51 protein-coding genes (2 of these 51 running past the window's edge) are annotated in these 57,095 nt (G+C 72.0%); 32 read left to right on the top strand and 19 right to left on the bottom strand.

Features of this window, described 5'->3' with window-relative positions; all coding sequences use genetic code 11:
- The 3 genes in view from ACLJPY_RS04005 to ACLJPY_RS03995 are tightly spaced (each overlapping or abutting the next) and all read left to right on the top strand, a layout consistent with a single transcriptional unit that may run on beyond the window.
- Nucleotides 1–366, top strand: partial view of a branched-chain amino acid ABC transporter permease gene (locus ACLJPY_RS04005; protein WP_410586632.1) — the final stretch only. 495 nt of this gene lie to the left of the window's left edge; 366 of the gene's 861 nt are visible here — the last part of the coding sequence; its start codon lies off the left edge, out of view; it ends in the stop codon at nt 364–366.
- Nucleotides 353–2,113 (top strand): ABC transporter permease subunit, encoded by a 1,761-nt coding sequence (locus ACLJPY_RS04000; protein WP_410586631.1) that lies wholly within the window; start codon nt 353–355, stop codon nt 2,111–2,113. Before ACLJPY_RS04005 ends, ACLJPY_RS04000 begins: the two co-directional genes overlap by 14 nt.
- A complete protein-coding gene (locus ACLJPY_RS03995; RefSeq protein WP_410586630.1) occupies nt 2,110–2,802 on the top strand; it encodes an ABC transporter ATP-binding protein in 693 nt (230 codons plus the stop codon). Before ACLJPY_RS04000 ends, ACLJPY_RS03995 begins: the two co-directional genes overlap by 4 nt.
- Nucleotide 2,803: 1 nt before the next feature.
- Here ACLJPY_RS03995 and ACLJPY_RS03990 read toward each other — a convergent pair whose 3' ends face one another.
- On the bottom strand, nt 2,804–3,604 hold the full coding sequence (locus tag ACLJPY_RS03990; RefSeq protein ID WP_410586629.1) for an SDR family NAD(P)-dependent oxidoreductase: 801 nt from the start codon (nt 3,602–3,604) through the stop codon (nt 2,804–2,806).
- Between the two features lie 13 nt (nt 3,605–3,617).
- Nucleotides 3,618–4,316 carry an SDR family NAD(P)-dependent oxidoreductase gene (locus ACLJPY_RS03985; protein ID WP_410586628.1) on the bottom strand — a complete coding sequence of 233 codons (699 nt, stop codon included), beginning with the start codon at nt 4,314–4,316 and terminating at the stop codon, nt 3,618–3,620.
- A 113-nt stretch (nt 4,317–4,429) separates the two neighbouring features.
- On the opposite strand from ACLJPY_RS03985, the gene ACLJPY_RS03980 reads away from it, so the two are divergent.
- Both ACLJPY_RS03980 and ACLJPY_RS03975 read left to right on the top strand, forming a co-directional pair.
- Nucleotides 4,430–5,209: a MoaF C-terminal domain-containing protein gene (locus ACLJPY_RS03980; protein ID WP_410586627.1), complete on the top strand. Its 780-nt coding sequence runs from the start codon at nt 4,430–4,432 to the stop codon at nt 5,207–5,209.
- Nucleotides 5,210–5,212: 3 nt separating this feature from the next.
- Entirely contained in the window at nt 5,213–6,817 is a 1,605-nt protein-coding gene (locus ACLJPY_RS03975; protein ID WP_410586626.1) for an amidohydrolase, read from the top strand.
- Nucleotides 6,818–6,894: 77 nt separating this feature from the next.
- On the opposite strand, the gene ACLJPY_RS03970 is transcribed toward ACLJPY_RS03975, so the two are convergent.
- Complete coding sequence (locus ACLJPY_RS03970; protein ID WP_410586625.1) at nt 6,895–8,334, bottom strand: GMC family oxidoreductase; 1,440 nt, start codon at nt 8,332–8,334, stop codon at nt 6,895–6,897.
- 138 nt (nt 8,335–8,472) lie between these two features.
- Between ACLJPY_RS03970 and ACLJPY_RS03965 the strand changes: the two genes are divergently transcribed.
- The 6 genes from ACLJPY_RS03965 to hpaD all read left to right on the top strand — a co-directional run bounded on the left by ACLJPY_RS03965 (nt 8,473) and on the right by hpaD (nt 15,561).
- Complete coding sequence (locus ACLJPY_RS03965; RefSeq protein WP_410586624.1) at nt 8,473–9,909, top strand: aldehyde dehydrogenase family protein; 1,437 nt, start codon at nt 8,473–8,475, stop codon at nt 9,907–9,909.
- Nucleotides 9,910–9,983: 74 nt separating this feature from the next.
- Complete coding sequence (locus ACLJPY_RS03960) at nt 9,984–11,405, top strand: fumarylacetoacetate hydrolase family protein (RefSeq protein ID WP_410586623.1); 1,422 nt, start codon at nt 9,984–9,986, stop codon at nt 11,403–11,405.
- Nucleotides 11,387–12,055 (top strand): GntR family transcriptional regulator, encoded by a 669-nt coding sequence (locus ACLJPY_RS03955; RefSeq protein ID WP_410586622.1) that lies wholly within the window; start codon nt 11,387–11,389, stop codon nt 12,053–12,055. The genes ACLJPY_RS03960 and ACLJPY_RS03955 overlap by 19 nt, the downstream gene beginning before the upstream one ends.
- 16 nt (nt 12,056–12,071) lie before the next feature.
- On the top strand, nt 12,072–13,019 hold the full coding sequence (dapA, locus tag ACLJPY_RS03950; protein ID WP_410586621.1) for a 4-hydroxy-tetrahydrodipicolinate synthase: 948 nt from the start codon (nt 12,072–12,074) through the stop codon (nt 13,017–13,019).
- On the top strand, nt 13,016–14,524 hold the full coding sequence (gene hpaE, locus ACLJPY_RS03945) for a 5-carboxymethyl-2-hydroxymuconate semialdehyde dehydrogenase (protein ID WP_410586620.1): 1,509 nt from the start codon (nt 13,016–13,018) through the stop codon (nt 14,522–14,524). The genes dapA and hpaE overlap by 4 nt, the downstream gene beginning before the upstream one ends.
- Entirely contained in the window at nt 14,521–15,561 is a 1,041-nt protein-coding gene (gene hpaD, locus ACLJPY_RS03940; protein ID WP_410586619.1) for a 3,4-dihydroxyphenylacetate 2,3-dioxygenase, read from the top strand. Before hpaE ends, hpaD begins: the two co-directional genes overlap by 4 nt.
- Here hpaD and ACLJPY_RS03935 read toward each other — a convergent pair.
- Together ACLJPY_RS03935 and ACLJPY_RS03930 are read right to left on the bottom strand one after the other, a co-directional pair.
- Nucleotides 15,544–17,394 carry a S9 family peptidase gene (locus ACLJPY_RS03935; protein ID WP_410586618.1) on the bottom strand — a complete coding sequence of 617 codons (1,851 nt, stop codon included), beginning with the start codon at nt 17,392–17,394 and terminating at the stop codon, nt 15,544–15,546. The two genes, hpaD and ACLJPY_RS03935, sit on opposite strands and share 18 nt — an antisense overlap.
- A 16-nt stretch (nt 17,395–17,410) precedes the next feature.
- On the bottom strand, nt 17,411–17,845 hold the full coding sequence (locus tag ACLJPY_RS03930; protein ID WP_410586617.1) for a DUF6292 family protein: 435 nt from the start codon (nt 17,843–17,845) through the stop codon (nt 17,411–17,413).
- A gap of 177 nt (nt 17,846–18,022) precedes the next feature.
- Between ACLJPY_RS03930 and ACLJPY_RS03925 the strand changes: the two genes are divergently transcribed.
- The 7 genes from ACLJPY_RS03925 to ACLJPY_RS03895 all read left to right on the top strand — a co-directional run bounded on the left by ACLJPY_RS03925 (nt 18,023) and on the right by ACLJPY_RS03895 (nt 24,379).
- Complete coding sequence (locus ACLJPY_RS03925) at nt 18,023–18,460, top strand: DUF6292 family protein (protein WP_410586616.1); 438 nt, start codon at nt 18,023–18,025, stop codon at nt 18,458–18,460.
- Nucleotides 18,457–18,996 (top strand): DivIVA domain-containing protein, encoded by a 540-nt coding sequence (locus ACLJPY_RS03920; RefSeq protein WP_410586615.1) that lies wholly within the window; start codon nt 18,457–18,459, stop codon nt 18,994–18,996. The genes ACLJPY_RS03925 and ACLJPY_RS03920 overlap by 4 nt, the downstream gene beginning before the upstream one ends.
- 446 nt (nt 18,997–19,442) lie before the next feature.
- On the top strand, nt 19,443–20,840 hold the full coding sequence (locus ACLJPY_RS03915; protein WP_410586614.1) for an FAD-binding oxidoreductase: 1,398 nt from the start codon (nt 19,443–19,445) through the stop codon (nt 20,838–20,840).
- An 11-nt stretch (nt 20,841–20,851) separates the two neighbouring features.
- Nucleotides 20,852–22,117 carry a class I SAM-dependent methyltransferase gene (locus ACLJPY_RS03910; protein WP_410586613.1) on the top strand — a complete coding sequence of 422 codons (1,266 nt, stop codon included), beginning with the start codon at nt 20,852–20,854 and terminating at the stop codon, nt 22,115–22,117.
- A 100-nt stretch (nt 22,118–22,217) separates the two neighbouring features.
- Complete coding sequence (locus ACLJPY_RS03905; RefSeq protein ID WP_004558414.1) at nt 22,218–22,421, top strand: cold-shock protein; 204 nt, start codon at nt 22,218–22,220, stop codon at nt 22,419–22,421.
- Nucleotides 22,422–22,708: 287 nt separating this feature from the next.
- Nucleotides 22,709–23,641: an acyl-CoA desaturase gene (locus tag ACLJPY_RS03900; RefSeq protein WP_410586612.1), complete on the top strand. Its 933-nt coding sequence runs from the start codon at nt 22,709–22,711 to the stop codon at nt 23,639–23,641.
- 195 nt (nt 23,642–23,836) lie between these two features.
- Entirely contained in the window at nt 23,837–24,379 is a 543-nt protein-coding gene (locus ACLJPY_RS03895; protein WP_410586611.1) for a polysaccharide deacetylase family protein, read from the top strand.
- 31 nt (nt 24,380–24,410) lie between these two features.
- Here ACLJPY_RS03895 and ACLJPY_RS03890 read toward each other — a convergent pair whose 3' ends face one another.
- Nucleotides 24,411–25,427, bottom strand: a complete 1,017-nt coding sequence (locus ACLJPY_RS03890) for an endo-1,4-beta-xylanase (RefSeq protein ID WP_410586610.1) — start codon at nt 25,425–25,427, stop codon at nt 24,411–24,413.
- Between the two features lie 89 nt (nt 25,428–25,516).
- Between ACLJPY_RS03890 and ACLJPY_RS03885 the strand changes: the two genes are divergently transcribed.
- Nucleotides 25,517–26,587, top strand: a complete 1,071-nt coding sequence (locus ACLJPY_RS03885; RefSeq protein WP_410586609.1) for a LacI family DNA-binding transcriptional regulator — start codon at nt 25,517–25,519, stop codon at nt 26,585–26,587.
- A gap of 212 nt (nt 26,588–26,799) precedes the next feature.
- Here ACLJPY_RS03885 and ACLJPY_RS03880 read toward each other — a convergent pair whose 3' ends face one another.
- The 4 genes from ACLJPY_RS03880 to ACLJPY_RS03865 form a co-directional block, all read right to left on the bottom strand.
- The gene (locus ACLJPY_RS03880) at nt 26,800–29,448 is read right to left on the bottom strand and encodes a glycosyl hydrolase 115 family protein (RefSeq protein WP_410586608.1); all 2,649 of its coding nucleotides are present in this window, start codon (nt 29,446–29,448) and stop codon (nt 26,800–26,802) included.
- Between the two features lie 400 nt (nt 29,449–29,848).
- Nucleotides 29,849–30,673, bottom strand: coding sequence for a carbohydrate ABC transporter permease (locus ACLJPY_RS03875; protein ID WP_410586607.1), 825 nt, complete (start codon nt 30,671–30,673; stop codon nt 29,849–29,851).
- Nucleotides 30,673–31,644, bottom strand: coding sequence for a carbohydrate ABC transporter permease (locus ACLJPY_RS03870; RefSeq protein ID WP_410586606.1), 972 nt, complete (start codon nt 31,642–31,644; stop codon nt 30,673–30,675). Before ACLJPY_RS03870 ends, ACLJPY_RS03875 begins: the two co-directional genes overlap by 1 nt.
- Entirely contained in the window at nt 31,641–32,945 is a 1,305-nt protein-coding gene (locus ACLJPY_RS03865) for an extracellular solute-binding protein (protein WP_410586605.1), read from the bottom strand. The genes ACLJPY_RS03870 and ACLJPY_RS03865 overlap by 4 nt, the downstream gene beginning before the upstream one ends.
- A gap of 134 nt (nt 32,946–33,079) precedes the next feature.
- Here ACLJPY_RS03865 and ACLJPY_RS03860 point away from each other — a divergent pair, with 134 nt between their 5' ends.
- The 4 genes from ACLJPY_RS03860 to ACLJPY_RS03845 all read left to right on the top strand — a co-directional run bounded on the left by ACLJPY_RS03860 (nt 33,080) and on the right by ACLJPY_RS03845 (nt 38,704).
- Nucleotides 33,080–34,090: a LacI family DNA-binding transcriptional regulator gene (locus tag ACLJPY_RS03860; RefSeq protein WP_410586604.1), complete on the top strand. Its 1,011-nt coding sequence runs from the start codon at nt 33,080–33,082 to the stop codon at nt 34,088–34,090.
- 47 nt (nt 34,091–34,137) lie between these two features.
- Entirely contained in the window at nt 34,138–36,438 is a 2,301-nt protein-coding gene (locus tag ACLJPY_RS03855) for a beta-glucosidase family protein (protein ID WP_410586603.1), read from the top strand.
- Nucleotides 36,435–37,664, top strand: a complete 1,230-nt coding sequence (locus tag ACLJPY_RS03850) for an SGNH/GDSL hydrolase family protein (protein ID WP_410586602.1) — start codon at nt 36,435–36,437, stop codon at nt 37,662–37,664. Before ACLJPY_RS03855 ends, ACLJPY_RS03850 begins: the two co-directional genes overlap by 4 nt.
- A 221-nt stretch (nt 37,665–37,885) precedes the next feature.
- Nucleotides 37,886–38,704: an Asp23/Gls24 family envelope stress response protein gene (locus tag ACLJPY_RS03845; RefSeq protein WP_410586601.1), complete on the top strand. Its 819-nt coding sequence runs from the start codon at nt 37,886–37,888 to the stop codon at nt 38,702–38,704.
- A 20-nt stretch (nt 38,705–38,724) separates the two neighbouring features.
- Here the strand turns inward: ACLJPY_RS03845 and ACLJPY_RS03840 are convergent, their stop codons facing one another.
- From ACLJPY_RS03840 to ACLJPY_RS03820, 5 genes are all read right to left on the bottom strand, one after another.
- On the bottom strand, nt 38,725–39,294 hold the full coding sequence (locus ACLJPY_RS03840) for a dihydrofolate reductase family protein (protein ID WP_410586600.1): 570 nt from the start codon (nt 39,292–39,294) through the stop codon (nt 38,725–38,727).
- Between the two features lie 68 nt (nt 39,295–39,362).
- Complete coding sequence (locus ACLJPY_RS03835; RefSeq protein ID WP_410586599.1) at nt 39,363–42,473, bottom strand: ATP-binding protein; 3,111 nt, start codon at nt 42,471–42,473, stop codon at nt 39,363–39,365.
- Nucleotides 42,473–43,111, bottom strand: a complete 639-nt coding sequence (locus ACLJPY_RS03830; protein ID WP_410586598.1) for a hypothetical protein — start codon at nt 43,109–43,111, stop codon at nt 42,473–42,475. Before ACLJPY_RS03830 ends, ACLJPY_RS03835 begins: the two co-directional genes overlap by 1 nt.
- Nucleotides 43,108–44,736 carry a CATRA system-associated protein gene (locus ACLJPY_RS03825; RefSeq protein WP_410586597.1) on the bottom strand — a complete coding sequence of 543 codons (1,629 nt, stop codon included), beginning with the start codon at nt 44,734–44,736 and terminating at the stop codon, nt 43,108–43,110. Before ACLJPY_RS03825 ends, ACLJPY_RS03830 begins: the two co-directional genes overlap by 4 nt.
- A 3-nt stretch (nt 44,737–44,739) precedes the next feature.
- Nucleotides 44,740–45,333: a TIR domain-containing protein gene (locus ACLJPY_RS03820; protein ID WP_410586596.1), complete on the bottom strand. Its 594-nt coding sequence runs from the start codon at nt 45,331–45,333 to the stop codon at nt 44,740–44,742.
- Nucleotides 45,334–45,580: 247 nt separating this feature from the next.
- Between ACLJPY_RS03820 and ACLJPY_RS03815 the strand changes: the two genes are divergently transcribed.
- Nucleotides 45,581–46,552, top strand: a complete 972-nt coding sequence (locus tag ACLJPY_RS03815; RefSeq protein WP_410586595.1) for an SEFIR domain-containing protein — start codon at nt 45,581–45,583, stop codon at nt 46,550–46,552.
- A gap of 74 nt (nt 46,553–46,626) precedes the next feature.
- Here ACLJPY_RS03815 and ACLJPY_RS03810 read toward each other — a convergent pair whose 3' ends face one another.
- Complete coding sequence (locus tag ACLJPY_RS03810) at nt 46,627–47,181, bottom strand: TetR/AcrR family transcriptional regulator (RefSeq protein ID WP_410586594.1); 555 nt, start codon at nt 47,179–47,181, stop codon at nt 46,627–46,629.
- Between the two features lie 80 nt (nt 47,182–47,261).
- Between ACLJPY_RS03810 and ACLJPY_RS03805 the strand changes: the two genes are divergently transcribed.
- Complete coding sequence (locus tag ACLJPY_RS03805; RefSeq protein ID WP_410586593.1) at nt 47,262–48,131, top strand: NAD(P)H-binding protein; 870 nt, start codon at nt 47,262–47,264, stop codon at nt 48,129–48,131.
- Between the two features lie 9 nt (nt 48,132–48,140).
- Here ACLJPY_RS03805 and ACLJPY_RS03800 read toward each other — a convergent pair whose 3' ends face one another.
- A complete protein-coding gene (locus ACLJPY_RS03800; RefSeq protein WP_410586592.1) occupies nt 48,141–48,728 on the bottom strand; it encodes a TetR/AcrR family transcriptional regulator in 588 nt (195 codons plus the stop codon).
- Between the two features lie 84 nt (nt 48,729–48,812).
- Between ACLJPY_RS03800 and ACLJPY_RS03795 the strand changes: the two genes are divergently transcribed.
- From ACLJPY_RS03795 to ACLJPY_RS03770, 6 genes are all read left to right on the top strand, one after another.
- Nucleotides 48,813–50,105 carry a cytochrome P450 gene (locus ACLJPY_RS03795; protein WP_410586591.1) on the top strand — a complete coding sequence of 431 codons (1,293 nt, stop codon included), beginning with the start codon at nt 48,813–48,815 and terminating at the stop codon, nt 50,103–50,105.
- Nucleotides 50,102–50,992, top strand: a complete 891-nt coding sequence (locus ACLJPY_RS03790; RefSeq protein ID WP_410586590.1) for an alpha/beta fold hydrolase — start codon at nt 50,102–50,104, stop codon at nt 50,990–50,992. Before ACLJPY_RS03795 ends, ACLJPY_RS03790 begins: the two co-directional genes overlap by 4 nt.
- Nucleotides 50,976–51,827 carry an SDR family NAD(P)-dependent oxidoreductase gene (locus ACLJPY_RS03785; protein ID WP_410586589.1) on the top strand — a complete coding sequence of 284 codons (852 nt, stop codon included), beginning with the start codon at nt 50,976–50,978 and terminating at the stop codon, nt 51,825–51,827. Before ACLJPY_RS03790 ends, ACLJPY_RS03785 begins: the two co-directional genes overlap by 17 nt.
- Nucleotide 51,828: 1 nt before the next feature.
- Complete coding sequence (locus tag ACLJPY_RS03780; protein ID WP_410586588.1) at nt 51,829–53,307, top strand: flavin-containing monooxygenase; 1,479 nt, start codon at nt 51,829–51,831, stop codon at nt 53,305–53,307.
- Nucleotides 53,308–53,340: 33 nt separating this feature from the next.
- Nucleotides 53,341–54,207 (top strand): NAD(+)/NADH kinase, encoded by an 867-nt coding sequence (locus tag ACLJPY_RS03775; RefSeq protein WP_410586587.1) that lies wholly within the window; start codon nt 53,341–53,343, stop codon nt 54,205–54,207.
- Between the two features lie 98 nt (nt 54,208–54,305).
- Nucleotides 54,306–55,019, top strand: a complete 714-nt coding sequence (locus tag ACLJPY_RS03770; protein WP_410586586.1) for a DUF998 domain-containing protein — start codon at nt 54,306–54,308, stop codon at nt 55,017–55,019.
- Nucleotides 55,020–55,181: 162 nt separating this feature from the next.
- Here ACLJPY_RS03770 and ACLJPY_RS03765 read toward each other — a convergent pair whose 3' ends face one another.
- A complete protein-coding gene (locus tag ACLJPY_RS03765; protein WP_410586585.1) occupies nt 55,182–55,541 on the bottom strand; it encodes a DNA polymerase ligase N-terminal domain-containing protein in 360 nt (119 codons plus the stop codon).
- Between the two features lie 67 nt (nt 55,542–55,608).
- Here ACLJPY_RS03765 and ACLJPY_RS03760 point away from each other — a divergent pair, with 67 nt between their 5' ends.
- Complete coding sequence (locus ACLJPY_RS03760) at nt 55,609–56,598, top strand: YdcF family protein (protein WP_410586584.1); 990 nt, start codon at nt 55,609–55,611, stop codon at nt 56,596–56,598.
- Here ACLJPY_RS03760 and ACLJPY_RS03755 read toward each other — a convergent pair.
- Nucleotides 56,595–57,095, bottom strand: the 3' end of a protein-coding gene (locus tag ACLJPY_RS03755) for a glycosyltransferase (RefSeq protein ID WP_410586583.1). 708 nt of this gene lie beyond the right edge of the window; 501 of the gene's 1,209 nt are visible here — the last part of the coding sequence; its start codon lies beyond the right edge, outside the window; its stop codon occupies nt 56,595–56,597. The two genes, ACLJPY_RS03760 and ACLJPY_RS03755, sit on opposite strands and share 4 nt — an antisense overlap.

Below are 57,095 nucleotides of genomic sequence, written 5' to 3'. Positions count from 1 at the left end.
CGGGCCCTCTCGGAACGCCCGACGACGGCGGAGCTGCTGGGCATCCCGGCCCGGCCCCTGTCGGTCGGGGTGTGGACGGCGACGGGCGTGATCGCCACGCTCGCGGTGTCGATCGTGGCACCGTCGCAGTCCAACGACCCCACGTCACTGGCGATGCTGGTGGTCCCGGCCGCCGCGGCGGCGCTGCTGGGCAGCTTCCGGCGGCTGGACCTGGCGGTCGCGGGCGGGCTCGTGCTCGGCATGGCGCAGGGCGCGGTCGCCCAGAGCGACCGGCTCTCGGTCCTGCGGTACTTCCTGCCGTTCCTGGTCATCGTGGCACTGCTGCTGTGGACGCAGCGCAAGGAGGTCTGGGATGCGGCTCGCTGAACCGGTGCCCGGCGCACCGCAAGAACGGCGGCGCGGCGCGGGGTGGACCGAAGGCCCGCTCGCCCGGGCGGGCCTTCCCCTGCTGGTCGCCGCGGCCGCGATCGCGGTCGGCTACGCGCTCAGCGTCGGGCTGGCCGGGTACTTCGTCTACCTCGGCGTCAGCGCCGTCGTCGCCGCCATCGCGCTGCTCGGGCTCGGCGTGGTCACCGGGACCGCCGGGATGATCTCGCTCTGCCAGCTCACCTTCGCCGCCGTCGGGGCGTTCGTCGTCTCCGCCTGCAACGTCGCCGGCGTACCCGGCGGGTTCGTCACCTGGCTGCTGCTGGGCGGACTGGCCGCCGCCGCGGCCGGGGTGCTCGTCGGGCTGCCCGCGCTGCGGCTGCGCGGCATCACCCTCGCCGTGGTCACCCTCGGGCTCGCCGCGGCCGCCGACCTCACCCTCGTGCAGATCCAGTTCCCCGGCGCCACCGACGGCCTCTCCGTCGAACGGCCCGGCGCCTTCTCCGACGACCGGTCCTACTTCCTCTTCGCCGTGCTCGTGCTCGTCGCCTGCGGGCTGGCCGTGCACTTCCTGCGCCGCGGCCGCTGGGGCAGCAGCTGGCACCTGGTCGCCTTCTCCGAACGCGGGACCGCCGCGGTCGGCGCGGGCGTGCGGACCTCCAAGCTCACCGCCTTCGCCGTCAGCGCCGCCCTCGGCGGCATCAGCGGCGGCCTGCTCACCGGCCAGGTCGGGCTCGCCTTCCCGGCCAGCTTCACCGCCATCCAGTCCCTCGCCCTCTACGTCCTGGCCGTCATGTCCGGCGCGCACCTGATCGACATGGCCGTCTTCGGCGCACTGCTCTGGGTCGCGGTGCCCGAGCTGCTCAAACGCTGGGGCGTGCCGCAGGACTGGGGGTTCGTCGTCTTCGGCGTGCTCGGCGTCCAGGCCCTCACCAGCCGCGGCAACCTCGGCACCGCCGTGCGGGCACTGTGGTACCGGCGCCGGACCCGCATCACCGCCGGGCTGACCGGCGTCGCCGACGTCGAGCCGGTGCCGATCGGCGACCCCGTGCTCGAAGTGCGCGGGCTGAGCGTCTCCTTCGGACACGTCACCGCACTGTCCGATGTGGACATCACCGTGCCGGAACACGGCATCCTCGGCGTCATCGGCCCCAACGGCGCCGGCAAGTCCACCCTGGTCGACGCGCTCAGCGGCTTCCTCCCCCGCGCCACCGGCACCGCCACCCTCGACGGCCGTCCGCTCACCGGCTCGCCGACCCGGCGCGCCCGCAGCGGACTGCGCCGGACCTTCCAGCAGGACCGCGTGCCACCCGGCCTCACCGTCGGCGCCTACGTGCGGTTCGTCGCCCGGCGGCGGCTCACCGGCCGCGAAGTCGCCGACGCACTGGAGTTCTTCGGCTGCCCCGGCCCGCGGACACCGCTGTCCCGGGTCGACGCGGGCGCACGGCGGCTCGTCGAAGTCGTCGGGCACCTGCTCGCCAAGCCCCGCGTCCTGCTGCTCGACGAACCGGCCGCCGGACTGCCGCACGAAGAGCACGTGGCGTTCGGAGGGCGGCTGCGGCAGGTCCCGGCCCGGTTCGGGGTGTCGGTCCTGCTCATCGAACACGACCTCGACCTCGTGCGGTCGGTCTGCGACACGCTCACCGTGCTCGACTTCGGGCAGGTCCTGGCGAGCGGACCGCAGGCGGACGTCCTGGCCGACCCGGCCGTGCTGAAGGCGTACATGGGCGAAACGGAGCTGCTGTGAACACGTTGCGAGCCGACGGGCTGACGGTCGAGCGCGGGGCGGGCCCGGTGATCCGGGACGTCGGGTTCACCCTCGAACCCGGCCGGATCACCGCGCTGGTCGGACCGAACGGCGCCGGGAAGACCAGCCTGCTGGAGGCCCTCTCGGGCGTGGTGGCGCCCTCGGCCGGCCGGGTCCACATCGGCGAGGTCGACGTCACCCGGCACTCCCGGGTCGCGCGGGCGCGGCTCGGGCTCGCCCACATCGAACAGGGCCGCGCGGTCTTCCCCGGGCTGACGGTCCTGGAAAACCTCCGCCTCACCGCACGCACCCCCGCGGCCCTCGACGAGGTCCTCGCACTGTTCCCCGAACTGGACAAGCGCCGCGACTCCCCGGCCGCGCTGCTGTCGGGCGGCGAGCAGCAGATGGTCGTGCTGGCCCGCGCGTTCGCCGCCCGCCCCGCGTTCCTGCTCATCGACGAAATGTCACTCGGCCTGGCACCGGTGGTCTTCACCCGCCTGCTGCCGGTGGTCACCCGGTTCGCCGCCGAGGGAGCCGCGATCCTGCTGGTGGAGCAGTTCACCCACCTGGCCCTCGGTGTCGCGCAGGATGCGGTGGTGGTCTCCTCGGGCCACGTCACCTACACCGGCGACGCCCGCACCCTCCTCGACTCCCCCGCCACCCTGCACGCCGCCTACCTGGGGTCCTGAGTCACATCCCGGCGCGCTCGAAAGCCAGGGTCGGCAGGTCCACCGCGTGGGCACCGCCGTCGGCGACGAGCACCGCGCCGGTGATGTACGACGACTCCGCCGAACCCAGGAACCGCACGATCGCCGCGATCTCCGCCGGCTCGGCCGCGCGGCGCAGCGGCACCTCGGCCGTCACGCGCCGGTAGCCCTCGTCGTGGCCGCCGGTGAACCCGGCCGCCGCGGCGAACTGCGCCATCTCGCCGTCCGCCATCGGCGTACGCACCCAGCCCGGGCACACCGCGTTCGCCCGCACCCCACGCGGCCCGAAATCACGGGCGATCGAACGGGTCAGGCCGATCAACGCGTGCTTGGCAACGGTGTAGCCGGCGACGTTCGGCCCGGCGAACAACCCGGCCAGCGACGACACCACCACCACCTGCCCACCCGTCTCCACCAGCGACGGCAGCGCCGCCCGGCAGAACACGAACGCACTCGACAGGTTCGAACGCAGCGCCAGCTCCCACTCGTCGTCCCCGGTGTCGACCACCGACGACAGACCGTGCCCGCCCGCGTTCGCCACCACGACGTCCAGCCGCCCGAACTTTCCGACGATCTCGGCGATGGCGGTTTCGGCGTCCCCGCGCACACTCGCATCCCCGACGATGACGTGCGCACCCGTCTCCGCAGCCACCTCCTCCAACGGCTCCCGCCGCCGGCCGAGCACGACCACGCGCGCACCCTCGCCCGCGTAACGACGGGCGACCGCCGCGCCGATACCCGTACCGCCGCCGGTGATCGCGACGACCTTGCCTGATGAGTCCACTGTGGATCCTTTCCTAAGCGGGGAACGCCGAACGCGCCGACATCCCGAAATCGGCCAGCAGAGCCTGGCCGTTGACCGGCCGCGAAGCCGGGGACGCGAGGAACAGCACCTGCCGGGCGACGTCCCCGGCCGCCTGCACCGGGAACGCGGGGTCGTCCAGAACGGCACCGAGATCGGCGCGCGCCATCGGCGTGTCCACCACCGACGGGCAGACGCAGTTGACCCGGATGCCCGGCACCTCCACGGCCAGCGCCCGGGTCATCGCCACCACCGCACCCTTGGACGCGCAGTAGGGCACCATCCCCGGCGCCGCCGCGAACGCCGAATCGCTGCCCAGCAGCACCACCGCACCGCCGTCGCCCAGCCACGGCAACGCGTGCTTGACCAGCAGGAACTGCCCGGTGACGTTGACCGCCAGCACCCGCGCCACCTCCTCGGCCGTCGTCGCCGTCAGCGGCGTCCCGACCGGGCCGGAAATCCCGGCGCACCCGACGACGACGTCCAGACCGCCGAACCGCCCGGCCACCGCGTCCACCGCAGCCGCCAACGCCCCCTCGTCGGTGACATCCGCCTGGACCACATCGGGCCCGGCCTCCCGGTCCACGACACCCACCCGCGCCCCCTCGGCCCGGAACGCCCGCACACAAGCCAGCCCGATGCCGGACGCACCGCCGGTCACCAGGACCGCCTTCCCGGCGAGATCGCTTCGCATCCGCCCATCCTCACCGCCCGCGCCGCCGACGCGGTTGGCCCCGAGCGCAGCGTTGTTGTCCACCCCCGCACGAGCGGTACCGCACGCGACGACCACCGCCGAAACTCGACCGGGTGAGCACGCTCTCCGACACCACCACCTGGCTCCCCCTCGACGGCCTCGCCCCCGGCTTCGACGCCAACAAAGCCCCCGTCACCGGCGACCTCGACGGCCGCGCCTTCGACCTGCACGACGACGCCCACGACGCCGACGGCCACACCATCACCTTCACCGGCACCACCGTCACCTGGAACGGCACCGCCACACCCGCCGAAACCTTCCTCGTCGACGACGACCTCTACTACGTCCAGCTCCACCCCGCCGCCCGCGAAGCCGTCTCACTCCTGCTCGACCTGCGCAACGGCCGCGCCCTCGTCATCACCACCACCATCGGCGACCACGGCACCCCCCGCGTCACCCAGCAGTTCCGGCCCGCCACCCTCGCCGGCACCGAAACCCACGGCGAACCGATGGCCCCCACCACCGCCCTCATCGGACGGCGCGTCCTCTGGACCTACAGCCGCGAACACGCCTACGAACACGTCTACCTCAGCCCCCACTGGTACACCTGGCAATGCCTCGCCGGCCCCGAACGCGGCCTCGCCGACACCGACGAAAACACCGTCTCCCAAATCCGCCCCGGCATCCACGTCTTCGCCTGGCGCGAAAAAGTCATCCCCTGCGCCTCGGTCACCGTCGCCGACCACCGCAACGCCCGCCACCTGCGCTCCCACGGCGTCCTCTTCGGACTCGACGGCACCGGCCAACACCCGACCCACTTCACCTTCGGCGCACACGGACGACTGCTCAGCACCACCGTCCACCCCGCCGGGCTCGACCCCGCGGAGGACTGAACCGTGCCCGCCGACCTCCTCCTGACCAACGCCGTCGTGTACACCCTCGACCCCACCCGGCCCTGGGCCACCGCCCTCGCCGTCTCCGGCGGCAACATCACCTCACTCGAAGACACCGGCCCCGCCACCGAAATCCTCGACCTCGACGGCGCGTTCGTCATGCCCGGCCTCGTCGACGTCCACAACCACCACGCACTCGCCGGCCGCGCCGAACTCTTCGAACTCACCTTCGGCGCCGACGCCGACCTCCCCGACATCCTCGCCGCCGTCCGCACCCGAGCCGCCTCCCTCGGCCCCGACGACTGGCTCACCGGCGGCGCCTGGGCCTCCACCCTCGTCTCCCGCCTGTCATCGGCCGACGCCCGCCACGCACTCGACGACGCCGCAGGCGGCCGCCCCGTCTCCCTCTCCGACGACAGCAGGCACAACCGCTGGGTCAGCACCCGCGCCCTCCACCTGGCCGGCATCACCGCCACCACCCCCGACCCACCCGGCGGCGTCATCGTCCGCGACGGCGACCAACCCAGCGGGCTCCTGCTCGAAGCCGCCGGCGTCCCGGTCGAACGCCTGGCCGGCACCCTCACCCCCGCCCAGCACCGGCGCGCGTCGCAGCGCGCCATCGAAATCCTCCACGGCTACGGCGTCACGGCGTTCCAGGACGCCGGGGTCTCCACCGACATCCTCGCCGCACTCCACTCCCTCGACCTCGACGGCCAACTCGACGCCTGGGTCGTCTCCTCACTGCTCGTCAACGACCCCATCTTCGGCGTCGACCCCATCGGCGCACCGCTGCTGGACGTCGCCCAGCACTACCGCACCGAGCACCACCGCCCCGACTTCGTCAAGATCTTCCTCGACGGCGTCCCACCGACCCGCACGGCCGCCTTCCTCGAGCCGTACCTGCCCGACGACACCCACGGCCCCTGCTTCCACGGCACGACCACGATGGCCCCCGACGAACTCACCGAATGGCTGCTCAAAGCCGCCGACGCGGGCCTCTCGGCGAAAGTCCACTGCACCGGCGACGCCTCCGTCCGCCAGTTCCTCGACGCCGTCGAACAGGTCCGGGCCGCCGGCTTCGCGGCCACCCGCTTCCAGGTGGCACACGGCCAGTTCGTGCACCCCGACGACCTCCCCCGGTTCGCCGAACTCGGCGTCGCCGCCGACATCTCGCCGTTCCTCTGGGTCCCCGGCGTGATCCCCTCGGCGATCGCGGACGTCCTCCCACCCACCCGCGCCGCCCGGATGCAGCCGAACCGGACCCTGCTCGACACCGGCGCGCTCGTCGCGGGCGGATCGGACTGGCCGGTGAGCGAGTCCCCGAACGCGTGGGAGGGCATCGCCGGGCTCGTCACGCGCCAAGACCCGCACGGCCGCCGTCCCGGCGCGCTCTGGCCCGAGCAGGCGATCACCCTCGCCGAGGCGATCGAGGTGTTCACCCTCGGCGCGGCACGCGCGTGCGGGCTGGACGACGTCACCGGCGCGCTGACCCCGGGCCGGTCGGCGGACTTCGTGGTGCTGGACCGCAACCCGTTCCGGACCGCGCAGGTGGCGCAGACCCGGGTCGTCGAGACGTGGTTCGCCGGGCGGCGCGTGTTCCAGCTCTGATCCTCAGCGGTTTTTGATTCGGTCGAGTCGATTTTTTCGACTTGATCGAATCGGTATAGGACGTTATACAGCAATGGTCAGCTTCCGATGAGGAACCGGGCGGCCTGCTCGCCGACCAGCACCGCCGGTGCGTTGGTGTTGCCCGTCGTCACCCGGGGCAGCACCGAGGCGTCGGCGACCAGCACGCGGTCCAGGCCGTGCACCGCCAGCTCCGGGTCCACCACCGCGTCCGCGCCGGTGCCCATCCGGCAGGTGCCGACCTGGTGGTGGTAGGTGATCGCCGTCCGGCGGACGTAGTCGCGGACGTCGTCCTCCGGTGCGGGGTACACCGGACGCGCGCCCCACTCCCCCGCCAGTGCCGGAGCCCGGCCGACTTCGAGGCACTGCCCGACCGAGGCCACCAGGCTCTCGAAGTCGGCGGGTTCGGCGAGCGCACCGAGGTCGATCCGCAGCTCGTCGTCCGGCGCCGGCCCCGACAACCGCAGGCTTCCGCGGCTCTCCGGCGTCACCATGCCCGCCATCAGCGAGAACCCCGTCGGCGGCCCGGACATCCACGGCTCGTACATCGGCACGCTGAAGCAGATCGGCTGTGTGTCGGGCACCGCGAGCCCCGCGCGGCTGCGCCAGAACCAGTGCACCTGCGTGACCGGCCGGCCGGGTGACGGCACGACCTCGCGGGACGTCGAGAAGATGACCGGGGAGAGCAGGTGGTCGTGCAGGTTGCGGCCCACGCCCGGCAGGTCGGCGACGACGTCGATGCCGAGCGCCGCCAGCTCGGCCGCCGGGCCGACGCCGCTGCGCAGCAGGATCGCCGGGGACGCCAGCGCGCCCGCGGCGAGCACCACCAGGTCCGCCGACAGCTCCTGCAGCACGCCGTTCAGCGACACGACCACACCGGTCACGCGGGAGCCGGAGAACCGCAGCCGGTGCACCAGCGCTCCCGTGTGGACGGTCATCCGCGAAGCCACCGGCGAACCGTAGGCGTGCCAGGTGTTGAACCGCCGTCCGGCGCGCAGGGTGATCTGCTCGACGGACACACCGTCGAGGGTTCCGCTGTTGTAGTCGGAGTTGACCGGCAGGCCGATCTCGCGGCAGGCGTCCACAATGGACTGCTGAACCGGGTGCAGCGGCTCGTTCGGGACGACGTCGAGCAGGTCCTGCTCGATCCGGGCGAACACCGGCTCGACGTCTGCCCAGCGCCAGCCGGGCAGGTCCCAGCCGTCGTAGTCGGCCGGGGCGCCGCGGACCCAGATCATCGCGTTGAGCGCGTGCGAACCGCCGAGCACGCGGCCCCGCGGCAGGTGCAGCCGCCGGTTCGCCGCGTGCTCCTGCGGGACCGTGTACAGGTCCCAGTCCTCGGGGCCGTGCCACAGTTCCCCGGCGCGCGACGGGTCGTGGATCGCCGGGTTGGCGTCCGCTCCCCCGGCCTCCAGCAGCGTCACCGCCGCGCCCGCGTCCACCAGCCGCCGCGCCACCACCGAACCGGCGGAACCGGCGCCCACCACGATCACGTCCATGCGGCTCAGCCTGACGCGTGCCCCGGCGGCCCCGCGAGATCCCTTCGCCGTCGGTCAACGGGCGTGCGGGAGCGGACAAGACCCGGAGCGCTCCGCCGCCCGATACTCGGCTCACCCCAGGCCGAGGAGGACGACGGGATGGCGACACGCCTCTGCATCGACGGACAGTGGACCGAAGCCGGCGGCGGCGCGCTCCCCACGTACGACCCGGCCACCGGGCAGGTCATCGACGAGGTCGGCACGGCGTCGCGGGCCGACGTCGACGCCGCCGTCGCGGCCGCCCGGCGAGCGCTTTCCGCGCCGGCGTGGGCCGGGCTGCTGCCGGTCCGGCGGGCGGCGCTGCTGTTCCGGCTGGCCGACCTCGTCGAGCAGCACCACGAAGAGCTGGCCCGGCTGGAGACCCGCGACCAGGGGCAGCCGATCGGGGTCTCCCGGCAGGTCAGCGTCACCGGCGCGGCGGAGCACTTCCGCTACTTCGCCGGCTGGGTGACGAAGCTGCAGGGCACCACGAACCCGGTGTCCTTCCCGGACACCCTGCACTACACCCGCCGCGAACCGGTCGGGGTGAACGCGCTGATCACGCCGTGGAACTTCCCGCTGATGATCCTCGCCTGGAAGCTGGCGCCGGCCCTGGCCACCGGCAACACGGTGGTCATCAAGCCCAGCGAGGTCACGCCGCTGACCAGCATCCGCCTGGTCGAGCTGGTCCACGAAGCCGGGATCCCGGACGGTGTGGTCAACCTGGTCACCGGCGACGGCGCGGTCGGCGCCTTCCTGACCGGGCACCCGGACGTGGACCACGTCTCCTACACCGGCTCGACGGCGGTCGGGAAGCTCATCACCGCGGCGAGCGCGGCGTCCAACCTCAAGCGGCTCACGCTCGAACTCGGCGGGAAGGCCCCGAGCATCGTCGCGGCCGACGCCGACATCGACGCCGCCGTCGCGGGCAACCTCGCCGGGGCGACCCTCAACACCGGCCAGGTCTGCGCGGCCTACACGCGCTTCTACGTCGACCGCAGGCGCGAGCAGGAGTTCGTCGACAAGCTCGCCCGCGGCCTCGACGGGCTCCGGCTCGGTCCGGGCGTCGAGGAAACCACGCAGCTCGGCCCGCTCGTGTCGGCCAAGCACCGCGAACACGTCGACTTCCTCGTGAGCACCGGCCGCGAGCAGGGCGCCGAGCTGGTCACCGGCGGCACCCCGGTCGACGGCGACGGCTACTTCTACGCCCCGACGCTGTTCGCCGGCGTCCGCGACGACATGGCGATCATGCGCGAGGAGATCTTCGGCCCGGTACTGGCCGTGACCGCCTACGACGACGCCGACGAGCTCCTGGCGCGCGCCAACGACACCGAATACGGCCTGGCCGCCACGGTGTGGACCCGCGACATCCGCACGGCCCAGCGGTACGCCGACGGCATCCGGGCCGGCGCGGTCTTCGTCAACATGCCCCCGATCCCGGACATGGCGGCGCCCTGGGGCGGCTACAAGGCGTCCGGCTGGGGCCGCGAAATGGGGCCGTGGGCGCTGGACGCCTACACCGAGGTCAAATCCGTCTGGCTCCACTACGGCAGCTGAACCGGGGGTTTCCCCGGGCCGTAAATCGTATATGATTTGAGATACCTTTCCGATACCGGCAGGCAGGACCACGGATGACGTCCCTCCCCGAGCGGCCCGGCAAGATCATCGCGCTCCACCTCAACTACCGGTCCCGCGCCGCCCAGCGCGGCCGGGTGCCGGAGCAGCCCTCGTACTTCCTCAAGCCGCCGACGTCGGTCGCGGCGAGCGGCGCGGTGCTCGAACGGCCGGCGGGCACCGAACTGCTCGGCTTCGAAGGCGAGATCGCGCTGGTCATCGGGCGCACCGCCCGCCGCGTCACGCCCGAAGCGGGCTGGTCGCACGTCGAGGGCGTCACCGCGGCCAACGACTTCGGCGTCTACGACCTCCGCTACGCCGACAAGGGCAGCAACCTGCGGTCCAAGGGTGGCGACGGCTTCACCCCGCTCGGCCCCAGCGTCATCCCGGCGGCGGCCGTCGACCCGGCCGCGCTGCGGCTGCGGACCTGGGTCAACGGCGAACTGGTCCAGGAGGACACCACCGATGACCTGCTGTTCGGCTTCGGGCGCCTGGTCGCCGACCTGTCGCAGCTGATCACCCTCGAACCCGGCGACGTCGTCCTGACCGGCACACCCGCGGGCGCGTCGGTCGCCGTCCCCGGCGACCTCGTCGAGGTCGAGGTCGACACCGCCGGGCACACCACCGGACGGCTCGTCACGCCGATCGCCGAAGGAACCGTCCCCTTCGGACCGTTCGGCGCGCTCCCCCGCGTCGACGAGCAGCAGCGCGCCGACGCGTACGGGACGGCCGAGCCCGGGTTCGAGCTGACCGCGTCGCTGAAGGCCCGGATCGAGTCCGTCGGCACCGCGACGCTGTCCGCGCAGCTGCGCAAGCGCGGCTACAACGCGGTCTCGATCGACGGGCTCACCTCGACGAAGCCGGGCGCCCGGCTCACCGGACGGGCACGGACCCTGCGCTACCTGCCGTACCGGGAGGATCTGTTCAAGGCGCGCGGCGGTGGCTACAACGCGCAGAAGCGCGCGATCGAGGGCCTCGGCCCCGGCGACGTCCTCGTCATGGAGGCCCGCGGCGAACGCGGCACCGGCACGGTCGGCGACATCCTCGCGCTGCGGGCGCAGGTGCGCGGCGCGGCCGGGATCGTCACCGACGGCGGCGTCCGCGACCTCGCCGCGGTGTCCGCTCTGGCCATCCCCACCTACCACGCCGGGCCGCACCCGGCGGTGCTCGGACGGCGGCACGTGCCGTGGGACGTCGACGTCGCGATCGCCTGCGGTGGCGCCGCGGTGTGCCCCGGCGACGTCATCGCCGGTGACGGCGACGGGGTCCTCGTCATCCCGCCGGAGCTGGTCGAAGAGGTGGTCGACGCGGCGATCGAGCAGGAGCGGCAGGAGGCGTTCATCGCCGAGCAGGTCGCCGCGGGCGAGCGCGTCGAGGGCCTCTACCCGATGGACGAGCACTGGCGCGGGAGGTACGCCGCATGGCTCGCGAAACGGTGAACGGCGCCGCGATGAGCAAGTCGCGGATCGCCTACCAGTGGATCAAGACCCGGATCGCCGACGGCACCTTCTCCCCCGGCTACCGGCTCGTCCTCGGCCAGCTCGCCCAGGAGCTCGGCGTCAGCGTCGTCCCGATCCGCGAGGCGATCCGGCTGCTGGAGGCCGAAGGGCTGGTGACGTTCGAGCGCAACGTCGGCGCGCAGGTCGCGATGGTCGACGAGAGCGAGTACCAGCACACGATGCAGACCCTCGCACTCGTCGAGGGTTACGCCGCCGCGCTCGCCGCACCCGTCCTCCCGCCGGGTGCGCTGGCCGAGGCCCGGGCGCTGAACGCCGAGCTGGCGGACTGCCTCGGGCACTTCGAACCGGCCCGGTTCACCGGCCTCAACCGCGCCTTCCACGCCGTGCTCTTCGACGCCTGCCCCAACCCGCAGGTCCTGGACCTGGTCCGGCGTGGCTGGGACCGGCTCAGCGGCCTGCGCAGCTCGACGTTCAGCTTCGTGCCCGGGCGCGCCCGGCAGTCGGTCGCCGAGCACGAAACCATCCTCGGCCTGCTCGAGAGCGGTGCCCCCGCGGCCGAGGTCGAACAGGCCGTCCGCGCCCACCGGCTGGCCACCCTGGACGCCTACCTCGCCTACCGCCGCCACTGACCCAGGAAGGAACCCCATGCGCTTCCGCTCCGACCCCCAGGCCGTCCGCGGGTCGATCGCGCCGCTGATGACGCCGTTCACCGCCGAGGGCGCCGTGGACCACGCCGGCCTCGAAAACCTCGTGCGCTGGCAGCTCGCTTCGGGCACGCACGGCATCTCGATCGGCGGCTCCACCGGCGAACCCGGCTCGCAGACGGTCGCCGAACGCGCCGAGGCGATCCGCACGGTCGCCGCCGCGGTCGGCGACCGCGTCCCCTTCGTGCCGGGCACCGGCTCGGCGAAGCTCGACGAAACCCTGGAGCTGACGTCACTGGCGCGCGACGCCGGGATCGACGCCGCGCTCGTCATCACGCCGTACTACGCCCGGCCGACGCAGGACGCGCTGTTCGTCTGGTACCGCACGGTCTGCCGCGAGTTCCCCGACCTGCCGATCGTCGCCTACAACGTGCCGAGCCGGACCGCGGTCGACCTCGCCCCGGAGACCGTCGCGAAGCTGTTCCGCTCCTGCGACAACTTCGTCGGCATCAAGGAGACGACCAAGGACTTCGAGCACTTCTCCCGCGTGCTGCACCTGTGCGGCCGGGAGCTGCTCGTGTGGTCCGGGATCGAGCTGCTCTGCCTGCCCCTGCTGGCCCTCGGCGGGGCCGGGTTCGTCAGCGCGACGGCGAACATCGCGCCGGCCGCGTGCGCCGAGATGTACACCGCGTGGCAGGCCGGCGACCACGAACGGGCGCGGGAGCTCCACTACGGCCTGCACCCGCTCGTCGACCTGCTGTTCGTCGAGACCAACCCGGCACCCGGCAAGTGGGTGCTCGAGCAGCGTGGGCTGATCGCGTCCGGGCACGTCCGGCCGCCGCTGATCCCGCCGACCGAATCCGGCGTCGCCCGCATCACCGAGCTGATGGCCGAAGGCACGAAGCACCTCACGCCGGCCGACGGCTTCACCGTGGAAGGAAAGCAATGAGCCACTACGTCCCGGACGGACTGCCGGGCGCGCTGAAGCACTACATCGGCGGCGAGTTCGCCGACAGCGTCTCGGGCAAGACGTTCGACGTCCTCGACCCGGTGTCCAACACCCCGTACGTCACGGCGGCCGCGGGCCAGGCCGAGGACGTCGACCGCGCGGTCGCCGCCGCGCGCACGGCGTTCACCGAAGGCCCGTGGCCGCGGCTGCTGCCCCGGGCCCGCGCCCGGGTCCTCAACAAGATCGCCGACGCCGTCGAGGCCCAGGACCGGCGGCTGGCCGAGCTGGAGACGTTCGACACCGGCCTGCCCATCACCCAGGCGCTCGGGCAGGCCCAGCGCGCGGCCGAGAACTTCCGCTTCTTCGCCGACCTCGTCGTGGCGCAGGCGGACGACACGTACCAGGTGCCGGGCCGGCAGGTGAACTACGTGCACCGCAAGCCGGTCGGGGTCGCCGGGCTGATCACACCGTGGAACACCCCGTTCATGCTGGAGAGCTGGAAGCTCGCGCCCGCGCTCGCCTCGGGCTGCACGGTGGTGCTCAAGCCGGCCGAGTTCACGCCGCTGTCGGCGAGTCTCTGGGCGGGCATCTTCGCCGACGCCGGGCTGCCCGACGGGGTGTTCAACCTGGTCAACGGCTACGGCGAAGAGGCGGGCGACGCGCTGGTCAAGCACCCGGACGTGCCGCTGATTTCGTTCACCGGCGAGACCACGACCGGGCAGACGATCTACCGCAACTGCGCGGCGCACCTCAAGGGCATGTCGATGGAGCTGGGCGGCAAGTCCCCGGCGATCGTGTTCGCCGACGCCGACCTCGACGCCGCCCTCGACTCGACGCTGTTCGGGGTGTTCTCGCTCAACGGCGAGCGCTGCACCGCGGGCAGCCGCATCCTGGTCGAGCGCCCGGTCTACGACGAGTTCTGCTCCCGGTACGCCGAACGGGCGGCGAACATCGTCGTCGGCGACCCGCACGCCCCGGCCACCGAGGTCGGCGCGCTCGTGCACCCCGAGCACTACGACAAGGTCATGCGGTACGTCGAGCTGGGCAAGACCGAGGGCCGGCTGCTCGCCGGCGGCGGCCGTCCGGCCGGCTTGGACAGCGGCAACTACGTGGCCCCGACGGTGTTCGCGGACGTGCCGTCGACCGCGCGGATCTTCCAGGAGGAGATCTTCGGGCCGGTCGTCGCGCTGACGCCGTTCGACACCGAAGCGGAAGCGCTGGCACTGGCCAACGACGTCAAGTACGGTCTGGCCGCCTACCTCTGGACGTCGAACCTGCAGCGGGCGCACACCTTCGCGCAGTCGGTCGAGGCCGGGATGGTCTGGCTGAACTCGCACAACGTCCGGGACCTGCGGACCCCGTTCGGCGGGGTCAAGGCCTCCGGCCTCGGCCACGAAGGCGGCTACCGCTCCCTCGACTTCTACACCGACCAGCAGGCCATCCACGTTTCGCTCGGGCCGGTCCACACGGCCCGCTTCGGCGCCGTCCGGAAGGGACAGTCATGACCACCACCCCGCCGGACGTCCTGCGCTGCGCTTATGCCGAGCTCGTCGTCACCGATCTGGCCGCGTCGCGGGCGTTCTACGTCGACGTGCTCGGCCTCGTGGTCACCCACGAAGACTCCGAGGCCTTGTACCTCCGGGCCTTCGAGGAGTACCTGCACCACTCCCTGGTGCTGCGGAAGGGCGCCACGCCGGCGCTCGGCGTGCTGGCCTACCGGGTGCGCAGTGCCGCCGACCTGGACCTGGCGGAGGCGTACTACCGCACGCTCGGCTGCCGGGTCGAGCGCCGCGCGGCCGGGGCCACGCGGGGCATCGGCGAGGCGGTGCGCGTGCTGGACCCGCTCGGCTTCCCGGTGGAGTTCTTCCACGAAGCCGAGCACGTCGAGCGGTTCACCCAGCGCTACGACGTCCACGGCGCCGGCGCACTGTCGCGGTTGGACCACTTCAACCTGGACACCCCGGACGTCCCGGCGGCCCGGAAGTACTACGAGGGACTGGGTTTCCGCGTCTCGGAGGACATCCAGGACGACGAGGGCACGGTGTACGCGGCCTGGATGTTCCGCAAGCCGACGGTCCACGACGTCGCCCTGACCGGCGGAGACGGCCCGCGGCTGCACCACATCGCGTTCGCCTCCCACGAGCGGCACCAGATCCTGCACATCTGTGACCACCTGGGCGCGCTGCGCAAGCCCGGGATGATCGAGCGGGGGCCGGGCCGGCACGGTGTGTCGAACGCGTTCTACCTCTACGTCCGGGATCCCGACGGGCACCGCATCGAGATCTACACGCACGACTACTACACGGGCGACCCGGACAACCCGGTGATCACCTGGGACGTCCACGACAACCAGCGCCGCGACTGGTGGGGCAACCCGGTGGTGCCGAGCTGGTACACCGACGCGTCGGTCGTGCTGGACCTCGACGGCGCGGTGCAGCCGGTCGCCGAACGGGCCGAGCCGCGAGAAGCCGACGTCACCATCGGCGCCGACGGCTTCTCGTTCAGCGGCGGGGCGGAGTTCAAGCTAGGCGAGCAGGTGTGAGAACCACTCGCGGGTGCGGTGGAGGAAGTCGAGCTGGTGGGCGCGTTCGCGCAGCGAGTGACCCTCCCGCGGGTAGACGACGAACTCGTGCTCGCGATCGCCGAGGGCGTGGTGCAGGAGCTCGGCCTGCGACAGCGGAACGTTCGTGTCGTCCTCGCCGTGCAGGATGAGGACCGGCGTCGCGATCCGGTGCGCGTAGGTGATCGGGCTGGTTTCCCGGCTGCCGAGGGCCAGCTCGAAGCGGCCGTGTTCACCGGTCGCGGCGAGCAGGGGCCAGTCGATGACTCCCGCGTTGACCACGGCCGCCTTGAAGCGGTCCGTCTGCGTCACGGCCCAAGCGGCCACGAACCCGCCGTGGCTGCCGCCGCCGATCCCGAGCCGGTTCTCGTCGGCGACACCCGCCTCGACGAGGTGGTCGATGCCGGCGAGGAGGTCGGTGAACTCCGCGCCTCCGACGTCACCGGCGACGCACGCTGCGAAGGCGTGCCCGTGGCCGAGGCCGCCGCGCGTGTTCGGGAGGAACACCGCGAACCCGGCCGCGGCCAGCCACTGGCCGCAGCGGAACCAGCCGAGCTGAAACCGGTCGGCGTAGCGGTCGTACGGGCCGCCGTGGACCAGGGTGACGAGCGGGAAGGGCCCGTCGGCGCGGGTCCGGCCCGGCGGGAGGACCAGGAGGCCGTCGAGCGCCAGGCCGTCTTCGGCCCGGTAGGCGAGGCGTTCCTGAGCGCCCCACCGGATCCCGGGCAGCGGCGGTTCGACGAGCGGAGTGAGCGGGCCGCCGGGTGGTCCGATCTGGACGGCGTCGGGTTCGGTGGCGGTGCTGGTGACGACGGCGATCCGGCCGGCGCTCGCGCTCAGGTCCTGCAGGCTGCCGGGTGCGAGGCCGAGTTCGGTGAAGGCGCCGGTGGCGGGGTCGAGGCGCCGGATCGTGGTGTCGAGGCCTTCGGCGAAGACCGCCAGCAAGCCGCCGTCACCGGACTCGGCGAGTTCGGTCGGGCAGCAGCTCATCCCGGCGGTGAGGTTCCGGTGCTGATCGGCGTCGAAGACCGCGTTGCCGCCGATGAGGCCGGGCGGGGTCAGGCCGAGGTAGGCCAGACGCCACCCGGTTTCGTCCCGCCACCAGGTCGGCGAGCTGGCCTCCAGCGCCGGGACGCCGAGCTCCTGCCGGGCACCGGTGGCGGGGTCGACGAGGTGGAGACCGGGTTCGAAGAGCCCGGGCTCGCGATCGGCGACGGACCAGGTGACCACGGCGAGCGTGGCGCCGTCCGGCCGCGCGGCGGCCTCGACGACGTGCCGGGAGCCGAAGTCACCGAGGGGGCGGACCGCGCGCGTCCGGGGATCCAGGGTCCACAGCCGGTCGGGTCGCGCGGCAGTGTCCCAAGTGGGCGCCTCGGCACTGCCCGGGCGCACGACGCGGACCCGGGGATCGGCCGCCTGCGCGTTCTCCTCGGGCGCGATGAGCACCACCGAACCATCAGGCAGCAGCACGAAGCCGCGGATTCCCGGCGGCCACGTCGTCAGCTGCTCCGGTGCGCCGCCCTCCCGGCCGGCCCGGTACAGCTGCGCCGTCCCGGGTTCGGCGCGGTCGGAAAGGAAGCAGACCCACGCGGAATCCGGCGACCACCGCGGCTCCCGGTCCTCCGCCGCACTCGGCGCGAACGCCCGAGGCAGCTCACCGCCGTCCGCGGAGGCGAGCCACAGATCGCTGACCGGGTGTGCCCCGGCCTGGCCGACCGGCGCACTCGCGAACACCACCCACCGGCCGTCCGGCGACAGCCGCGGTGTGCGCGGCACCAGCCGGTCGACCACGGCCTCCGCCGTCAGCTCCCCCACGGCCCCCAGTCTGCCATCACCCGCGGCCGGCGGGCGTCGCCTCCGGGACCTGCGCGAGGAGCCGTTCGTGGTCGCCCGCTTCGCGCAGAACGGGAGCCTCCAGCGTGCCTGCGTCCGGGTCGTGCGCGCGGACCGCCGCCAGGAAGCGGACCACCGCGCGGGGCTCCGGGAAGACCTCGCCGCCCAGGTGGGTCAGGACGGTCGCGCCGGTCGCGTCTTCGATCGCCGCCGCCCAGCCGTGGACTTCGTCCCAGACCAGGGCCAGGTCGTGGCCGGGGAAGCGGGACAGGCGCCAGTCGAGCGCGATGTAGGCGGCCGCCGGGGTGCCGGTGTCGAGCGTGCACGATTCGAAGCCCACGCCCACGGCCCGGGCCACCGCCCCCACGTAGCTCCGCAACCGCCGCTCGAACGAGAACTCCGTGTCGCGCTCGAAGTCGATCAGAATGCTCAACGCCGCCTCGCTTTCGCCGTCCCGCCGCGGGATCGTCCGCGATCACTCGGTCGGGTACCCCGGAGGTGTGGCGATCAACCTCGGCGGTGACGTCGTCTGTCCGGCGACATGTTGCTTGTCATCGTTTCGATGACATGTTAGAACCGGAGTAGCCGAAGAGAAAGGTGAGCCGATCCCGTGACCGCATCGATCGAACTTCCGACCGGTTACCAGCACCCCGCCGTCCCCGCCCTGATGGACTACCTCCGCGACGTCACGGCCGAACTCGGGATCGGCCTCGAGTCGTGCACCCTCGACCACGACCGCCCGATCTCGGCCTACGTCGCCCTGGACACCCGGCTGCCGCACTACCCCGACCGCGACGTGGCGCTGCTGTGGGACGAAGAGCGCGGCTGGGCGGCGGCGATCGAGACGCACTCCGGCGAAGACCTGATCGTCCTGCGCTACCTCGGCGGCCCGGAGGTCGCCCCCGCACCACGCCGGGTCGCCCGGTTCGTCACCGCCCTGCACGAAGACGATCACACGCTCGGGCAACCCGATCCGGTGAAGCTCCGCACGGCGGGTGACGCCGCCGACCTCGCCGCGCTGCTGCGCCGGCCGGTCGCGGCCCGATGACGGCGCCGCTGACCCTGCCGGAGAGCTTCGCGCTGACGTTCCGCGGCTATGACCGCGAGCAGGTCGACGAGCGGCTGGAGGAGCTCGTGGCGGAAATCCGCCTGCTGACGGCCGACCGCGACGCGGCGGTCGCGGAGGCCGGCCACCTGGCTCGGCAGCTCGAGCAGGCCCGGGCCGACCACGCGGAGCTGACCGCCCGCACCGACCGGCTGTGCCGCACACCGGCCGACCCGGCCGCCGTCGGCGACCGCGTCCGGCACCTGCTCGAACTGGCGCACGGCGAAGCGGAAGAAGTCGTCGCGGCCGCCCGTGACCAAGCCGCGGCGATCGTCCGGGAGGCGGAGGAAGCGGCCCGGCAGCGCACGGCGGATGCCCGCGCCCAGGCGTACCGCATCGTCGACGACGCCCGCCGCCGCGCCGACCGGCTGGCCGAGATCGGGCGGCGAACGGCCGACCGGCTGCGGCGGATCGACGCCTTCCTCGCCGATGCGGAAGGGGTGTTGGAGGAGCAAGCGCCGCTTCGCGCTGTGGCGTGAGTCATCGCTGCGGCGCGGAGCCGGCGCCCTGGCCGACTGGCGGACTGGGCGCCCACCACCGACCGGCTGCGGCGGGCGGCAAACCCCGCTCGGTGCTGTGGCGTGGCCCACCCGCTGCGGGGGCGCAGGTCCGGCGCCGAGCCGACCGGCCGCGGTCGTCGGCAACCGCCGCACTACCTCTCGCCTGCCCACCGCTGCGGTGCCAGGGCCTCGCCTCACCAGCCAAGACCAGGCAGCCCCCGGCACACGGCAAACCCGCCGCTCCGCACCACCGCCGACCCGCCGCCGCAGCACACGAACCCAGCCGCCCCACCGACCGCCGAAACCTCGTCGACGCCTCCGAACCCGCCACCCCGGCTGAACCGATCCCACCACCCGGGACGGATCGGAAAACGGTGCCCTGCCGGCGCAGTGCGCCCGCCGTCGGCGTGAGGCAGGATCGGTTCGTGACCATCGATCAGGCCGGGGCGCCGGAAGCCCCGCCGTTCCCCGCGCACGAAGCCCGCGTCGACGCACTGAGACGGCAGCTCGCCGCCATCAGCGGCGCCACCACCATCCGGCTGGCGAAACGGACGTCCAACCTCTTCCGGTCCCGGGCCGCGACGAAACACCCCGGGCTGGACGTCTCCGGGTTCAGCCACGTCCTGCGCGTCGACCCGGCCACCCGCACCGCCGACGTCGAGGGCATGGTCACCTACGAGCAGCTCGTCGACGCCACCCTGCCGCACGGCCTGATGCCGCTGGTCGTGCCGCAGCTGAAGACCATCACCCTCGGCGGCGCGGTGACCGGGCTCGGCATCGAGTCCTCGTCGTTCCGCAACGGCATGCCGCACGAGTCGGTGCTGGAACTCGAGGTGCTCACCGGGGACGGCCGGATCGTCGTGGCCACGCCGGACAACGAGCACCGCGACCTGTTCCACGGCTTCCCCAACTCCTACGGCACCCTCGGCTACGCGCTGCGGCTGCGGATCCTCCTGGAGCCGGTGAAGCCCTTCGTGAAGCTGCGCCACGTCCGCCACCACGACCGCGGGAAGTACTTCGAGGCGCTGAGCGAAGTCTGCGCCGAAAGCGCGTACGACGGCGAGCACGTCGACTTCGTCGACGGGACGGTCTTCGGCCCGGACGAGCTCTACCTGACGCTCGGGACGTTCACCGACACCGCGCCCGCGACCAGCGACTACACCTGGCTGGACATCTACTACCGCTCCATCCAGCGCCGCGAGACCGACCACCTCACCGTGCGGGACTACCTCTGGCGCTGGGACACCGACTGGTTCTGGTGCTCGCGCGCGTTCGGCGTCCAGCACCGGCTGCCCCGGCTGCTGCTCGGCCGCCGGTTCCTGCGGTCCTCCGTGTACTGGAAGGCCGTCGCGCTCGACCGGCGGTTCCGGATCGCCGAACGGCTGCTCAAGCTCCGGCGGCTGCCGCCGGAGGAGACGATCGTGCAGGACATCGAGGTCCCGGTCGGCCGCGCCGCGGAGTTCCTCGAGTTCTTCGAACGCGAGATCCCGATCAGCCCGGTCTGGGTCTGCCCCCTGCGCCAGCGGCCCGGCGGCGTCCGCTGGCCGCTCTACGAGCTGGACCCCGAAGAGCTGTACGTCAACTTCGGGTTCTGGTCGGCCGTGCCGCTCGACCCCGGTGAGCGCGACGGCGTGCACAACCGGATGATCGAAGCCGAAGTCACCCGCCTCGGCGGGCACAAATCGCTCTACTCGGACAGCTTCTACACCGAGGACGAGTTCTGGCGGCTCTACAACGGCGACGCCTACCGGGAGCTCAAGCGCGCCTACGACCCGCGCGAACGGCTGCTTGGCCTCTACGAGAAGTGCGTCCGCCGCCGGTGAAAGGAACGAACGTGACCCAGGAAAACATCACCGTCGGCGCGGTCTTCGAACGGCTGCTCGGCCCGCGCGCCGAGGTGTCGATCACCGCCTACGACGGCAGCCGCAGCGGCCCGGCCGACGCGCCGGTGGCCATCGAGGTGCGCTCGCCGCTGGCGCTGGACTACCTGATGTCCTCCCCCGGCGACCTCGGCCTCGCCCGCGCGTACGTCGCCGGCGCGCTCGACGTCGAAGGCGACCTCTACACGGCCCTGCACGCCCTGTCCACGCAGGTCGACCAGCTCACCCCGGCCGACCGGCTGTGGCTGCTGCGCAAGCTCGGCCCGCGCCACCTGCGGCTGGTCAAGCCGCCCGCGGAGGAGCACCCGAGCCGGTTCCGGCGCGGGCTGACCGCGCTGCGGCACTCGAAGGAGCGCGACAGCGAGGCCATCGCCAGCCACTACGACGTGTCGAACCGGTTCTACGAGCTGGTCCTCGGCCCGTCGATGGCCTACACGTGCGCGGTGTTCCCGAGCGAGGACGCCACGCTGGAGGAGGCGCAGGCGCACAAGTTCGACCTCGTCTGCAAGAAGCTCGGCCTCAAGCCCGGGATGAAGCTGCTCGACGTCGGCTGCGGCTGGGGCGGCATGGTCGCGCACGCCGTCCGGCACTACGGCGTCGAGGCCATCGGCGTCACCCTCTCGCGTGAACAGGCCCAATGGGCGCAGAAGAACGTCGTCGCGCTGGGTATCGCCGACCGCGCCGAGATCCGCCACCAGGACTACCGGGACGTCACCGAGACCGGGTTCGACGCGATCTCGTCGATCGGCCTGACCGAGCACATCGGCGCGCGCAACGTCCCCGGGTACTTCCGCTTCCTGGCCGGCAAGCTCAAGGCGCACGGACGGCTGCTCAACCACTGCATCACCAACCCGGACACCAGCGTCGCGCACCGCTCGCGCGGGTTCATCGACCGCTACGTCTTCCCGGACGGCGAGCTCGAAGCGCCCGGCGAGCTGATGACGGCCATGCACGACGCCGGGCTGGAGGTGCGGCACGCGGAGAACTTCCGCGAGCACTACGCGAAGACCCTGGCCGGGTGGTGCGCCAACCTCGACGAGCACTGGGACGAGGCCGTCGCCGAAGCCGGTGCCGGGCGCAGCCGGGTGTGGGCGCTCTACCTCGCGGCCTGCCGGTTGGCCTTCGAGCGGCGCGAGATCGAACTGCACCACATCCTGGGCGTCCGCACCGACAACGAGGGCGGGATGGGTATGCCGCTGCGCCCCGATTGGGGAGTTTGACCACCGGGGGTGGCCTCGGCGGCCCAGTAATGGGATAATGGTCTCGAGACCGGGTGTCCGAATGGGACATCCAGGCTCACAACAAAGAGTAGGTATGGGTATGGCTCAGGGCAGTGTCAAGTGGTTCAACGGCGAAAAGGGCTTCGGCTTCATCGCGCAGGACGGCGGGGGTCCGGACGTGTTCGTCCACTACTCCGAGATCCAGGGCAGCGGCTTCAAGTCGCTCGACGAGGGTCAGCGCGTGGAGTTCGAAATCGGCCAGGGCCAGAAGGGCCCGCAGGCCCAGCGCGTCAGCGTCATCTGAGCCACGAGGCAGCCTGAGGCCCTCGCCCCCACCCGGGGCGAGGGCCTTCTTCGTGCGCGCCCACACTGCGCATTCACAACGATCCGGTAACCTGGGAAGCGGCAAGAGCACTCAGTACGCCGGCGTCCGGCCGGCCACACTCTCGCCCGTGGCCTCGAGGCCGATCGCCGGCAGGAGCGGCGACCCGCCCGGCCACCTCCAGACCGCTGACCCGCCGGGTGTTCCCGCCCCCGGCCTTCCGCGCCCGACCAGGTCCGGCGCGCCGTAGACCTCGAATCGAGAAGTGCATGACCGCGTCCGTGAAGGCAGCCCGCCCTGCCCCGAAACCCGTGCTCTCCGGCAAGCAGACCGTCCCCGAGCTCATCACCATCCGCACGTTCCTGCTGGTCCCGTTCGTGGCGCTGGCCGTCGCGGTGCCGGTGTTCTGGGGCTGGGGCATCAGCTGGGTCGACCTCGCCATCGGCGGCGCCTTCTTCGTGGTGTCGACACTGGGCATCACCGTCGGCTACCACCGCTACTTCACCCACGGCGCGTTCCGGGCGAAGCGGGCCCTGCGGATCGCGCTGGCCATCGCCGGCGGCCTCGCGGCCCAGGGCCCGGTGCTCGTCTGGGTCGCCGACCACCGGCGGCACCACGCGTTTTCCGACCGCGACGGCGACCCGCACTCGCCGTGGCTGTTCGGGACGTCCCCGCTGGCGCTGGCCCGCGGGTTCTGGCACGCCCACATGGGCTGGCTCTTCGGCCGCGACAAGACCAACGTCGAGCGGTTCGCCCCCGACCTGGCCGCCGACCGCGACCTGCGCGTCGTCGACAAGCTCTTCCCGCTGTGGGTGGTGCTGAGCCTGCTGCTCCCGCCGCTGCTGGGCGGCCTGATCACCCTTTCGTGGTGGGGTGCGCTGACGGCGTTCCTCTGGGCGGGCCTGGCGCGGATCTCCTTCCAGCACCACGTGACGTGGTCGGTGAACTCGGTCTGCCACATGATCGGCGAGCGCCCGTTCACCAGCCGCGACCGCTCGGCGAACTTCTGGCCGCTGGCCATCCTGTCCATGGGCGAGTCCTGGCACAACACCCACCACGCCGACCCGACCTCGGCCCGCCACGGCGTCCTGCGCGGCCAGCTCGACGTCTCCGCCCGGGTGATCTGGGTGTTCGAGAAGCTGGGCTGGGCGTGGAACGTCCGCTGGCCGACCGCGAAGCGCCTGGCGGCGATGGCCCGGTAAGGCCGGGCCGCAGGTTCCTCGACGCTCGCCGAGCCGGTCGCGGATGCGGTCCCGAGCCGGGCGCGAGTCCGGCTGTCAAAACCTCGGACGCGCGACGCAAGCGGTAAGCGGCCGGCGGCGCTGGTCCGCTGGAACCGCTCGAAACCCGCCCGAAAGTCCTTGCCCGCCGCGGCGGGGGCGGGTGATCTTGGACGGGTGGACACGGTCGCGCTCACCTTCGACGACGGCCCGTACCCCGAGACGACTCCCGCGCTGCTGGCCGCGCTCGGTGGTACGCGTGCGACCTTCTTCCTGTGGGGCGAGCACGCCGCGGCGCACCCGGAGCTGGTCCGGGCGATCGCCGCGGCCGGGCACGCGATCGGGAACCACACCTGGACGCACCGGCACCTGACCACGCTCGCCGCGGCCGAACAGGACCAGGAGGTCCGGCGCACGCAGGACCTGCTGACCCGGCTGACCGGGATCCGCCCGGCCCTGTTCCGGCCGCCCTACGGCGACACGGACGCCACGGTCGCGAAGACGCTGGTGGCGCACGAACTCACCGAGGTCCTCTGGACGGTCGACACCCGCGACTGGGCGGGCTGCACCACCGAGGAGATCGCCGCCGCGGCCGGTGCGGTGCGGCCGGGCGGGGTCGTGCTGATGCACGAAGGCCGCCCGGCCACCCTCGACGCCGTTCCGCGCATCCTCGCGGCGCTCATCGCTCGCGGCTTGCGTCCCGGCCCGGTCCAGCCGTGAGGGGCACCCGGGTGCCCCTCACGGCGCCGCGTCAGGGGTTGAGGGCGAAGTAGGCCGGCTTCGGACGCAGGTTCTCGTCGAAGAGGCAGGCCGCCCCTTCGCCCGGGAAGACGTCCGGGACCCACGAGTGCCGGTCCGTGAAGCCCCACGTCGTGAACTCGACGCACTTGCGGACCGACTGGCAGCCGTCCCACAGCTGCCCGAAGTAGCTCGCCTGGGTGGCGAGCTTGGCCGCGTCCGCCGGCAGCGGGATCCGGACATCGGCCTCGGTGACCGCCGTCTCCACGCCGATCTTCGCGAAGCGGGCCAGGTTTTCCCGGTACTGCCCCGGGAAGCCGTACTGGATCGACAGGTGCCCCTGGATGCCGACGCCGTCGATCGGCACGCCCTGCCGCCGCAGCGTCTTCACCAGGTCGTACACCGCGTCGCTCTTCGGGTTGATCCCTTCGATGTTGTAGTCGTTGATGTAGAGCTTCGCGTGCGGGTCGGCCGCGTGCGCCCAGCGGAAGACGTCGGCGACGAAGCCGTCGCCGAGCTTCTGCCGGAAGACCGTGTCACGCCGGGTGCCGTCCTCGTTGAAGATCTCGTTGACGACGTCCCAGGCGCGGATCTTTCCCTTGTACCGCTTGACTTCCGTGGTGATGTGGTCGCGCAGGACGCGGCGGAGCTCGTCGGCCGGCAACGCGGCGACCCAGTCCGGGAGCTGCGAGTGCCAGACCAGCGTGTGGCCGCGCACGGTCTTGTGGTGCGTCTGCGCGTACTTGACGATCGCGTCGGCACCGGACCAGTCGTACTGGCCGCGCACGGCTTCGACCGTGCCCCACTTCATCTCGTTCTCCGGCGTCACGTTGTCGAATTCCCGGGTGAGCACCGCCCGGTAATCGGTTTCCGACGCCAGGTACGTCGCGGCCACCGCGCTGCCGACGTAACGGTTCGTGGTGTATTGCAGCGGGACCGACGCGGATGCCGCAGGCGCCTGCCACACCGCAATACCCAGCGTGGCCGCAACCGCCAACAGCACGCGTTTCTTCGGAATTCTTCCGAGCATCTTCAACCTCCACAGGGCAATGCTGCGATGGGTGTTCCGAAACTTTCCAACCGTTTCAATTCGGGTTTCGATGACCTAGAATCTCCTTCATGACAACGAAGTCTGACGAGCTCGAGCCGTCCGAGGCCCGGGTGACCATCGCCCGGATCGCCGCCGAGACCGGGGTCTCCGTCCCGACAGTTTCGAAAGTGCTGAACGGCCGTCCCGACGTCGCCGAAAGCACCCGTGCGCGTGTCGAGGCGGTCATCGGGAAATACGGGTACCGGCGCCGGGCCGACGAACGGTCCCGGCGTTCCCGGCTGCTGGAACTGATGTTCCACGAACTCGAAAGCACGTGGGCGCTGGAAATCATCCGCGGGGTGGAGTGCGTCGCCCGCGAAAACGGAATGGCGGTGGTGCTGGCGGATTCGTCGGGACGGCACACCCCCGGCCAGAGCTGGCTGGAAAGCGTGCTGGCCCGGCGGCCGGTCGGCATCGTCTCGGTGTGCTCCGACTTCACCGGCAGTCAGCTGGCGAAGCTGCGGGCCCGGGACATCCCGCTGGTCGTGGTCGACCCGGCCGGCGCACCCGGGCCGGAGACGCCCTCGATCGGGGCCACGAACTGGCAGGGCGGGCTGACGGCCACCCGGCACCTGATCGACCTGGGCCACCGCCGGATCGCGATGATCGGCGGGCCGGAGGGCGTGCTGTGCAGCCGGGCCCGGATCGACGGGTACCGCACGGCGCTGGAGACGGCCGGGCTGGCGTTCGACCCGGCGCTGGTGCGCCGCGGCGACTTCCACGTCCGGGCCGGCTACCGCGAACTGGCTTCACTGCTCACCCTCCCCGACCGGCCGACGGCGGTCTTCGCCGGCAGCGACCTGCAGGCGCTCGGGGTGTACGAAGCGGCCCGCGACGCGGGGCTGCGCATCCCGGACGACCTGTCCGTGGTGGGCTTCGACGACCTGCCGATCGCCCGCTGGCTGACCCCCGAGCTGACGACGGTCCGCCAGCCGCTCCAGGAGATGGCGGCGGCCGGCGCCCGGCTGGCGATTTCGCTGGCCCGCGGGGTCGACCCGGAGAGCCACCGCCTCGAGCTGGCCACGAGCCTGGTGGTCCGCCAGAGCACGGCGGCGCCGGCGCACCGGGGCTACCGGGTCCTGACCGGCGGCGCGCGGTAGGCCGGGGCCGGCCCACGCCCGGCTTTCCGGCTCTGTCGCAAGCGGCGGCCTGCACCGCCGCTCGCGACCGATCGGCCACCCCGGCACCTCGCGAATCCCCGGAGCACGGCGGGAACAGGCCGAAGCGGGCCACCGCCGGTGCGATCCATCCGACCGGCTCGCCGGCGGCCTCGGTCCGTCCACTCGCGAGCCGCCCGGTCGCCGGAGCCCGCTCACCACGGCCACCGCACGCTTTCCGGCGGGCCCAGGTAGCTCGCCCGCAGCCCGCCGGTGTCGACCACCAGCTTCTGCACGACCACCGCCGGGTCGACCATCCAGAACTTGAGCACGTGCGGGCCCGCCGCCGCGATCTCGTGCCGCGTCAAGGTCAGGTTCACGTTGTCCGAAGTGTTCCGTTCCCACGGGCGGTTCATGGTCGTGTCGTCCGCGCCCGTGGCCTTCGTGATGTTGACGACCTGCGGATCGGCGTCGTCGAACGAGATCGCGTACCGCAGCCCGTCGCCGGGCAACACGTTGCTGCGCGGGGACAAGTACGCCCACACCGTCACCGGGCCGGTCGCGAACAGCGTCATCCGGTATTCGAGACGCGGTCCCGCGCCCGGCGGCCGGCTCGCCGCCGTCACCGGGAACGGCGTCATCCCCGCCCCCGTCCGGCCGAGGTCCGGGATGCGCCGCCACGACACCGCCGCCGCGCCGACGTCGGCCGTGCAGTGCTCGGCCTCCATCGACACGTACCCACCGGCTTCGACGAACCCGCGCACCGGCCCGGCCGGATTGCGCACGACGGCGTCCACCACGACCGAACTCCCCGCGCCCGACACCGTGATCGGCACGGTCGTGGTGCCCTTCGGCGCCCGGGCCCAGTCGATCCGCACGGTCATGCGCAGCTCCTCCTCCACGCGGCCGCCCCGCGGCTCGACCAGCACCCACGGCGCGCCGGGGACGGAGACCCGGCAGCGGAACGGCGTCCGGCCGCGGTTGAAGACGTCGATGTACTGCGGTGGCGCGCTCTGGTACGGGCTGAACTCCGGCAGCACCGGCCGGTCCGCGGCGCCGGGCCACGCCTGTTCCGAGCCGTCGACGGCGACCCCCAGTGACGCCGCCGACGGCAGGTCGATGCGCTTCACCGCCGGGAAGATGACGTCCGGCAGGGCCACGTTGTTCAGCTCCGGCTGCTGCCAGGGCGCGTTCGGGCCGTAGCGGGCGACGTCGCCGTAGTCGATGTGCGGCTGGGTCTGGAAGCCCTGCCACTTGCCGCCGGCGATGCCGGTGTTGTACTTCGCCGCGAGCGCGAGGTCGTCGGCGAAGCGGGCCTCGGTGACGGCGGCCAGCGCGTTCGCCGACGCGCGGCCCTGCGCCGCGTACAGCAGGTTCGTGAACTCGGCCCGCCGCAGCGCGTACAGGTTGGCCGTGGCCTGGACCTCGTAGCCCACCAGTTCGTAGTAGGCGTCCTGAACGGACTTCGGCAACCGTGCGCCGATCTTCGCCGCCCGCGCCGCGAGCGCCTGCCACTCGCCGGTGACCCGGTCCAGCTCGCCGTAGTTCACCAGGCTGAACGGCGTCATCCGGTCGTCGTAGGTGATGGTCCCGGCGGCGTCGACGGTGATCCGCCGGTTGAGCAGCTCCGGCTTGCGGCGCGACTGCAGGCGGCCGTAGTCGTGCAGCACCCCGGCGATCTCCGTCGCAGGTGCCGCGCCGAAGTTCTCCGCCGCGAACTGACGCTCCCAAGTGGACAGCCGCTCGACCGGCAGGGCGGCCGGGTCCCAGGCGTAGTCGAGGAAGAACTGCAGTGGCAGCTCGTTGCCCTTCATGTCCCCGACGTTGGCCACCCACAGGCGGTCGTTGCCGTAGGCGGACGCCTGGTGCAGCTGCTCCCACGTGTTCGCGAGCAGCGCGGTGTCGACCCACTTGTAGTTGCGGCCGCCGCCGACGTAGTCGAAGTGGTAGTAAAGCCCGTACCCGCCCGGGTGCGGCGGCAGGGACAGGTCCGGCAGCTTCCGGATGTTGCCCCAGTTGTCGTCGGTGAACACCACGATGACGTCGTCCGGCGGGCGCAGGCCCTGGGCCCAGTACCGCTGGACCTCCTTGTACAGCGTCCAGACCTGCGGCACCGTGGTGAGGTCGCGGCCGGTCTCGCGGGCGAGGATCTCCCGTTCGGTGGCGATGATCTCGCGCATCAGCTCGATGCCGTCGCCGTCGGGCAGGCCGACGTCCCCGTTGCCGCGCATGCCGAGCGTGACGACGCCTTCGAAGTCCTCCCGGACCATCCGGCGGATCCCGTCGGTCCAGTAGGCCTTGATCGCTTCGCCGTTGCGGCGGAAGCTCCACTCCCCCGTGCCGCCGTACGGGTCGTGGCCCGGGGTCGTGATGTTCCCGGCCGCGTCGCGGACCGCGGCCACCGCGTGCCGGTTCCACTCCTCGATCCCGCGCATCATCGGCGCCTCGTGCGAGGTGCCCATGACGATCCCGTACTCCTTGGCCGTGGCGTGGTTGAGCGGGTCGTCCTCGGCGAACGCCCGCCCCCACACCGCCGGCCAGAGGTAGTTGGCGCGCAGCCGGAGCATGGTCTCGAAGACCTTGGCGAAGAACAGGTGGTTGAAGCCGGCCGGGTACCCGGGGGCTTGGCCCGGCCCGAAGTAGGCCGGCGCCCAGGTGCCGAGCGCCGGGTTCTCGTCGTTGATGAAGAAGCCGCGGTACTTCACGTGCGGCGTGCCGAGGCTGAACCGCTCGCCCGGCAGGTGCAGCTCCGGCTGCCGCCGCGGTGGGACGTCGGCCCACCAGTACCAGGGCGAGACGCCGATGCGCCGGGACACCTCGTAGACGCCGTAGATCACCCCGCGCTGGTCGCTGCCGGTGAGCACGAGCCGGCCGGACGACTTGGCTCAGCGACGTCTCCCACTTCCCGGCGATGCCGGTGACGTCGAGCTTCCCGGCCGCGACCAGCCCGTCGACCAGCGGGCTGTGGCCCAGGGTGCCGACCACGACGACCGGGCCGTGCGCCGGGACGACGTCGGACACCACGGCCGGCCGCACGCCCGTGACGCGCTCGACGTCCGCGGCGAGGTCGCCCACGACCCGTCGCACCCCGGGGAGGTCACCCGAACCGACCACGATCGTCGCGGCCTGCCCCCGCGACACCAGCGGGAACCCGGTCCCGGCCGCGGCCAGGCCCGGGGAGGCCGCGGACCCCGCTCCGGCCAGCGCGAGCAACTGCAGGAACGCACGACGGTGGACCTCGGACGGCACGGCAGACCTCCTGAGTCAGCCCTTCACGGATCCGGTCAGCCCGCCGACGATCCGCCGTTCGGCGAGCACGAAGAAACCGAGCGCCGGGATCATCGACAACGCGGTGAACGCGAGCACCCGGGCGGTGTCCTGCGAGAACTGGGACTGGAACATGGCGACGCCGAGCGGGAGCGTGAAGTGCCCGGAGTCGTTGAACACCAGCAGCGGCAGCAGGTAGGCGTTCCAGCTGGTGACGAAGGCGAGCACGGCGACCGTGGTGAGGGCCGGGGTCGACAGCGGCAGCAGGATCCGCCAGAAGAAGCCGAGCCGGGTGGCGCCGTCGAGCACCGCGGCGTCCTCGATCTCCCCCGGGATCGCGTGCATGAACGGGCGCAGGATCACGATCGTCACCGGCAGCGAGAACGCCGCTTCCGGGATCGCGACACCCCAGAAGCTTTCCAGCATGCCCAGCTGCCGCAGCCACAGGTACAGCGGCAGCGTCGCCACGGTGAGGGGGAACAGCAGGCCGAGCGTGAACAGCGTGTACAGCCCTTCCCGGCCCTTGAACTGGTACCGCGAAAGGGCGTAGCCCGCCATCGAGCCCAGGCCGACGGCGACCGCGGTCGCGATCACGGCGATCAGCGCGCTGTTGCCGAGGAACGTCCAGAACGCGCTCGAGCCGAGGACCGACGCGTAGTTGTCCGTCACCCACGGGCCGGGCAGCCCGGCCGGGTCGGTGTTGATCTGCGCGTTGGTGCGGAACCCGCCGAGCACGACGAACAGCAGCGGCACGAGCGTCACGCCGATGACGGCGATCGCCGCCAGGTACCCCATCGACAGACCGAACCTGCGGGAGCGCATCAGCCCACCATCCTGGTCAGGGCGCCCTGCGTGTCGCGGCGGAGTGCGAACCGCTGGTACAGCAGCGCGAACACGAAGCAGAAGACGAAGAGGATCACCGCCACCGCGGAGCCGAACCCGAACTCGTAGCGCTTGAAGCCGTGGTCGATCAGGTAGGTCGCCATCGTCGTCGACGCGTTCGCCGGGCCGCCGAGGGTCATGATCCAGACGACGTCGAACAGCTGCAGCGAGCCGATCACCGACAGGAAGATCCAGATCCGGATGGTCGGGCCCAGCAGCGGAAGCACGACGTGGCGGGTGGTCTGCCACGCGGACGCGCCGTCCAGCGCCGCGGCTTCCCGCAGCTCGGCCGGCACGCCCTGCAGGCCCGCGAGCAGCAGGATGATGCCGAAGCCGATGAACTTCCAGGTGACGACCACGAAGAGCGTGTAGAGCACGATGCCGGGGTCGGCCAGCCACTGGTGGATCAGGCCGCCGAGCCCGACGCCCTTGAGCGCCTGGTCGGCGAACCCGTTCGGCTGCAGCATGAGCGCCCAGATCACCGCGGTGATCGCCTCGGACAGCACGTACGGCGCGAAGACGAAGGCGCGCAGCACCGCGCGGCCCCGCAGCTTGCGGTTGAGCAGCATCGCCAGCCCGATCGACAGCGGCAGCTGCACCACGATCGACAGCCCGGCGATGATCAGGTTGTGCACGATCGCGCCCTGGAACACGGTGCCGCCGAAGGCGTCGGCGTAGTTGTCGAAGCCGACGAAGTCGTCGAGCGGGCCGAAGCCGTTCCACTTGAAGACGCTGTAGAACGCGGCGATCCCGATCGGCACCAGCACGAAGCCGCCGAACAGCAGCAACGCGGGCCCGAGCAGCAGCGCCAGCTCCAGCTTCTTGCCCAGCCCGGGGCGTTTCGCCCGGGCACCGGCCGCCGGTGCGGACGGCCGTGCCGCCGTCCGCACCGGAGTCGTCGCCGTGGTCACTTGTTGCCCGTCGCAGCCTGGTTGACGGCGGTCACGATGCCTTCGGGGGTGCCCTGGCCGGCGAACATGTTGGCCACCGCGTCGTTCAACGCCGCGCCGACCGCCGTCGGGAACGCCCGGTCGAAGTACATCTGCACGTACGGCGCCTTCGTGCCGTAGTCGTTGACCTGCCGGAGCGTGTCGGTCTTCAGCGACTTCGCGGCCGCGACGTTCACGGGCAGGCCGGTTCCCTTCTCGGCGAGCTGCGTCTGCACCGGCTCGCTGACCAGGTACTGCAGGAACGTCGTGCAGGCCTTCGCCGCGCGGGTCGTGCAGGCGAAGCCGTCACCGCCGCCGAGCGCGGCCGCCGGGTCGCCCTGGCCACCCGCCACGGACGGGAAGGGGAACCAGCCGATCTTCGAGTCCAGGTCCTTGTCATCGGTCAGCGACGACATCGTGCCGGGCTCCCAGTCGCCCTGCAGCTCCATCGCGGCCTTCCCGTTGGCGACGAGGCCGGCCGAGCTGCCCGCGCCCTGCTGGGCGGGCGTGCCCGCGAACCCGGTCTGGAAGGGCTGCGTGGCCAGGAAGTTCTTCAGGTCCTGCCCCGCCTTCGTCCAGCACGGGTCCTCGAGCTTGACCGCCTTCACCGACTGCTTGAGCACGTCGGCCGAGCATTCCCGGACGGCGAAGTAGTTGAAGTAGAAGGCATCCGGCCAGCGGTCCTTGCCGCCGACCGAGATCGGCGCGATGCCCTTGGCCTTCAGCTGCGTGACGGCGGCGTTCAGCTCGTCCATGGTCTTCGGCGGCGTGGTGATCCCCGCTTGCTGGAACAGGTCCTTGCGGTACCAGAAGCCGACGAAGTGCTGCGCGAACGGCACGCCGTACTGCTTGCCGTCGACCTGCCACTTCTCGCCGAAGTTGCCGGTGGCCTGTTCGATCCACGACTTCGTGTCGCCGGTGATGTCGGCGACCTTGCCGGAGGTGATCTGCGAGGCCAGGTCACCCGCGCCCCAGGACTGGTAGACGTCCGGCGGCGTCGCCGACTGCAAGGCGAGGGGCACCTTGGTGTTGAAGTCCTCGTTCTGCAGCGGCTGCGCCTTGATGGTGACGTCGGGGTGCGCCTGGTGGTAGTCGCTGACGACCTTCTCCCAGATCGACTTGATCGGATCGGTGGTGCCGTTGTGCCACCAGGTCAAGGTGACCGGACCGCTCGGCTGCGCGGGGGTTTCGCTCCCCCCGCTCCCCCCGCTGCACGCGGCGAGCGCGAGCGGGACGACGGCCGCCAGGGCGGCGAGAACGGGAATGCGGCGTTTCACAAACATCGTGGGTCCACTCCTGACGACTTCGGCCGAGTTGGACGGGGCGGCTTCCGCGCCCGGGTTGGCGAAGAGTCTGCTCCCGGACAAATGCCGTGTCAATCGTTGTCGATAACGTTTTCTATGGCTAGTCTGAGCCGATGCAGCCCAGTTCCAGGGTGACCATCCGTGACGTCGCCGCCCGGGCCGGCGTCTCGGTGGCCACGGTTTCGAAGGTGATCAACGAGCGCTACGGCGTCTCCGCCGCGACGCTCGCGCGGGTCCGCGCCGTGATCGAAGAGCTCGGCTACGAAGCGAGCCTGGTGGCGCAGAGCCTGAGAAACCACCGGACGAACGTCATCGGCATCCTGGTCGCCGACCTCGAACCGTTCTCGACCGAGCTGCTCAAGGGAGCCGCGGACGCCATCCGCGGCAGCGGTTTCGAGCTCGTCGTCTACTCCGCGGGCGGGCGCACCGGCGACCCGATCGGCTGGGAAAAGCGTTACCTGTCCCGGCTGAGCGGCACCCTGGTCGACGGGGCCGTGCTCGTCACGCCCACGGTGTCCCTGGAAGTCGTGCCGGGTACGCCGGTCGTCGCCGTCGACCCGCACACCGGGCCGTCGCACCTGCCGACGATCGACTCGGACAACCTGCGCGGCGCGCAGCTGGCCACCGAGCACCTGCTGGAGCTGGGGCACCGGCGGATCGCGTTCCTCGCCGGCCGGCCCGACCTGCAGTCGGCCGAGCTGCGCAAGACCGGGTACCTGCGGGCGTTGACGGCCGCGGGCATCACGCCCGACGACGACCTGATCCGGATCGGTGCCTACGACCCGGCGGTCTCCGCGGCTTCGGCGCACGCGCTGCTGACCGGCCCGGACCGGCCGACCGCGGTGTTCGCCGCCAACGACATCTCGGCCATCGCGACCGTGGGCGCGGCCCGCGAACTCGGGCTGGCCGTGCCCGGCGACCTTTCCGTGGTGGGCTTCGACAACGTGCCCGAGTCGGCGCTCTGCAGCCCGCCGCTGACCACTGTGGACCAGCCGATCCGCGAGATGGGCCACCGGGCCATCCGGATGCTCATCGCGCTGATCAACGGCGACGAGGTCGAGCGGACCCACGTCACGCTCGACACGGGCCTGGTGGTGCGGCACTCCACCCGCGCACTCCCCTGAACCCTTCCCTCTTCCCCACTCCTCCCCAGACGAAGGGCGGAAAAGCCTTGACCACGCAGCCCACCACGGCCGGAGAGCCGTGGCGCGACCCCGCGGCCGACCCGGGCGAACGCGTCCGGGCCCTGATGGCCCGGATGACCCTGCGCGAGAAGCTCGCCCAGCTCTACGGGGTCTGGGTCGGCATCGACTCGGGCGGCGAAATGGCGCCGCACCAGCACGAGTTCGTCGACGCGGCGGTCGACTTCGACGACCTGGTCCGCCACGGGATCGGACAGCTGACCCGCGCGTTCGGCACCCGGCCGGTCGACCCGGTGATCGGGGCGCACAGCCTCGCGCGCACCCAGCGGCAGATCGTCACCAGCAGCCGGTTCGGGATTCCCGCGGTGGTGCACGAAGAGTGCCTCACCGGGCTGGCCGCGTGGCAGGCGACGATCTACCCCGCGCCGCTGTCGTGGGGCGCCACCTTCGACCCGGACCTGGTGCGCCGGATGGCGGCGAAGATCGGGCGCACCATGCGCGGCCTCGGCGTGCACCAGGGCCTCGCGCCGGTCCTCGACGTGGCCCGCGACCTGCGCTGGGGGCGGGTCGAGGAAACCATCGGCGAGGACCCCTACCTGGTCGGGACGATCGGGAGCGCCTACGTCGCCGGCCTCGAGTCATCGGGCGTGGTCGCCACGCTGAAGCACTTCGTCGGGTACTCCGCCTCCCGCGCCGGGCGCAACCTGGCACCGGTTTCGGCCGGCCCGCGCGAAATCGCCGACGTCCTGCTCCCGCCCTTCGAGCAGGCGCTGCGCGCCGGCGCCCGGTCGGTGATGAACGCCTACACCGACACCGACGGTCTCCCGTCCGCCGCCGACCCGGCCCTGCTGACGGACCTCCTGCGGGACACCTACGGGTTCGACGGCACCGTGGTCGCCGACTACTTCTCCGTCGCGTTCCTGCACCGGCTGCACGGGGTCGCGGCCGACCGCGCCGACGCGGCCGCCCAGGCGCTCACCGCCGGCGTCGACGTGGAGCTGCCGACCATGGACTGCTACGGCGAGCCGCTGCTCGCCGCGGTGGAAGGGGGCGCGGTCGATGTCGCCGCCGTCGACCGCGCCCTCGAACGGGTGCTGCGCCAGAAGTGCGAGCTGGGCCTGCTCGACGCCGATTGGGCGCCCGAGGTCCCCGACGAGATCGACCTCGACGACGCCGAGTCGCGGGCGCTGGCCCGCGAGGTGGCCGAGCGCTCGATCGTGCTGCTGCACAACGACGGCACGCTGCCCCTCTCCCCCGCCACCCGCGTCGCCGTGGTGGGACCGCGGGCGGACACACCCGGCGCGATGCTCGGCTGCTACTCCTTCCCGCTGCACGTCGGCGTGCACCACCCCGACGTCCCCTTCGGCGTTTCGGTGCCGACCCTGCTCGAAGCGCTGCGTTCCAGCTACGACGACGTCTCCTACGCGCTGGGCTGCCCGGTGACGGGCGGCGACGACGAAGGGATCGCCGAAGCCGTCGCGGCGTGCGCGGACGCGTCGGTGTGCGTGGCCGTCCTGGGCGACCGGGCCGGGCTCTTCGGCGGGGGAACGTCCGGCGAAGGCTGCGACGCGCCCGACCTGCGGCTGCCGGGCCGCCAGGAAGAACTGCTGGACGCGCTGCTGGACACCGGCAAGCCGGTGGTGCTCGTCCTGCTCTCGGGACGGCCGTACGAGCTGTCCCGGCAGCTCCCGCGGCTGGCCGCGGTCGTCTGCGGGTTCTACCCCGGCGAGGAGGGCGCCGGGGCGCTGGCCGACGTCCTCAGTGGACGCGCCAACCCGGCCGGCCGCCTGCCGGTGAGCTTCCCGGCCGCCGGGGCGAGCCAGCCCTCGACGTACCTGGCCGCGCCGCTCGGGCGGCGCAGCGAAGTGTCCACTGTGGATCCCACGCCGCTCTTCCCGTTCGGCCACGGGCTGTCCTACGCGCCGGCCACCTGGCTGGACGTCAGCGCGACGGGTTCGCTCTGGCCGACCGACGGCGTCTGCCGGGTCCGGGTCACGCTGCGCAACGAACACCGACGCGAGGCCTCCGAAGTCGTCCAGGTCTACCTGCACGACCCGGTGGCCGAGGTCGCGCGGCCGGAGCGCCAGCTCATCGCGGCCCGCCGGGTTTCCGTGCCGCCGGGGCAGACCTGCGTCCTGGAGATCGGCCTGCACGCGGACCTGACGTCCTACACCGGGCGGGCGGGACGGCGGCAGGTCGACCCCGGCGACGTCGAGCTGCGCGTGGGGACTTCGAGCGAACAGATCGTCACGACCCTGCACTGCACGCTGACCGGGCCGCGCCGCGTCGTCGGCGCCGACCGGGTCCTGACCCCGGAGTTCTCGTTGTGAGACGTCCTCTGGTCCTCTCCGTCCTGGCCGTGCTGGCCGTGCTCTTCGTGGGCGCCTCGGCCCGCCCCGCGCCTTCGCACTGGGTGGCGACGTGGACGTCGATGCCCCAGCTGACCGAGCCGGGCAACCTGCCGCCGGCCCCCTTCACCGGCACCGACCGGGTGCTCGACGACGCGTCCCTGCGCGAGACGGCGCAGGTGACCGTCGGCGGCCCGCGGATCCGGCTGCGGTTCTCCAACGCCTTCGGCGGGGCCCCGCTCCCGCTGACCGCGGTGTCGGTGGCCAGGCCGGTTTCCGGCGCGGCCGGGGTTTCCGGGGTCGTCCCGGGCAGCGTCGTCCCGGTGACCTTCCACGGCAAGCCGTCGACGACGGTCCCGCAGGGCGCGCAGGTCGTGTCGGACCCGCTGCCCTTCCCGGTGCGGCCGCTGGAGAACATCGCGGTGTCGGCCTACCTGGCGCACGGCCAGGCCACGACGTCGATCACCTCGCACCCGGGTTCCCGCACGACGTCGTACCTGCTGGCGGGCAACCACGTCGCCGACCTCGAACTGCCGGGCGCCACACCGGTCGACCACTGGTACTTCCTCAGCGGCGTCGAGGTGCTCTCGCCGGCGTCCGCGGTCGCGGTGATCGGCGACTCCATCTCCGACGGCCGCGGGTCGACGACGAACGGGAACGACCGCTGGCCGAACGTGCTGGCCGCGCGGCTGCACGGCGTGTCGGTGGTGAACGAGGCCGCGGGCGGCAACCGCGTCCTGCAGGACGGCCTCGGCCCGAACGTGCTGGCCCGCCTCGACCGCGATCTGCTGGCCACCAGCGGGGTCTCGTGGGCGATCGTGTTCGAAGGCGTCAACGACATCGGCACCGCCACCCCGGCGGCCGCCGCGGACGTGGCGGAGCAGCTGATCGACGCCTACGACCAGATCCTGGTCCGCGCCCACGCGCAGGACATCCGCGTGTACGGCGCGACGATCACGCCCTTCGGCGGCAACACCGGCTACGACGACCCGGCCCGCGAGGAGGCCCGGCAGCGGGTGAACGCGTGGATCCGCCAGCCGGGTCACTTCGACGCGCTGCTGGACTTCGACAAGGTGGCCCGCGACCCGGCGGCGCCGTCCCGGTTGCTGCCGGCCTACGACGTCGGGGACCACCTGCACCTCAACCCGGCGGGGTACCGGGCGCTCGGTTCCAGCGTTCCCCTCGGGCTTTTCCGGAACGACGGCTGAAATCGCCGAGCGACAGAAAGACGACAATTCCGGGACGTGATTCCGGGCGCGTGATCACCGACCGCCGAACGCGGTCTGACGGACCGTGATCGGCCGGATATCCGTTGGGACACAAGCGAGTCTCGAAGGCGGGGGCCCGTGACGCGCGTCACGGGCCGTCCCCTAACATGTCGCCGTCTGCTGTCCCCACAGGTAGTCGTCGCGCCCCGGAAAGGGAACCCATGTCCGACGTCATCAACAGCATCTTCGGCCGTCCCAAGAACGAAAACCCCGGTTCGGGGGGCTACGCCTACGGCACCGCCGAGGCCGCCGAAACCCCTGAGCCGCCCGTCGCCGAGGAGGCGGATTCCACGCCGGAGGCGGAGGTCACCGCGGAAACCGTCGAAGCCGAAGCGGTCGGCAGCGACGAGGCCGAGTCCGAAGCCGACACGGGCGAAGCCGCCGAGACGAGCGACGAGGACGTCACCGGGACCGACGAGGAGGCGGTCGCCGAGGACACCTCCGAGTCGGAGGACGCCGCCGAAACCGAGACCGCCGAACCGGTCGCGGAAGCCGACGCCGACGCGGACGTCGTCGCGGAAAGCGAGCCTGCGGAAGAAAACGAGCCGGCCGCCGAAGCCGTGGAGACGGAGCCGGCCGCCGCGGCCGTCGTCGCCGAAGCCGAGGCGGTCGTCGCCGAAGCGGCACCGGTCGTGGCGGCCGAACCGGCCCCCGAAGCCGACGCGGCCGCGGCCCGTCCCGCGGCGGGCAGCCGGGGCAGCACCACGATCGCCGACGGCGTGGTCGGGAAGATCGTCGTGCGGATCGCCGCGCAGACCGAAGGCGTGCACAGCGTCGCCGAGGACGGCATCACCGTCGAGCTCGCCGACGAGGTGGCCTGGGTGACCGTGCCCGTCGTGGTCGAGTTCGGCCACGCGGTCAAGGCGCTGGGCGAGCAGATCCGCGTCGCGGTGATCGACGCCGTCGAGCAGTACCTCGGCCTGGACGTGGAGGTCGTGGACGTGCACGTCACCGACATCCACTTCCCCGAGGCGGACTGACCGGCGCCGGTGCCCGGTCCTCAGTGGCCGGACCGGGCACCGGCCCGTACGCGATAGCGCAGGTGGAGCACGTCGCGGTCTTCGAGGCGCCGGACTAGTTCGAGTTCCGCTGCGGTGGCGCCGAACAGCCGCCGTCCTTCGCCGAGCAGGACCGGGACGAGGTGGAGCTCGATTTCGTCCAGCAAGCCCGCCGCGAGCAACGCCTGCGCCGCACCGGCGCCGTGCACCATCACCGCGCGATCGCCGGCCGCGGCGCGGGCTTCTTCGGCCGCCGCGGTGACGTAGGTGAAGAACCGCGCGCTGCCGGGCGGGGTGTCGGCGGGATCGATCTTCCGGGTGAGCACGTGGATCGGCACGCCGTCGTGGTGGTCACCGCCCCAGCGACCCGCGAGCTCGAACGTGCGGCGGCCGGAGATGAGCGCGCCGGTTGCCAGCGCTTCGCGGTAGATCTGCGCGCTGGCGCCGTCACCGTGGCGGTGGTCCAGCCAGTCGAACAGCCGGCCGCCACCGCGGCCGAGCTCCTGCCCGGGCCGGTCGTCCGGGCCGGCCACGAAGCCGTCGAGGGACATCGACATGTAAAGGCGGATCATCGGGGAACTCCTCGGGTCGGGGGTGCTTCACCGATGCGTCGAACGGACCCCGCCCGGATCGACGGCGCTCAGTCCTCGCGGGCCCGGGCGATCACCTCTTCCAGGCGCAGCGGGCTGGCCGGGTGGTGCGACAGGCACAGCGGCGTCGCGACCTGCCGGAACCCGAAGGCCTCCCCCGCCACGTAGAACTGCGCCCGTTCGAGCCGCGAGATGTCCGCGACCGGACTCCCCTTCGCGCGGGCCAGTTCGTTGGCCGCCGCGATCTGGGCCGGGCTGTTGAGGCGGCCGAAGAACTGCGTCATGGCGTTGCCGACCACCTGGTTGTGCAGGCCTTTCGGAGCCTGGGTGGCGAAGAGCAGGCCCAGGCCGTACTTGCGGGCCTGGGAAGCGAGCACGATCGTGCTGCGCGTGCTCGCCGTCAGACTCCCGGAGGACGCCAGCGTCTGGGCTTCGTCCATGACGAACAGGGCCCCGAGCGGCCGGTCGCCGGCCGGGTTGCGCTTGATCCAGGCGAACAGTTCCATCTGCAGCTGGTTGACGAAGTTCTGCCGCTGTTCTTCGGCGGGCAGCCCGACGAAGCTGATCACCGAGACCCGCGCCCGCTTCCCGGCGGCGGGCGTGAGCAGCGCGCCGGGATCGACCGGCTCGCCACCGCCGGCGAAGAGCGGGTCGTTGACCATCGCGGCCTTGAGGACTTCGGCGAGATCGGCGGCGATGCGCTTGGCGCCGTTGAGGTTGCTGACGTCCTCGGGCAGGTCCGACAGGAGCTCGACGAGGTCGGGCAGGCTCCGCGACCCGGTCCGCGCGTGGTGGACGACGGCCTGCCGCAGGACGGCCAGCCCGATGTTCGCTTTCGCGGTGCTCCCGGTGAGCCGCGCCTGCGGCGCGAGGGTGGCCACGGCCACCTCGACGGCGGCGGTGAATTCGTCGGTGTCGTCGAGAACCCCGCCGAAGTCCGGCAGCGGCCGGAAGGCGAGCGGCCGCCCGGTGGCCCGCCCGGGCGTCCAGACGACGACATCGGTGTCGGTCAGGTACCGCTCGGCGAGCGCGGAGTCACCGTTCCGCCAGCCGTCCGGGGGTTCCGGCCAGGGGTCCCCGAGCCGGGCGAGGTCGTTGTTGGGGTCGAGGACGATGGCGGAGACCCCGAGGAGAGCGCATTCTTCGACGACCCGCCGAAGCAGGACGGTCTTCCCGGAACCGGACCCGGCGAAGACGGCGGCGTGCTTGCGGAGGGCGGAGAGTTCGATCCGCACGGGCTCCCCGGACCCGACGACGGTCCCGAGGGTGATTTCCCCTTCCCCGGGCGGCGGGTGCGTCGCTTCGGCAGTCTTCTCGGTGGTTTTCTCAGTGGTCTTCTCGGCGGGCTTCTCGGCGGGCTTCTCGGCGGGCTTCTCGGGCAGGACGGCGGCGAGCAGTTCGGAGCGGCTGGCGGGCCGGCGGTCGATGAGCCACTCGTGCAGCTCGCGGCCGCCGTTGGCGAGCATCTTGTCCAGAGCCCAGAAGATCCGGATGTCGGCCGGGCTCGGCGGGATGGTACGGCCGCCGGCGGTCGTGAACTTGGTTACCTCTTCCCGCGTCTTCGCCCCACGTCCCCAGGCGTCGCGGAGGATGACGAGGTGCCGGTTGTCCGCCCCCTGCAGCTGTCCGGCGTCGGAGCGGGCCTTGCGGAACCGGCTGAGTGCCGCCCGCGGATCCCGGGCGGCGATCACCCGGAACGCCCAGTGCTCCTGCAGGTCCGCGGCCTCGACGACGGTCCGCGTGAGCCGTGCGTGCACCTCGCTGCGCCCGTTCTGGCGTTCGCACGACCATTCCATGTCGTCGTCGCCGACCTCGGTGACCCAGCAGCGCAGCGCCGCCGAGAGCAGATCCGGCATCACCTTGTCCACGTTCTTTTCGGCGAGCAGCGCGCCGGGATCGGCCTCGGCCTGCAGTTTTTCGAACTCGGCATCGAGCTCGGCGAACCGATCGGGTTCGACCGCGGTGCGCACCGGGACGACCGGCGCCACGACCCGCTCGTCGAAGGAAGTCAGCTCCTGGACCTGCCCGGCACGCAGGCACAGTTCGATGTGCGCGCCGATGCGCTTCAGCAGCTGCCGTGGCGTCCACTGTTCCCACGGGTCCGAGAACGCCACCGGCGCCACCGGCCAGGTCGGGTGCGGCGGGGTGAAGTCCATGGCTTGGTAGGCGACGCCCAGCCGTTTCGCGACCAGCGCGCGCCCGACCTCGGCGTCGGTGATCCGGCCGAGCGTCGTCGACTCGCGGAACCGGTCCGGTACGGTGCCCGCCGCCTTCGTTTTGATCTGCGTCCACGTGCTCGGCAAGCAGGCGAGCACGGTCAGGGTCTTGTGCGTGACCTCCCGCAGCCCCATCAGCCCGTCGGCGACCTGCGCCACGAGCAGGTCGTCCGCGGCACCTTGCCCGAGCATGCCCTGCGTCGAGCGCGCGACGAGGGTGTCGAGCTGGTCCACCGCGATCACCACGGGCCCGGTGAGGGCGAGCAGCCGGGTGATTTCCTGCACGAGGACGCGGGCGGGTTTCGGTCGTGAGTAGATGTTCCACTCGCGAGCTTCGGAGGTCAGCTCGGCGTCGCCGTCCAGGTAGTCCTCGCCGATGTACTTGGCACTCCGATCCCGGCTCGCGATGAGCACGAGGGCCCGTGCGGTGTCGCCGCATTCGTCGGCGACCACCTCGTCGAGGGACGCCACCCCGTCGACGAAGGCTTCGACATCCTCGGCCGTCAGGCCGCGTCCGCGCCTGATCCTCGCCTCGACCTCGGCGTCGACGTGGGCGCGGAGGCACACGCGCAGCAAGAACCGCTTCAGCTGCGACTCCCCCGAATCATCCGGACGGGCCAACCCGCGGCGAAGGGCTTCGGCCGTGTTCTCCCAGAACGCCTCGGCGGCGGTCACGTCGTCCAGGAAGAAGTACCCTCGCGCGCGGTGGGCCTGGCGCCGGACGAGACCGAGCAGATGTGTCTTGCCGACCCCCTTCAACCCCTGCAGGACCAGTCCGATCGGGCTGGGTCCGTCGCTGGCCACGGCGTCGCGGATGCCCGTCTTGAGGGCGGCGAGCGCGTCGGCGTGCAGACCGTCGACGTGGTACGGCGAGTCCCGCCACACGTGGTCGGGCGTGTCCGCCCAGTCGAAGCTCAGGGTCGCCAGTGCCTTGAGCTCGTCCATCACAACGCCTCGTACGAAAGGAAGTGGTTGTCCTCGCCGCCGATGCGGATCGCCGCTTCGTGGTCGGCCGCGGTGAGGGCCTTGCGGTTGTCCTCCGGGACGAGGTGGATCTTCCCGGCGCGGCTCAGCTCCTTCAGCACGGCGTCGACTTCCGCGGCCGGCGCGCCGAGCTTCGGCCGCAGGTCCACCAGCCCCACCCAGCCCCGCGGCTCCCGCACGAGTTCGCGGTAGGCGACCCGGATGCGGGTTTCGAGATCCTCGACCGGTTCCGCAGGTGCCGGGGTCGTGGTCCCGAACACATCAGCCAGGTGCAGGTTCCGCTTGCGGCGGAAGTCGTCGAAGCCACCCAGGACCAGGTACAGCACCGAGCACAGCGTGCTCTGCGGGCGGGGCGGCGGGGGCGTCTTCGCCCCGAGCTCCTTCTCGCACCAGGCCCAGCCGCGGTCGGTCAGCTCGTGGACGAACGTCCGGCCGGACTTCTCGCTGGCGACGTACCCGCCGTCGTTCAGCTGCGTGCGTTCCTTGCCGGTGAGGGTGAACCCCACCAGCTCCTTCAGCTCCGGGTTGGGCACTTCGCGGCCCAGCACCATCAGCGTGAACATCGCCGCGGTCTGCTTGTGCCCCAGGCGTTCGGTCATCGGAGATCCTTCCGGTGGTGCGTCGTGGGTTTGGCGCGGGTGTCGAGGGTGCGCAGGAGCCAGTCGATCGACCGGCGGACTCCGGGCGGGGCCGGGTGCTGGTCGGCGCCGGTGGGGGCACGCGGTTTCACCGCTACTTCCAGGTCCGCCGCCAGGTCGCGGGTTCGCCCGCCGTCCCCCGCGGCGACGGCGGCCTGCAGGGCCGTGACCAGCTCGTCGACCAGGTCCCAGCGGGACGGGCGCAGGCGGGATTCGCGGGCCTGTCCGAGCAGCGCGACTAGGTCGAGGTCGTCGTCCGTTTCGACCAGCGGGGTGTCGCCGCGCAGCTGGGTGACCAGGTCGCGGGCCACCTCGGCGGGGCCTCGCGAACCACTGAGGCGCAGGTAGCGGAGATTTCCGACGTAGCCCGGCAGCGAGGAGGCCAAGGTGCCGGCCGTCAGGATCGGGATGACCCGGCGGTCCTGGCCGAGCGTCCGGTGCAGGAACAGCTCGACCTCGGCGGCCTGCCAGCGGCTGACCTTGCCGTCGACGACCAGGCACAGGTGCCGTGCGTCGTCCTCGGCCCGCGCGAGCAGCGAACGGTCGCCCGAGAGCGACTTCACCACACGCACTTCCCGTTTCTTGAGTTCGTCGACCAGCTCGTTCGCCGTGTTGACGAACGTGCGCGGGATGCTGACCCGCAGGTCGTGCTTGAATTCGCGGCGGCTCGACCGGACGGCGGCGACGTAGGCGTCCCGGTTCTCGGCCAGCAGATCGGTCCGATCGAGCCGGCAGGCGACCACGGCCGCCACCGTCTCGAGCGCGAACCCGATCTGGTCGGCGCTCGGCGTCTGCTCCGACAGCACCGGCAGCTGCTCGCCGAAGCTCCAGTAGGACACGTACGGCAGCGTGAGGTGGCGAGCCATCGTCGCCGGTTCGACGGTCTGGTCGAGCCAGGTCCGGTACAGCTCGGCGGTCTCCTCTACGACGATGCGTCGCCACGTCTCGGACCGGTCGTACTCCTCCCGGTTGTCGAACCGCGACAGGACCGGCAGCACGGTCAACCGCGAACGGTCGAACGGGAGGAGGTTGCGGGCGGCGTCCGCGCGCCGGGCCGCCTCCATCGCGCCGAGAATGCTTTGCCGGTTGGCGGTGAACAGGAGAACCAGGTGGTCGGGCAGGTGTGCCGTGCAGATCCCGCCGATGTCGGAGATCCCGGTCCGGCTGTCGACGAGGACGAAGTCGTAGCGGGCGGCCCAGTGTTCACGGCACTTCTCGAGGTATTCGCCGAAGCCGTCGTCGTACAGGCCGTCCCAGTCGATTTCCTGCACCTGGGTGACGTACCCGGCCTCTTCACGGCCGGCCGCGATGAAGTCGAGCACGCCGACGTCGGTCAGCCGCTGGACGTGCGCCTCCGGCGCGAACCGGCCGTGCCGGAAGTCGTCGACGAGGTCGACCACACCCCCGCTCGGCGGCGCGGACAGGCGCGGCCGGAAGTAGACGCCGAGGCCCGGTGCTTCCAGGTCCCAGTCCAGGCAGAGGACGCGGTGGCCCCAGCGGGCGAGCAGCACGGCGACGTTGGCCAGCGTGAAGCTCCGGCCGACGCCGCCCTTGTAGGAGTAGAAGGTGAAGATCGATCCCGGCATCGGTCAGAACCTCGGCATCCGCGCCCGCTTCGGCGGCTCCGGGGCCGGGGTGCGCACCGGCCAGTCGTCCCGCCACTCCGGCGCTCGGTCGATGAGTTCTTCCAGCTCCGCGGCGATCTGCTTGATCTGCTGGTTGAAGTCGAGGTAGGCGGGCGCGGTCTGGAAGTGTTCGAAGGGGTGGTTCCACTGCTGGAGGTCACGGGGACGCCGCGCGTGGGCCCAGTCGGGGAAGTGCCGGGAGTCGCAGAAGATCACCGGGTAGATCAAGGGCCGCCGGCGCATTCCGGGCAGGGCGGCGGTCAGTGCCTCGCGTTCCTCCATCGAGGCCCACTCGGCCAGGCACCATTCGTTGCGGAAGTACTTCGGCGAGCAGACCGGGACCAGCACGCGAGAGCGCTGCAGCGCCGAACTCAGTTCCGCCGGCCAGCTGGCTCCGACGTCGACCTGGTCGTCGAAGAAAATCCTGACATCGTCGTACCGGTTGTTGTCGAGCACTTCCAGGAGACGCGGGTGAAAATGGTTCCTGATCCACGCGGAGATATCGCTCGCGGTACGCAGGTAGCTGATGAACACGTCGTACTCGTACACGCGTGTCATCGCTCCTTCACCGGTCCCGCCAGGCGAATCGATCCTAGATCCGCCGACAGCCGCCGAAGAAGACGGGAAACCTGACAGATTCAGGACAATAGCTGGCCAGGGCCTCAATCAGTCCGGAAACGCGTACTTGACAACACATCGGGCGGCAGATATATGACAGGCGAACACGGAACACGAGGGGCCGAATCGTTTTCCGGAAACCGATCGCGCGGATCGGTGATTCACCGACCGATCCGAGGGGAAGCCGATGTCCGAGCCCGACCCGCCGAAGGTGTTTTTCAGCTACTCGCACGACAGCGGGCAGCACAAGGACCTGGTCCGGCGGTTCGCGACCTTCCTGCGCAGCCGGATCGGCCTCGAGGTCGTGCTCGACCAGTGGTACGACAACAGCCGCATCGACTGGTCGCTGTGGGCGACCCGGCACCTCAAGGCCGCCGACTTCATCATCGTCGTGGCGTCTCCCCTGTACCGCGCCCGGGCGGACGGCGAAGCGCCGCCGGACGAGGGCCGCGGGGCCCAGTTCGAGACCGCCATCATCCGCAACAAGCTGACCAGGGACCTCGAGGACGGCACCCGGCGGGTGCTCCCGGTCGTCCTGCCCGGGCGGTCGATCGACGAAATCCCCGAGTTCCTCAACCCGTACTCGATGACCCGGTACGAGATCGCGGAGTTCACCGACGACGGCGTCGCCGACCTCCTTGCCGCGATCACCGGTCAGGGGCAGCACCCGATGCCCCGCCGCGGGATCTGGCGGGGCGGGGCACGCGCGCCGCGGCAGGTGCGGGCCGGCGAGCTCCCGTGGATGTGCGCGAGTTCGGGGGTGCGGCGCGGCGAGGCGTGGATCGACGGCCTGCACTACGAGAACAGCATCGTCCTGCGGCCCGGCACCCCGGCCACCACGGGCCCGGGCTTCATCGAACTCGACCTCGGCGGGCACTACCAGCGGTTCACCAGTGTCGCCGGGGTGCTCGACAACGCCCGGGACCCGTTCCAGGTCGGGCGCTTCCGCGTGGTGCTCGACGGGACCCCGCGGTCCGAACACGACGTCTCGGCCGGGAAGCCCGCGAAGATCGACCTGGACGTCTCCGGCGGCCGCCTGCTGCGGCTCGAGATGTCACGGCCGGGCGCCTCGGCATCTCCGTTCGGTTCCGCGGCGGTCGTGGTCACCCGGCGGGGCCGGCCACCCGAGCTCGCCCTCGGCGATCCGGTGGTGACCTAGCGGGCCACACTCCCACCGGCTTGCCCGCTGCCGCACCGGCTTTGGCCACCAAGCGCCGGCCGAGCTGACCGCGCTCAGGCCCGGATGCCCTCCAGCTGGAGCGTGAGCAACCGCCGCCAGTGGCCCGGTACCGTCATGTTCGCCATGGCCGCGCGGGTGATGAGGACGAAGTCTTCGCGGTCGAAGTCCGCGCGGAGGCGACCGGCCTCGACCGCGCGGCGCACGATCCGCTCGACGCTCGCCGAGAACGCCAGCTTCTCTTCCTCGATGTCGGCCCAGCTCGGCTGTTCGGGACCGAGGATGGCGAAGCGGAACGCGGCGTCGGGTTCCGCGGCTTCCAGGTAGCCGTAGAGCAGCGATTCGAACGCCGTCCACGGGTCGCCGGCCGCTTCGGCGGCCTGGGCGAGGACGGCCATCTCCTCGAACCGGCGGCCGATGATCGCCGCGCGGAGCGCCTGCTTGTCGGCGAAGTGCCGGTACAGGGTGCCGACGCCGAGTCCGGCGCGGTCGGCGATCTCGTCCATCTGCACGGCGTCGCCCCGCCGGGCGAACAGCTCGCCCGCGGCGTCGAGGATGGCGTCGCGGTTGCGGCGGGCGTCGGCCCGCAGGGCACGTCGGGAAGCGGTCATGGTGGCCCCAGCGTACTTGACGACCCGGCCGATCGGGTTATATTCGGAACCGGAGTTCATCTTCAGCTTAGGAGCAACCCATGATCGTCGTGACCACCCCCACCGGGCAGATCGGCCGCCGGCTCGTGCGGCACCTGCTGGCCGGGAACGGCAAGGTCAAGGTCGTCGTCCGGGACGCCGCCCGCCTGGAAGCCGACGTCCGCGCGCAGGTCGAGGTGGTCGAGGGCAGCCACGACGACCCGGCCGTGCTCGACGCGGCCCTGCCCGGCGCCGAGGCGCTGTTCTGGCTCGTCCCGCCCAATCCCGCCGCCCCGAGCGCGCACGAGCACTACCTCGCCTTCGCCCGGGCCGGTGCCGAAGCGGTCCGCCGCCACGACGTCGGCCACGTCGTCGCGATCAGCAGCGCCGGACACGGCTGGCCGAAGCCCGCGGGCGTGCTCTCCGCGGCCTTCGCCATGGACGTCGAACTGCAGCGGTCGGGCGCGCACTACCGGGCGGTTTCGCCGCCCTTCTACCTGGAAAACCTGCTCGGGCAGCTGTCCGCGATCCGCGAGCGGGGCGAGTTCACCTTGACCTGCGCCGGCGACCAGCCGCTCGCCACGATCGCGACCCGCGACGTCGCCGCCGCGGCCGCCGATCTGCTGACCGACCTGTCCTGGACCGGGCAGTCCGACGTCCCGGTGTTCGGCCCCGACCGGTTCACCCCCGACGACATGGCGCAGGTGCTCACCGAAGAGCTCGGCCGCCCGGTCCGCTACCAGCGGGTCACGCTGGCCGGCTTCGCCGCGATGCGCCGGTCCCAAGGCGCGAGCGACCGGCTGGTCGCCGACGCGACCGAGATGTTCGCCGCGCAGGACGAGGGCATCTACGACGCCGACTGGGCGAAGGCGACGATCACGGCGACCGGCTTCCGGACCTGGTGCCGGGAAGTGCTGGTGCCCGCGCTCTGAGAAGGCGGGTCAGGCCGGGCCGAGCAGGGCGATCGACGCGCGCACCGCGACTTCGGTGACGTCGCCGGCCCGGCCGCCGTCCTCCACGGTCGTCGCGATCAGTTCCCGCAGACCGCCCAGGAGCATGATCGACAACTGGCGCGACGGCGGCCTGATCCCGGCCGCGCGCATCTCCGGGGTGTCGGTCAGGCGCTGGGTCATCGCGATGAAGCCCTCCATCGCGTCGCGCTGCAGGTCGCGGGCCGGGGCGCCCAGCGCCGGGACGTCCCGGATCCAGCTCAGGGTGATCGCCGGCTCGGACTCCGCGCAGGCGATCCACGCTTCGATCGCCTGGCGGACCTGGACCGCCCACGGCGCCCGGGGGTCGACCGCCTCGGAAATCTGCCGGATCATCGCGCGGTTCGCGTCGGCCAAGAGCGCGATCAAGCACTCTTCGCGGCTGGAGAAGTGCTCGTAGAACGTCCGGCGGGAGGTGCGGGCACGGCGGACGACGTCGGCGACGGTCGTGTCGCGGAAGCCCGTATCGATGATCGACTCGGCCAGCCCGTCCAGCAGCCGCTGCCGGTGCGGGCGGGTGTCGACGTCCACGGAACCCACGCTATACCCCTCCTCTTGAAAGAGGATGGTACACGGGCGTACCGTACCGACGGTACGGTCGCGTACCACCTTCCGGGAGGGTCGATGACGACCATGACAAGCCCCACGACACTGCCGCCGGGGCCCACCGTGCCGCGCGCCGTCCAGGGCGCCTACGCCCTGACGCAGCCGCTGCGCGGGATGCGGCGGCTCAAGGAGCGCTACGGGGACGCCTTCACGGTGAACGTGCCGATCTTCGGCAACGCCGTGGTGATCAGCAGCCCCGCCGAGATCAAGCAGCTGTTCACCTCCGGGCCCGAGCTCGTCGACAACCTGGAGGTCAACCTCGGGCGCGTGCTCGGGCCACGGTCGATGTTCGCGCTGTCCGGCGACGAGCACAAACGGCAGCGGAAGCTGCTGGTGCCGCCGTTCCACGGACGGCGGCTGGCGGCGTACGAGAAGATCGTCGAGGAGGAGACCGTCCGCGAACTGGCGACCTGGCCGGAGGGCCGGGCCTTCGCCACGCTGCCGTCGATGATGCGGATCACCCTCAACGCCATCCTCCGCGCGGTCTTCGGCGCCGAAGGGGCCGAATTCGCCGAGCTGCGCGAGCTACTCCCGCCGTTCGTGACCCTCGGCTCGCGGCTGGCCGTGCTGCCGATCCCGAAGAAGGGCCGCTTCAACCCGTGGCGCCGCTTCGAACGGATGCGGCGCGAATACGACGCGATCGTCGACCGGCTGATCGCCAAGGCCCGGCCCGACGGCGACGACGTCCTGGCGATGATGCTGCAGACCCGCTACGACGACGGGTCGGGGCTGAGCCGCGAGGAGATCGCCGACCAGCTCCTCACCCTGCTCACCGCCGGCCACGAAACCACCGCCACCACGCTGGCCTGGGCCGTCGAGCGCCTCCGGCGGCACCCCGCCCTGCTGGCCGAACTGGCCGAAGACGACGGGAAGCTCCTCGACGCCACGATCCTCGAGGTCCAGCGCACCCGCCCGGTCATCGACCTCACCGCCCGGCAGGTCAAGCAGGACGGCTTCCGGCTCGGCCGGTGGACGCTGCCGAAGGGCTACGCGGTCCTCGTCAGCATCGCGCTGATCCACGACGACGACGCCGTCTTCCCGCACGCGGCCACCTTCGACCCGCACCGCTTCGCCGGCGCGCGCCCGGACCTCTACCAGTGGATCCCGTTCGGCGGCGGCACCCGCCGCTGCCTCGGCGCCGCCTTCGCGACCATGGAGATGACCGTCGTGCTGCGGACCCTCCTGCGGGACTTCACGCTGGTACCGACGCAAGAACCCGGCGAACGCTGGCACTCGCGGGGCGTGGCCTACGCACCCGCCAAGGGCGGCCGCGCGGTCGTGCGCCGCCGCAACACCGGAGGAGATTCGTGACCGAACAGATCGCCGACGCCGGCCGCGGCATTTCCCTGGCCTACGAACGCATCGGGGACACCGGCGCCGAGCCGCTGGTGCTCGTGGCCGGGCTCGGCCAGCAGCTGCACAGCTGGCCGGACGCCTTCTGCGCGCAGCTGGCCGGACGCGGGTACGAGGTCATCCGGTTCGACAACCGCGACACCGGGCGTTCGACCCACCTGCGCTTCCGGCCGCCGAACCTCCTCGGCATGCTCGCGGGCCGGTTCCCGGCGCAGCAGTACGACCTGAAGGACATGGCCGCCGACACGATCGGCCTCTTCGACGCGCTGGACCTCGAGACCGCGCACATCGCAGGGGTGTCCATGGGCGGCATGATCTCCCAGACCACCGCGGCGCTGTACCCGGACCGGATCCGCACCCTGACGTCGATCATGTCGACGACCGGGTCGCGCCTGCTCGGCCGTCCCGCGCTCTCGACGTTGCGGATGATGGGCGGCAAGCCGCCGAAGTCGCGGGAAGAAGCGGTCGAAAGCGCGGTGCGGATGTTCCGCCACATCGGTTCGCACGGTTTCCCGTTCGACGAGGCTTTCGTGCGCGAGCTCGCCGGGACGGGCTGGGACCGCGATCCGACGTCCGGCGGGGTGGGCCGCCAGCTCGCCGCCATCATGAAGTCCGGCAACCGGACCGCGCTGCTGCGGCGGATCACCGCGCCGACGCTGGTCATCCACGGCGACCGCGACCGGATGGTGCACCCGACGGGCGGGCTCGCGACCGCGCGGGCCATCCCGGGCGCCCGCCGCGAAACCGTCCGCGGCATGGGCCACGACCTGCCCGAAGGCGCCTGGCCCACGGTGCTCGACCTCATCGACGAGCACGCGAGGAGCAGCGATGTCACGGCCCCGTGAGCAGCACGGCCTGACGGGACGACCGGTGGTGATCACCGGCGCGGCGTCCGGCATCGGCCGGGCCCTGGCCACGCGGCTGTCCCGGCTCGGCTCTCCGGTCGCGCTGGCCGACGTCGACGAAGACGGCCTGAAGGCCACCGCGGCCGCCTTGCCCGGCCGGGTGCTGACCCGCGTCCTCGACGTCCGCGACGCCGAAGACCAGCTGCGGTTCGCCGGGGAAGTGAAAGAGTGGCTGCCGGCCCCGCTGGCCGCGGTGTTCAACAACGCCGGGGTCGCGGTCACCTCGACCGTGCTCGACGCGGTGCCCGAAGACGACGACTGGCTGCACGACATCAACTTCCGCGGGGTCGTGCACGGGACGCGGGCGTTCCTGCCGGTCCTCGTCGAGCAGGGCGAAGGCGCGATCGTGAACACCTCCAGCGTGTTCGGCCTGCTCGGAATGCCCTACCAGAGCGCGTACTGCGCGGCGAAGTTCGCCGTGCGCGGGTTCACCGAGTCGCTGCGGCAGGAACTGCGCGGCACCGGCGTCCGCGCGGTGACCGTCCACCCGGGCGGCATCACGACGAACATCGCGCGCAACGCCCGGGTGCGCCGGGACCCCGAGGGTCGCGGCCGCACCCACGAGCAGATGGCCGCGCAGTTCGAGGCCATGACGATGACGTCGCCGGAGAAGGCGGCGGCGATCATCCACACCGGGGTCGAGCGCGGCAAGGCCCGCATCCTGGTCGGCCCGGACGCCTACCTGTTCGACGCGCTCGCCCGCATCACCCCCACCCACTACAACGCCGTGCTGACGCGCGTGATGCGGCGCGCGCGGCGGACGGAGGCCGTGTGAGATGACCGAACACCTCGACGTGCTGATCGTCGGTGCCGGGCTGTCCGGCGTCGGCGCGGCCCACCACCTGACCACGGCGTTCCCGCGCAAGAGCTACGCGCTCCTCGAAGCCCGCGACGCGATCGGCGGCACCTGGGACCTGTTCCGCTACCCGGGTGTCCGGTCCGATTCGGACATGCAGACCCTCGGCTACCGGTTCCGCCCGTGGACCGACGCCAAAGCCATCGCCGACGGGCCGTCGATCCTGCGGTACGTCCGCGACACCGCGGCCGAAGCCGGGATCGACCGGCACATCCGCTTCGGGCACAAGGTGCTCCGGGCGGAATGGTCCACAGCGGACGCGCTGTGGACGGTCGTGGCCGAGCACGACGGCCGAACCGCCGGATTCACCGCGAAGTTCCTGTACCTGTGCAGCGGTTACTACGACTACGCGGCCGGGCACACCCCGGAGTTCCCGGGCATCGAGAACTTCGGCGGCACCGTCGTCCACCCGCAGCACTGGCCCGCGGACCTCGACTACGCGGGCAAGAAGGTCGTCGTCATCGGCAGCGGCGCGACGGCGGTGACGCTCGTCCCGGCGATGACCGACCTCGCCGCGCACGTGACGATGCTGCAGCGCTCCCCCACCTACATCCTTTCGCTGCCGTCGGAGGACGAGCTGGCCAACCGGCTGCGCAAGGTGCTCGGCCCGAAGCTGGCGTACCCGATCGCGCGCTGGAAGAACGTCGCGGTGAGCACGCTGATCTACCAGCTCAGCCGGCGCCGCCCGGGCGTGGTCAAGGCGCTGATCCGCAAGGCGACGGTGAAGCAGCTGCCGCCGGGGTTCGCCGTCGACACCCACTTCAAGCCGCGCTACCAGCCCTGGGACCAGCGGCTGTGCCTGGTCCCGGACGGCGACCTGTTCCGGTCGCTGCGCCGCGGGGACGCCTCGATCGTCACCGACCGGATCGCGTCCTTCACCGACCGGGGCATCCGGCTCGAGTCGGGCGACGAGCTCGAGGCGGACGTCGTCGTGACCGCCACCGGGCTGCGGCTGCTGGCCTTCGGCGGGATCGAGCTGTCGGTGGACGGCGCCCCGGTGAAGCTGCCGGAAACCATGGCCTACAAGGGCATGATGCTCAGCGGCGTGCCGAACTTCGCCTTCACGATCGGCTACACGAACGCGTCGTGGACGCTCAAGGCCGACCTCGTCGCCGAGTACGTCGTCCGGCTGCTGCGCCACCTCGACCGGCACGGCTACGACCAGTGCGTGCCGGTCAACGACGACCCGGCGGTGACCGAGCGGCCGCTGCTGGACTTCGACGCCGGCTACGTGCAGCGGTCGATCGACGAGTTCCCGAAGGCGGGTTCGCGGGCGCCGTGGCAGCTGGGCATGAGCTACGCCCACGACGTCGTCAAGCTGCGGCACGGCAAGCTCGACGACGGCGCCCTGCGGTTCTCGCGGCGGCCCGGGGCGGGAGCGGGCAGACTGAGCGCATGACGCTCGGTACCTCCCCCGTCCGGAGCCGCTGACATGCACTCCGCGGGACTCGTGCTGCACCCCCGCCGCGACTCGGCGGCCGCCGTCGAAGCCGTGCTCGGCTGGGCGGGCAACCGGAACATCGAGGTCCTCGGCATCGAGGACGAAATCGTCCGGCTGAACTGCGCGGCGGTGGGGGTGCCGCCCGAGGAACTCGGGCGGCGCTCCGACCTGCTGGTCAGCCTGGGCGGCGACGGCACGATGCTGCGGGCCATGCGGCTGGCCGACGGGCAGCGCGCTCCGGTGCTCGGGGTGAACCTCGGCAAACTCGGGTTCCTGGCCGAGGTCGACGTCCCGGACCTGCCGGGTGCGCTGTCGGCCATCGACGACCACCAGTTCACGGTGGAGCCGCGGCTGGCGGTGGACGCGGTGCTGCAGGGACGGCGGATCACGGCGTTCAACGACATCGCGGTGGTGCGCGTGCCCGGCGACGGCAGCGCGGTGGTCGCGGTCCGCGTCGGCGGCCAGCCGTTCGTGAGCTACTCGGCCGACGCGGTGGTCGTGGCGACCCCGACCGGCTCGACGGCCTACAGCTTCTCCGCGGGCGGCCCGATCACCAGCCCGGCGGTCGAGGCCCTGCTGGTGACGCCGGCGGCGCCGCACTCGGCCTACAGCCGCGGGGTGGTGCTCTCGGTGCACGACGAGGTGACCCTGGAGCTGCTGCCGACCAGCGGCCGGCTGGCGGTGGAGGTCGACGGCCAGGTCCAGGGGTACGTCTCGCCGGGCGAACGGCTCGACCTGCGCGGCCGGCCGAGCGCGGCCCGGGTGGTCCGGCTCGGCATGACGACGTTCTACCAACGGGCGCGGCGCAAGCTGCGGCTCACCGACTCGGCCGAGATCCCGCAGGACGGCGACCACTGACGGTGTCGTGGGTCACAGGCCGGGCGCGTCGGCCATGGTCACGGAAAGGTCACGGGTAGCGTGCGCGGCTGCGCCTGAACCAGCCGAACCGTCCCGGAGTGTCTTCCCACATGCTGTGTCCCGCACCCGTCCGTCCCCGCCTGCGCGCCCGCCTGCTCGTCCCCGGGGCACTCGCCGCCTTCGCCGGCGCGGTCGTACTGCTCGCCGTGCTGCACGTCGACCGCAGGCTCGCGCCCCTCGACCCGGTGAGCACGATGCTCAGCGACTACGCACTGAGCCCGGGCCGCTGGATGTGGGACGGCGCGCTGCTGCTCACCAGCACGGGGTCGGCGTTGCTGCTGGTCGCGCTCTGCCGCCGCGGCCTGCTGGCCAACCCGGCCCTGGTGGCGGCGAAGGTGCTGTGGTGCGTGAGCCTGCTGGCGGTGGCGGTGTTCGCGAAGGACCCCCAAGGGGGCGCGATCACCGCGACGGGCAAGATCCACCTGTACGCCTCGGCGGTGACGTGCCTGAGCCTGCCGGTGGTCGGCTGGGCACTGGGCCGCCGCCACCGCGACGACCCCCGCTGGCGCCGGTCCGCGACGTGGTCGCGCCGGCTGGCGCTGGCGGCCATCCCGTTCTACCTGCCGTTCATCGTCCCGTTCGCGGTGAACGTCATCCTGGGCGGCCACCTGCCGACCGTGGCGACGGGCCTGGTGGAGCGGCTGATGATGGTGCTGGAGATCGCGCTGCTGGTGGTGCTGGGCCACTGGGCCCACCGCGCGATCCCGACCGGCGTCCGGTTCCGGCCGCACGCACGGGTCTCGGCCGCCTGAGCCCGGAACCTGCGTGATCGGGACCGTATCCCGCGTGCTCCGGGCCGTCATTCGCGTGATCGGAGCCGTCATTCACCAGATCCGGGTCGGATCACGCGAGTCCGGCTCTAATCACGCGAGTTCCGGCTCTGGTCACGCGAGTTCGGCCCCGGATCACGCGGGTCACGCGCCGCCCGGCTGGTCCCGGGTCCGGTGCAGCAGCCAGTCGTTCGACGTGCGGATCAGCGCGTACCGCACGGCCTCCGTCCGGCCGTGCAGGGTGAACAGGATGCGCTTGGCGGTCCGGTCGTGCTCCTCCCACCAGCCGGTGTCGGCGATCTTCTTCGTGTCGTCCTCGTAGCCGAGGTGGTCGAGGGCGTGGTCCGGCACCGCGACCGCCAGCCGGTTCGTGGCCGCGTCCGGGGGCAGGCCGCGCGGGACGGCCCAGGACCGCAGCACGCCGTTCTCCTCCAGCCGCAGGTCGAAGTGGTGCCGCGGGCGGAAGTGCTCGTGCAGCACGAACGCCGGGCGCCGATCGGTCACGTCCCTCACCCTGCCAGATCACCGCCCCGCTAGGTTGGACCGCAACGGGGAATCCAGGGAGGCCGGGGTGGACATCGGCGGTGCGGTGCTGCCGGGCGCCGCCGGCGTGGCGCTCGTCGTGTTCGCCGTGCGGCTGGCGCGCGAACCACGGCGGCTGGGCAACGCCGTCTGGCTCGGCGTCGCGCTGCTGCTGACCGCGTTGTGGCTGCTGCGCGCGGCCCTGCACCTGGAGTGGCTGACGCCGGTGCTGGTGGGCGTGCTCGCGGTGGTCGCGGTGCTCGTCGCGCTGGGGCTGCCGGTCGCGCTGGTCGTCAACGGCGTCCGGATGTGGCGGCGGGAGGGGCGCAGCGCCGGGAACCTGCTGTCGCTCGGCCTCGGCGTCGGGCTGGTCGGGCTGGAGGCGCTGTTCTTCGTGCCGCTCGGGCGGTGGGGTTCGGCGCTCGTCGGCATCGCCGCGGTGCTGGCCTGCTACTTCGGGTTCCTGTTCCTGTCGCTGCTGGTCTATTCCGTGGTGTACAGCCGGATCGGCCGCCGCAGCGGGTTCGACGCCGTCATCGTCCTCGGCTGCGGGTTGGCCGGCGAGCGCGTGCCGCCGCTGCTCGCCGGGCGGCTCGACCGGGCGATCCGGCTGCACGACCGGGAGGCGAAGCCACCGCTGCTGGTCGTCTCGGGCGGGAAGGGATCCGGCGAGACGGTCACCGAAGCCGAGGCGATGCACGCCTACCTGCGCGACCGCGGCGTGCCGGACGGCCGGATCGTGCGCGAAGACCGGGCCGGGACGACCGAGGAGAACCTGCGGTTCTCGGCCGCGCTGCTGCCCGCCGGCGCGCGGCGGGTGGTCGTGGTGACCAGCAACTACCACGTGTTCCGGGCGGCGGTGGAGTGCCGCCGGCTCGGCCTGCCCTTCCACGCGACGGGCTCCCCGACGGCCCGGTACTTCCTGCCGAGCGCGCTGCTGCGCGAGTTCGCGGCGCTGATCCTGTACTACCGCCGGACGACGATCGCGGCGTGCGTGCTGATCGTCGGAGCGGGCTTGGCGCTGGCGATCTTCGGCTAGCCCGGGCCCAGGATCGAGCACGCGCGGGCCACCCCGTCCTCGGCCCGCAGGCGCGCGCCCACGTACTGCGCGCCGCGCCGGAACAGCGGGTTCCCGGTCAGCTCACGCAGCCGCGCGGTCAAGGTGTGGACGTCGATGTCGCCGAGCGGCAGCGGTTTCGGGCCGGCGCTCAGCCGGGAGACGCGTTCGCCCCAGTAGGGCTGGTCGGAGAAGACCGGGCAGACCAGCGCGGGTACGCCGGCCCGCAGGCCCGCCGCGGTGGTCCCGGCGCCACCGTGGTGGACGACGGCGGCGGTGCGCGGAAACAGCCACTCGTGCGGGACGTCCCCGGCGACCAGCAGGTCGTCGGCGTCGACCCCGGCGCTGACCACACCGCGCAGCCCCGCCCGGCGCAGGGCCGTGCGCACCAGGTCGAACGTCCGCTCGGCGGCCGCGGGCTGCATGCTCCCGAACCCGACGTACACCGGCGGCGGTCCGGCGGCGAGGAAGTCCCGCAG

This window comes from Amycolatopsis sp. lyj-23, from assembly GCF_046549135.1.
In the GTDB taxonomy this organism is placed as follows: Bacteria; Actinomycetota; Actinomycetes; order Mycobacteriales; family Pseudonocardiaceae; genus Amycolatopsis.
This window is presented reverse-complemented; position numbering and strand designations above follow the sequence as displayed.

Coding starts and splice junctions, on each gene's coding strand:
- ACLJPY_RS04000 (WP_410586631.1), top strand. CDS start 353: ATGCGGCTCGCTGAACCGGTGCCCGGCGCACCGCAAGAACGGCGGCGC.
- ACLJPY_RS03985 (WP_410586628.1), bottom strand. CDS start 4,316: ATGCGAAGCGATCTCGCCGGGAAGGCGGTCCTGGTGACCGGCGGTGCG.
- ACLJPY_RS03970 (WP_410586625.1), bottom strand. CDS start 8,334: ATGGACGTGATCGTGGTGGGCGCCGGTTCCGCCGGTTCGGTGGTGGCG.
- ACLJPY_RS03965 (WP_410586624.1), top strand. CDS start 8,473: ATGGCGACACGCCTCTGCATCGACGGACAGTGGACCGAAGCCGGCGGC.
- ACLJPY_RS03960 (WP_410586623.1), top strand. CDS start 9,984: ATGACGTCCCTCCCCGAGCGGCCCGGCAAGATCATCGCGCTCCACCTC.
- ACLJPY_RS03955 (WP_410586622.1), top strand. CDS start 11,387: ATGGCTCGCGAAACGGTGAACGGCGCCGCGATGAGCAAGTCGCGGATC.
- dapA (WP_410586621.1), top strand. CDS start 12,072: ATGCGCTTCCGCTCCGACCCCCAGGCCGTCCGCGGGTCGATCGCGCCG.
- hpaE (WP_410586620.1), top strand. CDS start 13,016: ATGAGCCACTACGTCCCGGACGGACTGCCGGGCGCGCTGAAGCACTAC.
- hpaD (WP_410586619.1), top strand. CDS start 14,521: ATGACCACCACCCCGCCGGACGTCCTGCGCTGCGCTTATGCCGAGCTC.
- ACLJPY_RS03920 (WP_410586615.1), top strand. CDS start 18,457: ATGACGGCGCCGCTGACCCTGCCGGAGAGCTTCGCGCTGACGTTCCGC.
- ACLJPY_RS03905 (WP_004558414.1), top strand. CDS start 22,218: ATGGCTCAGGGCAGTGTCAAGTGGTTCAACGGCGAAAAGGGCTTCGGC.
- ACLJPY_RS03900 (WP_410586612.1), top strand. CDS start 22,709: ATGACCGCGTCCGTGAAGGCAGCCCGCCCTGCCCCGAAACCCGTGCTC.
- ACLJPY_RS03890 (WP_410586610.1), bottom strand. CDS start 25,427: ATGCTCGGAAGAATTCCGAAGAAACGCGTGCTGTTGGCGGTTGCGGCC.
- ACLJPY_RS03885 (WP_410586609.1), top strand. CDS start 25,517: ATGACAACGAAGTCTGACGAGCTCGAGCCGTCCGAGGCCCGGGTGACC.
- ACLJPY_RS03875 (WP_410586607.1), bottom strand. CDS start 30,673: ATGCGCTCCCGCAGGTTCGGTCTGTCGATGGGGTACCTGGCGGCGATC.
- ACLJPY_RS03865 (WP_410586605.1), bottom strand. CDS start 32,945: ATGTTTGTGAAACGCCGCATTCCCGTTCTCGCCGCCCTGGCGGCCGTC.
- ACLJPY_RS03860 (WP_410586604.1), top strand. CDS start 33,080: ATGCAGCCCAGTTCCAGGGTGACCATCCGTGACGTCGCCGCCCGGGCC.
- ACLJPY_RS03845 (WP_410586601.1), top strand. CDS start 37,886: ATGTCCGACGTCATCAACAGCATCTTCGGCCGTCCCAAGAACGAAAAC.
- ACLJPY_RS03840 (WP_410586600.1), bottom strand. CDS start 39,294: ATGATCCGCCTTTACATGTCGATGTCCCTCGACGGCTTCGTGGCCGGC.
- ACLJPY_RS03835 (WP_410586599.1), bottom strand. CDS start 42,473: ATGGACGAGCTCAAGGCACTGGCGACCCTGAGCTTCGACTGGGCGGAC.
- ACLJPY_RS03830 (WP_410586598.1), bottom strand. CDS start 43,111: ATGACCGAACGCCTGGGGCACAAGCAGACCGCGGCGATGTTCACGCTG.
- ACLJPY_RS03825 (WP_410586597.1), bottom strand. CDS start 44,736: ATGCCGGGATCGATCTTCACCTTCTACTCCTACAAGGGCGGCGTCGGC.
- ACLJPY_RS03820 (WP_410586596.1), bottom strand. CDS start 45,333: ATGACACGCGTGTACGAGTACGACGTGTTCATCAGCTACCTGCGTACC.
- ACLJPY_RS03815 (WP_410586595.1), top strand. CDS start 45,581: ATGTCCGAGCCCGACCCGCCGAAGGTGTTTTTCAGCTACTCGCACGAC.
- ACLJPY_RS03810 (WP_410586594.1), bottom strand. CDS start 47,181: ATGACCGCTTCCCGACGTGCCCTGCGGGCCGACGCCCGCCGCAACCGC.
- ACLJPY_RS03805 (WP_410586593.1), top strand. CDS start 47,262: ATGATCGTCGTGACCACCCCCACCGGGCAGATCGGCCGCCGGCTCGTG.
- ACLJPY_RS03795 (WP_410586591.1), top strand. CDS start 48,813: ATGACGACCATGACAAGCCCCACGACACTGCCGCCGGGGCCCACCGTG.
- ACLJPY_RS03785 (WP_410586589.1), top strand. CDS start 50,976: ATGTCACGGCCCCGTGAGCAGCACGGCCTGACGGGACGACCGGTGGTG.
- ACLJPY_RS03780 (WP_410586588.1), top strand. CDS start 51,829: ATGACCGAACACCTCGACGTGCTGATCGTCGGTGCCGGGCTGTCCGGC.
- ACLJPY_RS03775 (WP_410586587.1), top strand. CDS start 53,341: ATGCACTCCGCGGGACTCGTGCTGCACCCCCGCCGCGACTCGGCGGCC.